This is a genomic window from Streptomyces sp. NPDC056224 (assembly GCF_042267665.1).
Lineage (GTDB): Bacteria > Actinomycetota > Actinomycetes > Streptomycetales > Streptomycetaceae > Streptomyces.
Window position 1 is genome coordinate 300,495 of sequence record NZ_JBHJTK010000004.1, and the last position, 47,409, is coordinate 347,903.

At 71.3% G+C, this 47,409-nt stretch carries 39 protein-coding genes; 8 read left to right on the forward strand and 31 right to left on the reverse strand.

The window, feature by feature from the left end:
- Positions 1-225, reverse strand: a 225-nt coding sequence (locus tag ACFCZ1_RS08715; RefSeq protein WP_376677662.1) for a hypothetical protein, incomplete at its 3' end; no start/stop codon positions are given.
- A 216-nt stretch (positions 226-441) separates the two neighbouring features.
- Here ACFCZ1_RS08715 and ACFCZ1_RS08720 point away from each other — a divergent pair.
- Positions 442-858, forward strand: a complete 417-nt coding sequence (locus ACFCZ1_RS08720; RefSeq protein ID WP_376677663.1) for a DUF5133 domain-containing protein — start codon at positions 442-444, stop codon at positions 856-858.
- 62 nt (positions 859-920) lie between these two features.
- Here ACFCZ1_RS08720 and ACFCZ1_RS08725 read toward each other — a convergent pair whose 3' ends face one another.
- Both ACFCZ1_RS08725 and ACFCZ1_RS08730 read right to left on the reverse strand, forming a co-directional pair.
- Positions 921-2,015 (reverse strand): amidohydrolase family protein, encoded by a 1,095-nt coding sequence (locus tag ACFCZ1_RS08725; RefSeq protein WP_376677664.1) that lies wholly within the window; start codon positions 2,013-2,015, stop codon positions 921-923.
- A 67-nt stretch (positions 2,016-2,082) separates the two neighbouring features.
- Positions 2,083-3,432, reverse strand: coding sequence for a cytochrome P450 (locus ACFCZ1_RS08730; protein WP_376677665.1), 1,350 nt, complete (start codon positions 3,430-3,432; stop codon positions 2,083-2,085).
- A 332-nt stretch (positions 3,433-3,764) separates the two neighbouring features.
- Between ACFCZ1_RS08730 and ACFCZ1_RS08735 the strand changes: the two genes are divergently transcribed.
- A complete protein-coding gene (locus ACFCZ1_RS08735) occupies positions 3,765-4,310 on the forward strand; it encodes a hypothetical protein (protein WP_376677666.1) in 546 nt (181 codons plus the stop codon).
- A 32-nt stretch (positions 4,311-4,342) separates the two neighbouring features.
- Here the strand turns inward: ACFCZ1_RS08735 and ACFCZ1_RS08740 are convergent, their stop codons facing one another.
- The 4 genes from ACFCZ1_RS08740 to ACFCZ1_RS08755 all read right to left on the reverse strand — a co-directional run bounded on the left by ACFCZ1_RS08740 (position 4,343) and on the right by ACFCZ1_RS08755 (position 9,596).
- Positions 4,343-6,748 (reverse strand): ATP-binding cassette domain-containing protein, encoded by a 2,406-nt coding sequence (locus ACFCZ1_RS08740; protein ID WP_376677667.1) that lies wholly within the window; start codon positions 6,746-6,748, stop codon positions 4,343-4,345.
- Between the two features lie 154 nt (positions 6,749-6,902).
- The gene (locus tag ACFCZ1_RS08745) at positions 6,903-7,259 is read right to left on the reverse strand and encodes a VOC family protein (RefSeq protein WP_376677668.1); all 357 of its coding nucleotides are present in this window, start codon (positions 7,257-7,259) and stop codon (positions 6,903-6,905) included.
- A 257-nt stretch (positions 7,260-7,516) separates the two neighbouring features.
- Positions 7,517-8,560, reverse strand: a complete 1,044-nt coding sequence (locus ACFCZ1_RS08750) for a S66 peptidase family protein (protein WP_376677669.1) — start codon at positions 8,558-8,560, stop codon at positions 7,517-7,519.
- Positions 8,561-8,648: 88 nt separating this feature from the next.
- On the reverse strand, positions 8,649-9,596 hold the full coding sequence (locus ACFCZ1_RS08755; RefSeq protein ID WP_376677670.1) for a helix-turn-helix domain-containing protein: 948 nt from the start codon (positions 9,594-9,596) through the stop codon (positions 8,649-8,651).
- A gap of 97 nt (positions 9,597-9,693) precedes the next feature.
- Here ACFCZ1_RS08755 and ACFCZ1_RS08760 point away from each other — a divergent pair, with 97 nt between their 5' ends.
- Positions 9,694-10,725, forward strand: coding sequence for a saccharopine dehydrogenase family protein (locus ACFCZ1_RS08760; RefSeq protein WP_376677671.1), 1,032 nt, complete (start codon positions 9,694-9,696; stop codon positions 10,723-10,725).
- Positions 10,726-10,756: 31 nt separating this feature from the next.
- On the opposite strand, the gene ACFCZ1_RS08765 is transcribed toward ACFCZ1_RS08760, so the two are convergent.
- The 8 genes from ACFCZ1_RS08765 to ACFCZ1_RS08800 all read right to left on the reverse strand — a co-directional run bounded on the left by ACFCZ1_RS08765 (position 10,757) and on the right by ACFCZ1_RS08800 (position 19,572).
- Positions 10,757-10,960 (reverse strand): hypothetical protein, encoded by a 204-nt coding sequence (locus ACFCZ1_RS08765; RefSeq protein ID WP_376677672.1) that lies wholly within the window; start codon positions 10,958-10,960, stop codon positions 10,757-10,759.
- Positions 10,961-11,110: 150 nt separating this feature from the next.
- On the reverse strand, positions 11,111-11,368 hold the full coding sequence (locus tag ACFCZ1_RS08770; RefSeq protein ID WP_376677673.1) for a hypothetical protein: 258 nt from the start codon (positions 11,366-11,368) through the stop codon (positions 11,111-11,113).
- On the reverse strand, positions 11,355-11,645 hold the full coding sequence (locus ACFCZ1_RS08775) for a DUF6400 family protein (RefSeq protein WP_376677674.1): 291 nt from the start codon (positions 11,643-11,645) through the stop codon (positions 11,355-11,357). The genes ACFCZ1_RS08770 and ACFCZ1_RS08775 overlap by 14 nt, the downstream gene beginning before the upstream one ends.
- Positions 11,646-11,723: 78 nt before the next feature.
- Entirely contained in the window at positions 11,724-12,860 is a 1,137-nt protein-coding gene (locus ACFCZ1_RS08780) for a substrate-binding domain-containing protein (protein ID WP_376677675.1), read from the reverse strand.
- A 59-nt stretch (positions 12,861-12,919) separates the two neighbouring features.
- On the reverse strand, positions 12,920-13,978 hold the full coding sequence (locus ACFCZ1_RS08785) for an ABC transporter permease (protein ID WP_376677676.1): 1,059 nt from the start codon (positions 13,976-13,978) through the stop codon (positions 12,920-12,922).
- Positions 13,975-15,567, reverse strand: coding sequence for a sugar ABC transporter ATP-binding protein (locus ACFCZ1_RS08790; RefSeq protein ID WP_376677677.1), 1,593 nt, complete (start codon positions 15,565-15,567; stop codon positions 13,975-13,977). The genes ACFCZ1_RS08785 and ACFCZ1_RS08790 overlap by 4 nt, the downstream gene beginning before the upstream one ends.
- Before the next feature lie 127 nt (positions 15,568-15,694).
- A complete protein-coding gene (locus tag ACFCZ1_RS08795; RefSeq protein WP_376677678.1) occupies positions 15,695-18,496 on the reverse strand; it encodes a SpoIIE family protein phosphatase in 2,802 nt (933 codons plus the stop codon).
- Between the two features lie 107 nt (positions 18,497-18,603).
- Positions 18,604-19,572 carry a cyclase family protein gene (locus ACFCZ1_RS08800; protein WP_376677679.1) on the reverse strand — a complete coding sequence of 323 codons (969 nt, stop codon included), beginning with the start codon at positions 19,570-19,572 and terminating at the stop codon, positions 18,604-18,606.
- 503 nt (positions 19,573-20,075) lie between these two features.
- Between ACFCZ1_RS08800 and ACFCZ1_RS08805 the strand changes: the two genes are divergently transcribed.
- Positions 20,076-20,420, forward strand: a complete 345-nt coding sequence (locus ACFCZ1_RS08805; RefSeq protein WP_376677680.1) for a hypothetical protein — start codon at positions 20,076-20,078, stop codon at positions 20,418-20,420.
- Between the two features lie 39 nt (positions 20,421-20,459).
- Here ACFCZ1_RS08805 and ACFCZ1_RS08810 read toward each other — a convergent pair whose 3' ends face one another.
- The gene (locus tag ACFCZ1_RS08810; RefSeq protein WP_376677681.1) at positions 20,460-22,628 is read right to left on the reverse strand and encodes a protein kinase; all 2,169 of its coding nucleotides are present in this window, start codon (positions 22,626-22,628) and stop codon (positions 20,460-20,462) included.
- Positions 22,629-22,827: 199 nt separating this feature from the next.
- Between ACFCZ1_RS08810 and ACFCZ1_RS08815 the strand changes: the two genes are divergently transcribed.
- Positions 22,828-23,301, forward strand: coding sequence for a carboxymuconolactone decarboxylase family protein (locus ACFCZ1_RS08815; protein ID WP_376677682.1), 474 nt, complete (start codon positions 22,828-22,830; stop codon positions 23,299-23,301).
- Positions 23,302-23,377: 76 nt separating this feature from the next.
- Here ACFCZ1_RS08815 and ACFCZ1_RS08820 read toward each other — a convergent pair whose 3' ends face one another.
- Entirely contained in the window at positions 23,378-23,986 is a 609-nt protein-coding gene (locus tag ACFCZ1_RS08820; RefSeq protein ID WP_376677683.1) for a TetR/AcrR family transcriptional regulator, read from the reverse strand.
- 96 nt (positions 23,987-24,082) lie between these two features.
- On the opposite strand from ACFCZ1_RS08820, the gene ACFCZ1_RS08825 reads away from it, so the two are divergent.
- Positions 24,083-25,141 carry an aldo/keto reductase gene (locus ACFCZ1_RS08825; RefSeq protein ID WP_376677684.1) on the forward strand — a complete coding sequence of 353 codons (1,059 nt, stop codon included), beginning with the start codon at positions 24,083-24,085 and terminating at the stop codon, positions 25,139-25,141.
- On the opposite strand, the gene ACFCZ1_RS08830 is transcribed toward ACFCZ1_RS08825, so the two are convergent.
- The 3 genes from ACFCZ1_RS08830 to dacB form a co-directional block, all read right to left on the reverse strand.
- A complete protein-coding gene (locus tag ACFCZ1_RS08830) occupies positions 25,136-26,314 on the reverse strand; it encodes a CopD family protein (protein WP_376677685.1) in 1,179 nt (392 codons plus the stop codon). The two genes, ACFCZ1_RS08825 and ACFCZ1_RS08830, sit on opposite strands and share 6 nt — an antisense overlap.
- A gap of 93 nt (positions 26,315-26,407) precedes the next feature.
- Positions 26,408-27,508 carry a sugar ABC transporter substrate-binding protein gene (locus tag ACFCZ1_RS08835; protein WP_376677686.1) on the reverse strand — a complete coding sequence of 367 codons (1,101 nt, stop codon included), beginning with the start codon at positions 27,506-27,508 and terminating at the stop codon, positions 26,408-26,410.
- Between the two features lie 232 nt (positions 27,509-27,740).
- Positions 27,741-29,372 (reverse strand): D-alanyl-D-alanine carboxypeptidase/D-alanyl-D-alanine-endopeptidase, encoded by a 1,632-nt coding sequence (gene dacB / locus ACFCZ1_RS08840; RefSeq protein ID WP_376677687.1) that lies wholly within the window; start codon positions 29,370-29,372, stop codon positions 27,741-27,743.
- 271 nt (positions 29,373-29,643) lie between these two features.
- On the opposite strand from dacB, the gene ACFCZ1_RS08845 reads away from it, so the two are divergent.
- Together ACFCZ1_RS08845 and ACFCZ1_RS08850 are read left to right on the forward strand one after the other, a co-directional pair.
- Positions 29,644-31,575, forward strand: coding sequence for a S41 family peptidase (locus ACFCZ1_RS08845; protein WP_376677688.1), 1,932 nt, complete (start codon positions 29,644-29,646; stop codon positions 31,573-31,575).
- A gap of 185 nt (positions 31,576-31,760) precedes the next feature.
- Positions 31,761-32,747 carry an aldo/keto reductase gene (locus ACFCZ1_RS08850; RefSeq protein WP_376677689.1) on the forward strand — a complete coding sequence of 329 codons (987 nt, stop codon included), beginning with the start codon at positions 31,761-31,763 and terminating at the stop codon, positions 32,745-32,747.
- A 133-nt stretch (positions 32,748-32,880) separates the two neighbouring features.
- On the opposite strand, the gene ACFCZ1_RS08855 is transcribed toward ACFCZ1_RS08850, so the two are convergent.
- The 11 genes from ACFCZ1_RS08855 to ACFCZ1_RS08905 form a co-directional block, all read right to left on the reverse strand.
- Positions 32,881-34,587 (reverse strand): thiamine pyrophosphate-binding protein, encoded by a 1,707-nt coding sequence (locus ACFCZ1_RS08855; protein ID WP_376677690.1) that lies wholly within the window; start codon positions 34,585-34,587, stop codon positions 32,881-32,883.
- Between the two features lie 10 nt (positions 34,588-34,597).
- Positions 34,598-35,971: a hypothetical protein gene (locus tag ACFCZ1_RS08860; RefSeq protein WP_376677691.1), complete on the reverse strand. Its 1,374-nt coding sequence runs from the start codon at positions 35,969-35,971 to the stop codon at positions 34,598-34,600.
- A 13-nt stretch (positions 35,972-35,984) separates the two neighbouring features.
- Positions 35,985-38,852 (reverse strand): peroxidase family protein, encoded by a 2,868-nt coding sequence (locus ACFCZ1_RS08865; protein ID WP_376677692.1) that lies wholly within the window; start codon positions 38,850-38,852, stop codon positions 35,985-35,987.
- 23 nt (positions 38,853-38,875) lie between these two features.
- The gene (locus ACFCZ1_RS08870) at positions 38,876-39,568 is read right to left on the reverse strand and encodes an alpha/beta hydrolase (protein ID WP_376677693.1); all 693 of its coding nucleotides are present in this window, start codon (positions 39,566-39,568) and stop codon (positions 38,876-38,878) included.
- Positions 39,569-39,604: 36 nt separating this feature from the next.
- Positions 39,605-40,222, reverse strand: a complete 618-nt coding sequence (gene thpR, locus ACFCZ1_RS08875) for an RNA 2',3'-cyclic phosphodiesterase (RefSeq protein ID WP_376677694.1) — start codon at positions 40,220-40,222, stop codon at positions 39,605-39,607.
- The gene (locus ACFCZ1_RS08880) at positions 40,219-41,160 is read right to left on the reverse strand and encodes an NAD-dependent epimerase/dehydratase family protein (RefSeq protein WP_376677695.1); all 942 of its coding nucleotides are present in this window, start codon (positions 41,158-41,160) and stop codon (positions 40,219-40,221) included. Before ACFCZ1_RS08880 ends, thpR begins: the two co-directional genes overlap by 4 nt.
- A 124-nt stretch (positions 41,161-41,284) precedes the next feature.
- Positions 41,285-41,632 carry a hypothetical protein gene (locus ACFCZ1_RS08885; protein WP_376677696.1) on the reverse strand — a complete coding sequence of 116 codons (348 nt, stop codon included), beginning with the start codon at positions 41,630-41,632 and terminating at the stop codon, positions 41,285-41,287.
- A 251-nt stretch (positions 41,633-41,883) separates the two neighbouring features.
- Positions 41,884-42,105 (reverse strand): response regulator transcription factor, encoded by a 222-nt coding sequence (locus tag ACFCZ1_RS08890; RefSeq protein ID WP_376677697.1) that lies wholly within the window; start codon positions 42,103-42,105, stop codon positions 41,884-41,886.
- A gap of 480 nt (positions 42,106-42,585) precedes the next feature.
- Complete coding sequence (locus tag ACFCZ1_RS08895) at positions 42,586-44,025, reverse strand: extracellular solute-binding protein (protein WP_376677698.1); 1,440 nt, start codon at positions 44,023-44,025, stop codon at positions 42,586-42,588.
- Entirely contained in the window at positions 44,022-46,865 is a 2,844-nt protein-coding gene (locus ACFCZ1_RS08900; protein ID WP_376677699.1) for a VWA domain-containing protein, read from the reverse strand. Before ACFCZ1_RS08900 ends, ACFCZ1_RS08895 begins: the two co-directional genes overlap by 4 nt.
- 4 nt (positions 46,866-46,869) lie before the next feature.
- Positions 46,870-47,211 carry a hypothetical protein gene (locus ACFCZ1_RS08905; RefSeq protein ID WP_376677700.1) on the reverse strand — a complete coding sequence of 114 codons (342 nt, stop codon included), beginning with the start codon at positions 47,209-47,211 and terminating at the stop codon, positions 46,870-46,872.
- Positions 47,212-47,409: the final 198 nt, after the last annotated feature.

The following is a 47,409-nucleotide window of genomic DNA, read 5'->3' on the forward strand; positions in this document are numbered from 1 at the left end:
GGCCCGCCCCGGGGCGGGCCCCCGACGGGCCGACTCGGGTCGGCGGAGCGGAGTGCGGCGCACGGTGGCCGGCAGCCGCGCGAGCCCCGGCCCGGCCGCATCCTCGCCCAGGGCGTCCGGCGCGGGCGTCGGCCGCACTGCGCCGCGCTGCCCGTTCACCCGGAAGGAGCCGCCGAGGAGCGCCCGGCGGCTCGGGGCGGCATCACTCTCCGGGCGACACGACACGCTGCGTGGGTGTGCCGCGTCCTCCTGGTGCGTGCGCAGCTCCCATACTGCTTGCCAGCACGGACCCGGTCCAGGACGAGGAGATGGCACGTGACGCTTCCTGCTGCTTCCGAGCAGTGGCCACCTGACGCGGTGGGAGTATGCGCGGATGCTGGCCGAAATCCCGTGAGGCCTGCCGTCGAGCAGCCGACGAGGGTGTGGGCACTGGGGATCCTCATGGCGTCGACCCCCTGCACCGCCTCGGCGGCGGGGGAGATCCTCGACGCGGCCGCGAGCATGGCCGCCGTCACGACGCGGCAGGTGGTCGCGGCGCTGGTGGAGCGTTCGCGGGGCGGGCAGCCGCCGAGGCGGATCGAGCGTGCGCTGCGGCTGGCGGTGGAATCGGCGCGGGCACCCGCAGGAGAACCCTCGTGCGCGCTGTTGCCCGACCTCGGCCGGGTGACCGAGGTGCTGGATCGTTTCCGTGCCTCCCGGGCCCGGCTCCGGGCGGATCCGGTCGATGCCGAGGCCCGGCAGGGGCTGGACGACGCGGCCTACACGCTGTGCGTCCTGATGGGCCGGCGCACCGCCCACCAGGCCCTGCGGTCGGCGGGGGAGTACGTGGCCGCGTACCCGGGTTCCCTCCGCCGCTGATGCGGGGACCGGGGATCGGTGGCCTGCGTCGGGGCCCGTGGCCGGGGCGGAGCCCGTGGCAGTCAGACGCTCGCCAACTGCGGAATCAGGCGCCGCGCGTTGTCGTGGTAGATCCCCTTCAGCTGCCCCGGAGTGAAGGCGGAGTCCGCCTCCAGGGCGGGGATCGCACATTTCGTGACGGTGTCGGCGGGAGCGGCGGGCCAGTCCGTGCCGAAGAGGAGGTGCTCGGCGGGCACGTGGTCGAGGAGGGTTGCCGCGCCGGCCATGGGGCCCGCCGTGTCGTAGTAGAAGCGCCGCAGGTGGTCGCGTACCGCGGCGGGTTCGAGCGGCGGGTCGCAGAACCGTCCGAGAGCCTCCAGGCGCCCCGCGATGTACGGCAGGAAGCCGCCGGCGTGCGGCAGGATGACGGAAATGTCCGGGAACCGGTCGAGGGTCCTGTGGGCGATCATGTTGACCGCGGCCCGCGTCGTGTCCAGCAGGAAGTCGCACATGAAGTTCGGGATGCCCGGAACGGTCACTGCTCCGGGCGCACCGTCCGGGAGATTGTGCGGATGGGTGTCGACCACGGCGGAGGCGTCGTTCAACTCGTGGAACACGCGGTCGTACACGGGGTCGCCCAGGTAGACGCCTCCGTAGTTGGCCGTCACGTTCACCCCGACGGCGCCGAGCCGGCCGAGCCCGCGGCGTACGGCCCAGGACGACGCGTCGGGGTCATCGAGGAACAGCGGCACGTAGAAGGAGAACCGTCCCGGATGCGACGCCGCCACCTCCAGAGCCGACTGCAGCGTGATGTTGATCGCTTCACGCAGCTGTGCCGAAGAGTGGTAGCGCGCCGGCAGCATGGGCTTGAGGACGGCTGTCGTGATGCCCGCCCGGTCCATGAAGCCGATCGCCGCGTCGATGTCGAGCCGCGACCACGGCGGCAGTCTCTCCGGATTGACCAGCCCGTGACGGGCGGCCCACTCACGCCATTGCGGTGCGCAGAAGTGATGGTGCATGTCGATCTTCGACGGCGCCGCGTGCGATTCGCTCAGGTCCGGAGCGGAAGGGTCCCGGGCGAGACCGACGCCTCCTTCGGCGCCTGCAGCGGAGATCAGCGGTTCGTCCGCCGGCGTTCCGAGAAGACTGGTCCTGGAGGTGCTCGCGGAATCCGTCATGCCAAATCCACCGTCCGTCGGGTCTGCGCCAGTTGGTCAGTCGGGTCAGTCGGTCAGTTTCCGGGGCTCACGGAGTCACGGAGGTCACGGAAGACGCGGAGGCGGAGGGCGTCACCGTGGCCACGGCCGCCGGGGCCGGGCGGCCGGCCGGCCGCCGGGACGGCTCCAGGACGAGCGGGAGTTCCTGCAGCCCCCGGAACGCCGCCATCGGTCCCGTGAGCCATGCCCCACCGTTCGCCGCCTCCTTGTCCGCGAGTTCCATCTCCGGGAACTCGCGCAGCAGGCAGGAGAGCGCGACTTCGAGTTCGAGCCGCGCCAGCGGAGCGCCCAGACAGTAGTGGGTGCCGTGGCCGAAGCCGAGGTGCGTGCCCTGGAGTCCCTCGCGCGTCACGTCCAGGTCGTCGGGCGCGTCGAACTTCTCGGGGTCGCGGTTCGCCGAGGAGATGGCGATCTGGACGAGGGAACCCTTGGGGATCACCGTTCCCCGGATCTCCGCGTCCTGCGTCGCGTACCGGAAGGTCGACGTCTCCACGGACCCCTCGAACCGTACGATCTCCTCGACCGCCCGCGGAATCAGCAGCGGATCCTTCCGGAGCTTCTCCAACTGATCCGGATGGAGCAGCAGATCCAGCACGGAATTGCCGATCTGGAACGCGGTGGTCTTGTGGCCGGCGAAGAAGAGGACCCACAGCGAGGAGATCAGTTCCGCGTCGTCCAGTCCCTCGTCCGCCTGGATGAGGTCGCTGAGGAACGAATCCGACGGATGGGCGCGCGTGTACGAGATGAGCTGCGCCAGCCGGTCCCGCAGCCACTCCTCGGCCGCCTGCAGCTCCGCCCCCATCCGGGGATCGAACCTGGCGCGCGTCACCACCGCGAAGTGGGCCAGGAGTTCGGGACGGTCCCCCTCGGGGATGCCCATCAGGTCGCACAGGACCGCGATGGGGAGCGGGAACGCGAACGACGACATCAGGTCGACCGGAACGCTCTTCCTGCACTCATGGAGGAGGCTCTCGGCGATCGCGGTGATCTTCGGCCGCATTTCCTCCACCCGCCGGGGGGTGAAGCCGCTCCGCAGAACCCGGCGCAGCCGGGTGTGCCGGGGCGGGTCCGAGAACAGCACGTTGTCGTCCAGCGCGTCGAAGAAGCTGCCGTACACGGCGTGGTACGTGTCGATGGCCCCGCGCATGTCCTTGCTGAAACGCGGGTCCGACAGGGCGTCCCGGGCGTCTTCGTAGCGGGTGATGAGGTAGGTGTCGACCCCGTGCGGAGGCTTCAGCAGGCACACCGGGGCCCGCTCGCGCAGCGCGGCGTAGACGGGATGGGGGCACGCCCGGTATTCCGGCGCGCCCCTGGACACCGCCGACACGAGGTCGTGCAGCCCTCCGCCGCTGTTCGGTGCCGCGTTCTCCTGCGTCATGTTCCGCACCCTCCGTGACACTCGAGTTCTGCGGACACACGGGTTCCCTGCGGGAGCTCGGCGTGAAACCCCCCGTGGCTCGATGGAGTGAGCCGGTCCCGCCGTACGTCGGCGCCCCGGGCTGCCCGGGCCGGATCCGCAGGGGGCTCGGCGGGCCCGGCGGACGACCGCACCGACTCGGTCCGCAGGGCACGGCCCGCCCTCACCCGACCGGCGGTCAGCCGACCTGCCGGGCCGTGTGGCGGGCCGACGGATCGGGGGACAGTCTGCTCGTGAAGTCAGCCCGCCCCCGAGGAGCCCGCCCGGGGAGCCCCACCGCAAGGAGTCCGCGCATGGTCCGACGTCTCGCCCCGGTCCTCACGATCGCCGCCTCGCTGACCCTGGCGCTCGTCGCCGCCCCCGCGGCCGAAGCCGGTCCCGGCGACGCCGCGGCCGCGACCGCCGCCACGTACGAGGCGACGGCCGCGTACCAGCTGCACGCCAACGCGGTGAGGGCGGGCTACGTGCCGGACAAGTACTGCGTGGTGAACCGGGCGGGACAGGGGGCGCTCGGCTACCCGCACTTCAACCACGCGTACGACAACTCCCTCGACCCGGCGAAGCCCGCCGCCCTCTTCTACGAGGACGACGGGCGCGGTGGCAAGCGCCTCGTCGGGGTCCAGTGGCTGGTCTACGACCGTGACCAGAACACGGCGACCGACGACGACCGGCCCACCTTGTTCGACACCCCCTTCACCGGCCCGCGGCCCGGCAACTTCCCGGGCCAGCCCGTCCACTACGCCCTGCACCTGTGGCTCTGGAAGAAGAACCCCCTGGGCAGGTACGAGACGTACAACCCGAAGGTGGCCTGCCTTCCCGGCACCACCCGTCCCAAGTAGCCGCTCCGTCCGGTCGCCCGGCCCGCCGGCGGTCAGGCGCCGACGAAGGCCGCGAGGTGCTCACCGGTGAGGGTGGAGCGGGCGGCGACGAGGTCGGCGGGAGTGCCCTCGAAGACGATCCGGCCGCCGTCGTGACCGGCGCCGGGTCCGAGGTCGATGATCCAGTCGGCGTGCGCCATGACCGCCGGGTGGTGCTCGACGACGATGACGGACTTGCCGGAGTCGACGATCCGGTCGAGCAGGGCGAGCAACTGCTCCACGTCGGCGAGGTGGAGGCCGGTGGTCGGCTCGTCGAGGACGTAGACACCCCCCTTGTCGGCCATGTGCGTGGCCAGCTTGAGCCGCTGCCGCTCGCCGCCGGACAGGGTGGTCAGCGGCTGGCCGAGGCTCAGGTAGCCGAGCCCGACGTCGGCGAGCCGTTCCAGGATCCTGTGCGCGGCCGGCGTGCGCGCCTCGCCGTCGCCGAAGAACCCCTCGGCCTCGGTCACCGACATCGCGAGCACCTCGCTGATGTCGCGGCCGCCGAGCCGGTACTCCAGCACCGAGGCGTCGAACCTCTTGCCTTCGCACTCCTCGCACGTGGTGGCGACCCCGGCCATCATCGCCAGGTCGGTGTAGATGACGCCGGCGCCGTTGCAGTTGGGGCAGGCACCCTCGGAGTTGGCGCTGAAGAGCGCCGGCTTCACGCCGTTGGCCTTCGCGAAAGCCTTGCGGATCGGGTCGAGCAGTCCGGTGTACGTCGCCGGGTTGCTCCGTCGCGAGCCGCGGATCGGGGCCTGGTCGACCGACACCACCCCTCCGCCGACCGCCCCCGACCGTTGGGGCAGCGAGCCGTGCACGAGCGAGCTCTTGCCGGAGCCGGCGACCCCGGTCACGACGCAGAGCACGCCCAGCGGGACGTCCACGTCGACCTCGCGCAGGTTGTGCGCGGTCGCGCCGCGGATCTCCAGCGTGCCGGTGGACGCCCGCACCTTCTCCTTCACGGCGGCCCGGTCGTCGAGATGGCGGCCCGTGATGGTGCTGCCCGCCCGCAGCCCCGCGACGGTGCCCTCGAAGCAGACGGTGCCGCCCGCCTGACCGGCGCCCGGTCCGAGGTCGACGACGTGGTCGGCGATCGCGATCGTCTGCGGCTTGTGCTCCACGACGAGCACGGTGTTGCCCTTGTCCCGCAGCCGCAGCAGCAGGTCGTTCATCCGCTGGATGTCATGCGGGTGCAGGCCCGTGGTGGGCTCGTCGAAGACGTACGTGACGTCGGTGAGCGAAGAGCCGAGGTGGCGGATCATCTTGACGCGCTGCGCCTCGCCGCCCGACAGCGTGCCCGCCGGCCGGTCGAGTGCGAGGTAGCCGAGACCGATCTCCGTGAACGAGTCGAGGGTGTGCCGCAGCGCGTCGAGCAGCGGCGCCACCGAGGGCTCGTCGAGACCGCGGACCCATTCGGCCAGGTCGCTGATCTGCATCGCGCAGGCATCGGCGATGCTGATCCCCTTGATCTTCGACGACCGGGCCCCCTCGCTGAGCCGGGTGCCGTCGCACTCGGGACAGGTGGTGAAGGTGACCGCCCGGTCCACGAACGCCCGGATGTGCGGCTGCATGCCCTCCTTGTCCTTGGCGAGCATCGACTTCTGGATCCGCGGAACCAGACCTTCGTAGGTCATGTTGATGCCCGCGATCTTCATCCGGGTCGGCTCGCGGTACAGGAAGTCGTGGAGCTCCCTCTTGGTGTACTTGCGGATCGCCTTGTCCGGGTCGAAGTAGCCCGACTCGCTGTAGAGCCGGGAGTTCCAGCCGCCCCCCGCGTAGCCGGGAACGGTGATGGCACCCTCGGAGAGCGACTTCGAGTCGTCGTAGAGCTGGGTCAGGTCGAGATCGGTGACCGTGCCCCGTCCCTCGCAGCGCGGACACATGCCGCCGGTGATGCTGAAACTGCGGCGTTCCTTCACCTTCTGTCCGGCACGCTCCACGGTGACCGCGCCCGCTCCGCTGATCGAGGCGACGTTGAAGGAGAACGCCTTGGGCGAGCCGATGTGCGGTGTCCCGAGCCTGCTGAAGAGGATGCGCAGCATCGCGTTGGCGTCGGTGGCGGTGCCGACCGTGGAGCGGGGGTCGGCCCCCATCCGCTGCTGGTCGACGGTGATCACGGTGGTCAGCCCGTCGAGGACGTCGACCTCGGGCCGCGCCAGGGTGGGCATGAAGCCCTGCACGAAGGCGCTGTAGGTCTCGTTGATCAGCCGCTGTGACTCCGCGGCGATCGTGTCGAAGACCAGCGAGCTCTTGCCCGAGCCGGACACACCGGTGAACACCGTCAGCCGCCGCTTCGGGATCTCGATGCTGACGTCCTTGAGGTTGTTCTCGCGCGCGCCGTGCACGCGGATCAGGTCGTGGCTGTCGGCAACGTGCACCGCAGGCGACTGCGCGTCCGCCCTCGTGGCCATGCTCATCGTGTCTCCATCCGTTACGCGGAGCCGCCCTGCGCGGTCTCCGTCGGCGTCGCCCGGCTCGGCCCCACCTGGCTTCAGTCAGTACGTCCCGTTCTCATCCGCTTCGGCCCCTGGAGCCCTCCGGGCCCCGGCCGTGCGGCGCGCCGGGCGGTACTCATCGGTCCTGGAGCAGCCCGAGGACGTTGCCGTCGGGGTCGGTGACGGTGGCCACGAGACGGCCGCCACCGACGTCGTGCGCGGGCTCCTTCAGGGTGGCACCCGCGGCGGTCACCTCGGCGAGCTTCGCCTCGATGTCCTCCACGTGCCAGTAGGCCACCGGCGAGGCCATGCCCTGCGGTCCACCGCTCGGCACCAGCCCGATGTTCTGGCCCGCGGCCTCGAAGCCGACGTAGTAGGACTCGTCGGTCTGCGGCGGTACGCCGAGCAGGGCGGCGTACACGTCCTTGGCCTTCGCCAGGTCGGAGACGGGATGCAGAACGGTCTTGATCCCCTGCGTGGAAGAGCTGGTCATCGTCACTCCTGAAGTCGTGGTTCCGGTCGGGGGGCGTCCGTCGTGAGGACGAACGGGAGGTCCGGAGGCCGTCGGCCCGATCTCCCGGCCGGTGACCTCCATGGCGCCCACGCTAGTCGCGGCCGGGGGGCCGGTGCTTCTCGAATCCTGATCGGTCGGGCCGCCCCGGTCGTCTGCCGGATCCGCGTCCTGCCGAAGGGCGGGAAAGCCGAGGCCCGGAGGCACGGACTCGGCTTCGGACACCGCCCCCGCACGGTTCAGTAGGTCACCACGATCCGCCGTGCCGGCCCGTCCACCCGGATCCGTCCTCCGACGGGTACCACGAGTTGCGGGTCGGTATGGCCGAGGTCGACGTCGAACACGACCATGGTCTCGGGGGCGTACTCCCGGAGGGCCCGAAGGACTGCCTCGCGCTGCTGCCGGCGGAAGCGGACCTTCTCGCCGGCATCGAACCGGTTCTCGAACGACCAGCTCTTGGCCCTGCCCATCAGCAGCGCCGGGAACTGTTGCAGCAGCCCGCGTTCGCCCATGTTCCGGAGGATCCGGTAGACCTCCTCGGCGCGCGGCATCTCCTCGGAGGTCTCCAGGAAGAGCACGCTGCGGGCATGGGTGTCAGCCGGCTGCACCACGCGGTCGGCCATCAGAAGCCAGGAGATGATCTCCAGGTTGCCGCCCCAGCCGATTCCCTCGACCACCCGGTCGGCATTGTGCCAGGACCAGCCGTCGGCGCGTTCCATCTCCGGTTCCGACTCGAAGGAGTGCGGGTCGTCCCAGGGGCGGTCGACGTCCCGGCAGCTGCGCGACGGAGTGAGCTCGTACTCGCCCGAGGTGAACAACGCCGCCCGGAAGGAGTCCGCGGTCAACGGGTGCATCGCGCCGGGCCGTCCGAGCTCGACCATGACCGAGCCGCCGTGGTAGCCGACGATGCCCAGGTTCCGCAGGAACAGCAGCAGGTTGGTGTTGTCGCTGTAGCCGAAGAACGGCTTGGGGTGGGCGCGGAGAAGATCTGGGTCGAGGTGCGGGAGTACGGTGATCTGGTCGTCGCCGCCGATACTGGCGATCACTGCCTTGATCTCGGGATCCGCGAAGGCCGCGTGGATGTCCGCGGCCCGTTCCCCGGGCGTCGCACCCATCTTCCGGGTCGTCGGATACTCCACGGCCCTCAGCCCGAAGTCGTCCTGGAGCCTGCGTACCCCCAACTCGTAGGGCAGGGGTATGAGACCAGGCAGACCGGATGAGGGGGACAGCACCGCAACCGTGTCTCCGGGACGGGGCTTGGCCGGGTAGAGGGGATCAGTCATCCGGTGATCGTAGGAGGTCGGCGGGCCACATGCCGCGGGAATTGCCCAGGGCCGGACGTGACCCGCCCCTCCGGCGCGCCCGTACCGGTCAGACCGGCTTCGTGTGGTGGAACGCCCGGCGGTAGCTGTCGGGAGCGACGCCGACGACCCGTTTGAACTGGCGCCGGAGGGTCGTGGCGGTACCCATGCCGGTGGCCAGGGCGATGGCCTCGATCGTCTCGTCGGTGGCTTCCAGCAGCTCCTGGGCGCGGCGTACTCGCTGGGTGATGAGCCACTGGATGGGCGTCTGCCCGATCACCGAGTGGAACTGCCGTCCGAGATTGCGCGGGCTGGTGTTCGCCTTCCGTGCCATGTCGGTCACCGTCAGCGGCCGGTCCAGCCGCTGCTGGACCCAGGCGAGCAGCTGGGCGAGCGTGTGGTCGCCGGCGACGTGCACCGGCGTGGCCACGAACTGGGCCTGACCGCCGGGCCGGTGCGGCGGCATGACCAGGCGCCGGGCGACGGAGTTGGCGACGGCGGCACCGTGGTCGAGGTGGATCAGGTGCAGGCAGAGGTCCACGGCGGCGGCCTTGCCCGCGGCGGTGAGCACGCTGCCGTTGTCCGTGTACAGCACGTCCGGGTCGACCACGGCCCGCGGGTGGCGTGCGCTCAACTCCGCGGCATGAGCCCAGTGGGTGGTGGCCCGTCGGCCGTCCAGCAGGCCCGCGGCCCCGAGCACGAACGCACCGGTGCACAGGGAAGCGACCCGGGCACCCGCGGCGTGGGCCGCCCGCACCGCTTCGATCACCTCGGCCGGCGGTAGATCGTCGATGTCGGCACACGCGGGCACGATCACGGTGTCGGCTCCGGCCAAGGCCTCCAGCCCGTGGTCGGGCTCGACCACGAACGGGCCGACCCGCGCCGGACCGGTTCCGCAGAGCAGCACGTCGTACCAGCCCCGCGTGGCCTCGCGCGGAGGGTTCCCGAAGATCTCGTGCGCCACGGCCAGCTCGAAGTGCAGCAGGTCACCGGCGGTCAGCAGCGCGACAGTGGGCATGTCCGAAAGTGTACGGGTGATGTCGTTCCGGACCCTCACGGCCGGGTTCCGGCTACGGCGAGACTGGGCTCATCAGCACACCGAGAGCGGGGGAACCATGAGTACATCGGCTGCAGTCGTGGTCTACGGGGCGACAGGGCACACGGGTCGCTTCGTCGTCGCCGAACTGCGCAGGCGTGGCTTCGCCACAGTCATCTCCGGCCGGGACGCGGCTCGGTTGGAGGTGCTGGCCGCCGAGTGGCCGGGTGTGGTGGTGCGACCGGCCACCGTGGACGACGCGGGCTCACTGGACCGGGCCCTCGCCGGCGCGGCGGCCGTCATCAACTGCGCCGGACCGTTCGCGGTGACGGGAGGCCCGGTCGTCGAGGCGGCCCTGCGCGCGGGGATCCCGTACGTCGATGTCGCGGCGGAGATCGAGGCGAACGTCTCGATGTTCGCCGACCACGCGGAAGCAGCCCGGAAGGCGGAGACCGCCGTGGTGCCGGCGATGGCCTTCTACGGCGGGCTGGGCGATCTGCTGGTGACGGCGGCGATGGGAGAGCGGACCACTGCGGACGAGGTCCACGTCGCGTACGGGTTGACCAGCTGGCATCCCACGGCGGGCACCCGGGCGGCCGGTCAGGTGTCCCATGAGCGCCGCGCGGGCCGCCGGGTGCGGTTCGTGGACGGCGCCCTGCAGTACCACGAGGACAGGGCGTCAGAGCTGGAGTGGGACTTTCCGGAGCCTCTCGGGCGACGAGCGGTGATCGCGGACTTCACGATGGCCGACGTCGTCACGGTTCCCAGCCACCTGGCCGTGCCCGCGGTCCACACCCACATGAGCGTGGAAGCCGCCGGCGACCTCGCCGACGAGGACACGCCGGCCCCGGAGCCGGTCGACGGCCTGGGACGGTCGGACCAGACGTTCGTCGTCGACGTCCTGGTCCGCACGGGTGACGTCGAGCGCCGTGCCACGGCCCGCGGCCAGGACATCTACGCGGTCACCGCGCCGCTGGCGGTGGAGGCCGTCCAGCGCATCCTGGCCGGACGGACACGGAGGACGGGCGTCGCCTCGGCCGGCGCGATGTTCGACGCGGCGGACTTCCTCCGGGCGCTGGCCCCGCACGTGTCGGTCGAGCTTCCGCACTGACCGGCCACACGCCGGTGGGGCTCACCAGGAGCTATCGGTCCTCCGAGGCGTTCTCCGCGGTCTGGAGGGCCTGGTTGGCGATGGTGATGGCTTCTTGGTCGTGGCCCGCCGCCTTTGCCGCCCGGGCCTGGCTGAGGGACACGCGGAGCAACCCGAGCGTGTGTTCCGGCAGGGCGGTCGAGGCGACGGTCTCTTCCAGTTGCCGGATGATGCCGGTGGCCAGGTCCTCGGGCACGGGGCCGTCTCCTCTGCTGTAGATCAAGGACATGCGACGCTGCCACGGCGCGGACCGCAGAACAAGGCGGCGTGCGGGCGTACCACCCTGATGCGTGACCGGAGGCCGGTTCCGCCCGCGCGGGGATTCCCGCACGGGCGAGGTGGCGTCTCAGCGTCGCGGCAGGCCGCTGGTGATGCGGCTCCACACCGAGCGGGTCGCCCCGAAACCGGTCTCGTGCACCCAGACGTGGGTGCAGCCCGGGCACTGGAGGTGGAGCAGGCTTCCGGTGCTGGACAGCATGTAGCGCCAGTGCTCGGAGCAGTGCCGGCCCTCCCCGCACGGAGCGCACTCGCGGGTGTCGAGGCAGTTGGGGCAGGGCACCCAGGCGCGGCGCCCGAGGTCGGCCTGCGGGTCAAGGGGCAGCATGGCCGCTCCCGCGCCGGGGGAGCACACCGGCCGTGACCAGGTCGTCGTACAGGCGCTGCTGCTGCTCGTCGAGGCCGGAGTACAGCAGGTCGTACGCCGCTTCCTCGCCGCGGAGCACCTCGATCGGATCCCAGTCCGGGCCCAGCGCGGCCATCACCTGAGCCCGGCGGAGCACCTCCTGGGAGGTGAGGTCGACGGTGAAGTCGATCAGCCCGGTAGCGGGCGGGCGCGGGCCGGCGGGGTTGCTGGGACCGGAGGGCGGCGTGGACTGTGACATGTGGCAGAACTTAGGTAAACCTTCCTTGCCGGGTCAAGGGAGGGTGGGCGGATTCACATCGGCCGCCCCGGACACCCCCTAGCCGCGCCAGATCTTCTCGTACGCCTCGCGGTAACCGGACGGGTTCCAGGACGTGGCGCCGCTGCTGTTGTCGGCCGTGGCGACGTGGACCGGGGCGACGTAGCCGCTGGCGGGCCGTCCGGCGAACGCGCGGTTGAACTCGTCGACGATCTGCCAGCCCTGCTGGGACAGCGGCTCGGGGACGGTGGCGGCCTGGAACTGCTCGCTGTTGATGCGCTGGAAGGCGGAGGGGTCGCCGTCGCCCGCGCCGATGTTGAAGGGCGGTCCGGCGCCCGGCCTGCCGGCCGCGCGCAGGGCCGGGGCGGCGTCGGCGAAGTAGAGGTCGTTGATGGCGACGGAGTACGTCCACTCGTCCTGGAACCGCGACAGGAGGGAGGAGACCTCCTGGGGGGTGCGGCTGCTCGCGTCCGGGATCGGGATGTTCACGTACGCCAGGAGCCGCACGCCGGAACAGGTGGCCAGCTCGCGCTTGATGAGTTCGGCCTTGTTCCTGGCGAACGGGATCGAGTCGTCGGTGAAGAGGACGGCCCCGGCACCGCCCTTGGACCGGGAGATGATCCAGTCCGCGCTGATCCTGGCGACGTCCCCCACCTTCGTGGTGATGTTGGTGAAGAGCTTCGGGTTCTCGCTCGGCCCGGGGGAGTCCACCGCGTGCCAGCCGACGAGCGGGATCCCCGCCGCTCGGGCCCGCGCCACCTGCTGCGAGGTGAGACGGGGGTCGAAGCCGCCGATGACGATGCCCGAGGGTTTGAGGGTGACCGCCTGGCTGAGCGCGGCCTGGATACCGGCGGGGGTGCCCCCGCCGTCGATCACTCGGACCTTCCAGCCGGTGACCTTCGCTGCTTGCTCGACGCCCTTCGCGACGCCCGCGACACCGGGGTTGGTCATGGTCTGCGCGACGTAGACGATGGTTCTGCCGGGAACGGCCGCGGGGCCGGTGGTGGGGCCGGTCCACGGGACATCGGTGTTCTCGGCCTGCCGGACGGCCGCCTCGGCCTTCGCGAGGGTGGCGGGGCAGCCGGCGTCCGACGGCCCGGCGCCGGCCTGTGGGCCGCGCTCGCAGCCGACGGCCAGGGCGGCGGCTGCCGCGAGCAGGGCGGCGGCTGTGACGGTGGTCTTGCGGTTCGGGTACACGGGGCTCCTGGCGCGGGTGCGCGTACGAAGTGAAGTGTTCGAGAAGTGCTCTGGCGGCTCTAGGGGCGGCTCCGGGGGCTCTGGGCCTGGCCGTCCGCGAGTGACCGGCGGGTCGCGGTGGCGCCGCTGCGCAGGCGGCGGCGCGCGGAGTAGCCGGCCAGGCCGACGGCGATGAGCAGCGTCCCTCCGTTGAACAGCGGCGTGGCCCAGAACTGGGCGCCGAGCTGGCCGATCCCCGCGAGTCCGACGGCGAGGACGGCGACGGCCACGAGGGTGCCGAGCGCGTTGGCGCGGCCGGGTCTGATCGTGGTGGACCCGAGCAGTGCGCCGACGAAGGCGGGCAGCAGGTAGTCCAGGCCGACACTCGGGTTGCCGGTCTGCTGCTGGGCGGCGAGCAGCACCCCGGCGAAGCCGACGACCAGGCCCGAACCGGCGAAGGCGTAGACGGAGTAGGTGCGGGTGGGGATGCCGATGATGGCGGCGGCGCGCGGGTTGGAGCCGATGACGTACAGGTACCGGCCGAGCGGCAGCCGCTCCAGAACCACCCAGAGCACGGCCGTGATCACGAGGACGTAGTAGGCCGGCAGCGGCAGGCCGAGGAACGTCGAGTCGTAGACGTCGGTGAAGGAGACCGGCAGGCCGTCCGGGCCCGGGACGATCCGGGTGCCGTCGGTGATCCAGCCGGTGCAGGCGTACATCATGCTGCCGGTGCCGAGCGTGGCGATGAAGGAGTCGATCTGCCCGAACTCGACGATGACGCCGTTGACAGCGCCGGCCGCCACCCCTCCGAAGACCACCGTGAGGCAGGCGAGGGGCCAGGGCCACCCCTCGTTGACGATGAGCTGCATCACCATGACGTGCGCGAGGCCCAGCCCGTAGCCGATGGACAGGTCGAACTTGCCGGTGGCGATGGGGATCGTCGCGCCGAGCGCGAGGATCGCGGGGATCGACTGGTTGGAGAGGATCGAGGAGATGTTGTCCCGGGTGGGGAAGGTGCCGGGCAGAGCGAGGGAGAAGACCAGGAAGAGCAGGGCCGCGAGGGTCAACAGGCCGTAGGTGCCGAGGAGGTGACCGTGCAGGCGATCGGCCAGGGACCGCGGCGGCGGAGGGTTGGTCATCGGCTGGTCGCGGTTCCGGTGACGGGGGGCATCGCCGAAGCGGCCCGGGTGAGTTCGGTGACGGTGAGGGCGTCGCCGGTCAGCTCGGCGCCCACGCTTCCGCGGACGAAGACCAGAGCGCGGTGGCACACCTCGGCGACCTCTTCGAAATCGGTGGAGATGAGCAGGACCGCCAGGCCGGAGGCCAGCGCGTCGTCGAGCAGCCGGTAGACCGTCGCTTTGGCACCCACGTCCACGCTGGCGGTCGGCTCCTCGAGGATGAGCAGGCGCAGGCTCCCCCTGAGCGAACGCCCGACCATGACCTTCTGCTGGTTGCCGCCGGACAGGGTGGCGATCGGTACCTCGCTGTCGCGGGGGTGTACGGAGAACCGGTCGATCAGGGCGGCGGCCTCGGCGCGCTCACGCCGGGGGCTGATCCAGCGCCATGCGGGCACACCGGCCGCCCGGGGGTTGGCCAGGAAGTTCTCCCGTACGGTCAGTTCGGCGGCGCAGCCTTCCTCCTGACGGTTGCCCGCCACGAAGCCGACGCCACGGGCGAGTGCGTCGCGGACCGTACGGGGGTGGTACGGGCGCCCGCCGAGCAGTACCCGCCCGCCGAGGACGGGCCGGGCGCCGGCGAGGGCGCGGCCCAGGTCCATGTGGCCCGCGCCGGTCAGGCCCACCATGCCGAGGACCTCGCCGGCCCGCAGGTCGAAACTGACCCGTTCGGTGTGGACGGTGTTCAGGCTGTCGAGGCTCAGGAGCGGTGGGCCGGCGGGGCGGACGGCGGCGCGGACCGCGGTGGAGACGGCGCCGGGCGGGCGCCCGGCCGGTTCGCGGCCCACGATGGCCCGCACCAGACGGTCCGGGCCGTATCCGGCGAGCGGGCCCCGGTCGACCACGCGGCCGTCACGCAGGACGGCGAACGTGTCGGCGACCTCGTACACCTCGTCGAGCCGGTGGCTGACGTAGAGGATGCCGTGCCCTCGGTCGCGCAGGGTGTGGAGTACGCCGAACAGCCGGGCGCAGTCCGCCGCGGGGAGGGTGGCGGTCGGTTCGTCGAGGACGATGAGCTCGGCCCGTGTCGCCAGGGCGCGGGCGATGGCGACCAGCGACCGCTCGGCGGGAGCGAGGTCGGCGATCCGGGCGTCGGCGTCCAGGTGCCCGGCGACGATCCGCAGGGCCTCGTCGCAGTGCACTCGGGCCTGCCGCCAGGAGATCAGTCCGCGGCGCCGTGGATAGCCGGTGCCCAGGGCGATGTTCTCGGCCACCGTCATCCACTCGACGAGTCCGAGGTCCTGGTGGATGAAGGACATGGCCCGGGTTGCGCCGTGGGAGCCGAGCGGGTGCCCGGCCACCGTCACCTCGCCCTGGTCGGCGTGATGGACCCCGGCGAGCACCTTGATGAGGGTGGACTTCCCCGCGCCGTTGGGACCCAGCAGGGCGAGGACGCTCCCCCGGTGGATGTCGAGGTCGACCGAGGCCAGTGCGAGAGTGCCGCCGAATCGCTTGCCGAGGCCGCGTACGCGGACGAGGGGGTCTCCGCCGGAACGCGGGGACGAAGGCGAGGGCGAGGCGGAGCCCGTCGAGGTGTCGGGAGCGTCATGCACAGACTTCTCCGGGGGTCGGCCTCCGAGTTCTTCCCGACTACATGGGGAATTCTATGCGGATCTGACAGCATATGTCCGGCATTTGCGTGCCTCCCGAATGCGCAGGTCGCGGGCCGCTGGTCGCGGGTCACGCCGCGTCCAGGCCGCACTCCGCCCAGATGACCTTGCCGTCGCTGGTGTAGCGGGTGCCCCAGGCCTGGGCGAGCTGCGCGACGAGGAACAGGCCACGGCCGCCCTCGTCCGTGCTGGCCGCGTGGCGCATGCGGGGGGCGGTGCTGCTCGTGTCGTGTACCTCGCAGATCAGGGTCCGGTCGCGGATGAGGCGCACCCGGATGGGCGCGGTGCCGTACCGGATGGCATTGGTGACCAGCTCGCTGAGCAGCAGCTCAATGGCGAATGCGGACTCGTCCAGCCCCCACTCGCCCAACCGGTCCATGGCGGCGGCGCGGACGTCGGAGACGAGGGCCGGGTCGGCGGGCAGGTCCCAGGTGGCGATCCGGTCGGAGGGCACGGCGTTGGTACGGGCCACGAGCAGTGCGATGTCGTCGCCGGGGTGTTCGGGTGCCACGGCGTCGAGGACCGTTTGGCAGGTGTCCTCCGGTGCACGGTCCGGGTGGGCCAGTACGCGGCGCAGCTCGTCGAGGGCCGCGTCGATGTCGCGGTGGCGGACGTCGAGGAGTCCGTCGGTGTAGAGGACCAGCTGGCTGTGTTCGGGCAGGTGGATCTCGTGCGACTCGAAGGGCAGGCCGCCGAGGCCGAGAGGGGGCCCGGCGGGCAGGTCGAGGAGCGTCACGGTGCCGTCGGGGCGGACCAGCGCGGGCGGGGGGTGACCGGCGCGGGCCATCGTGCACAGCTGCGAGGTGGGATCGTAGATGGCGTACAGGCAGGTGGCGCCGACGATGCCGGTGCTGCCGAAGACGGGATTGTCCCCGCCCTCCTCCCGGTCGAGGCGGACCATCAGATTGTCCAGGTGGGTCAGGAGTTCGTCGGGGGCGAGTTCCAGTTCGGCGAAGTTGCGCGCGGCGGTGCGCAGCCGGCCCATGGTGGCCGCAGCGTGCAGCCCGTGGCCGACGACATCGCCGACGAGGAGGGCGACGCGGGTGCCGGACAGGGGGATGACGTCGAACCAGTCGCCGCCCACCCCGGACTCGGCGGGCGTGTAGCGGTGGGCGACCTCGACGGCGCCCTGCTCGGGAAGACCGCGCGGCAGCAGGCTGCGCTGCAGGGACAGGGCCAGGGTGTGTTCGCGGGTGTAGCGGCGCGCGTTGTCGATGCACAGGGCGGCACGGGCGCCGAGTTCCTGGGCCAGCGAGCGGTCGTCGTCCCCGAAGGGGGCAGGGTCCTGCGAACGGTAGAAGCTGGCGATGCCCAGGAGGACGCCGCGGGCGAGCAGGGGGACGGTGATGAGGGAGTGGATGTTGTGGGCGAGGAGGCGTTCGGCGTGCTGGGGGTCCTGGGCGATCCAGCCGAAGGCGGCCTTCAGGTCGGGTTCCAGCACGGGCTGCCGCGTGGCCAGGCAGCGCATGTGGGGCGTGGTCGGCTGCAGGGTGATCTGCCGTCCCACCGGGTAGAACGGGCAGTCCTCACGGATGCCGTGGACCACGGCACGGTGCATTTCGGCGGTGGGGTTGGGCGACTCCTCGCCGTGAAGTACGGCCGTGGGCAGGTCGATGGTGACGAAGTCGGCCAGGCGCGGAACCGCTGTCTCGGCGAGCTCCCAGGCGGTGCGGCTCACGTCCAGGGTGGTGCCGATGCGGTTGCTCGCCTCGGCCAGCAGCTCCAGGCGGCGTCGTGCCGCGACGGCGTACTTCCCCACCTCCGGCTCGCCCACCAGCACCAGCCCTCTGACCGTGCCGTCGGTGCGGTCGTCGACGGCGTCACTGGCGTCGTCGGCCAGCGGTGCGCCGTGCGCACGGACCGTCGTCGGCGCCGGACCGGCCGTGACGCCGGGCCGGAGCCCGGGCGGCGTGACGGCGTGGGCGGGGGTCGGGACGGGGGCGTGCCGCTCCGAATCCTGCGGGATGAGCGCCTCGATGACGACGCCCTCCACACCGGAGGGGCTCGTCACGGGACGGCTCACGAGCGTGACGCTGCGGTCGTGGGACAGCGACACCTCGACGGCCGCCAGCTGGGCCGAGGACATCAGCTCGGTGGCCTTCTGCTTGAGGATCATCTGATCGTTCTGGTCCAGGTCGCTCTGGAGCAGCTCGTCCATTCCGAGGGGGTACCCGTTCCGCGGGTCCTCGCCGATCCGGGCGCGGCTCCCGGCGTCGAGGTAGGCCTGGAGCAGACCGCGCTCTCGCGCCGAACTCTGCTCCATCAGCCGTCGTTCGATGGCCTCGGCCGCCCTGCGTACGAGGGGGACCAGTGCCGGGTCCGCATCGGTGTAGGGATAGCCGAGGCACAGGACGCCCTCGATGTGCCCGCTGAGCTGGTCGCGAACGGGCGTCGCGGTACAGGCGCTTGACTGGGACCGCTCGGCGAAGTGCTCGGCGCCGTAAACCTGGCAGAGCCGCCGCTCCGCGAGCGTGAGGCCGATGCCGTTCGTCCCCGCGACCTGCTCGGCGAACACGAAGCCGGGGACGCTCTGGATCGCCGGCAGGTGGGCGGCCATCGACTTCTCTCCGAAACGGCGCTCGAGCACCGTGCCGTGCCCATCGGCGAGACTGATGTTCATCCGGCTGCCCGTGAAGATCGATTGCAGCCGGTCGAGGATGGGCCCGGCGGCGCGGACGAGCGGACCGTCCGCGTCGAAGTCCTGGGTGAACGGAAGCTCCGACTGGTCCGGCGACAGGCCCAGCAGTCTGCTGCGCTGCCACGAGCTCAGGATCGGACCCCTCACGCTCCCCTCTGCCGACTCGACCGACTCGCCGTGCAGGAACCGGTCACGGACACGCACGGGGCCGATGCGGTCTTCCACCACCCCCATCTGCACCACTTCCCTCACCGGAACGGTCCCGATAGCCAGATTTGAGTATATTCCTCACGTTTTCGCGGTGGCGGGTGACGGGTGGAGGGTGACCGGCAGGCCGGTCGTCACAGGACCGCGACCGGATTGACGGGCGAGCCCGTTCCACCGGGGACGTTCAGCGGCGCCACGACGAGCATGAACTCGTAGCGGCCCGCCTCGGCGCAGGCGGCGGAGAGCGCTTCGAGGTCGAGGTTGTCCAGCAGTGGCACCCCCATAGCCGTGACGGCGAGCGCGTGGACGGGGGAGTGCAGGCCCTCGACCGGCGACGGCCGTACGTCACTGTCCCCGTCGGCGCCGAGCAGGGCGATGGCGCGCTCGGCCAGCAGCGGCATGGCGTCCACATGCCATCCCGCGCTCGCCGCGCCGGGGTCCCAGGGGCCGGTCTCCTCGCGGCGGCGGAAGCGGCCGGACCGCAGCAACACCGCATCGCCGCCCCTGATCGTCACGTCGAGGGCCTTCTCCGCCGCGACGACGTCCTGCGCGTGGACCGCATGCCCGGGCTCCAGCCACGCGACCCCGAGGGCGGCCGGAAGGTCGAGGAGCACGCCCTTGGTGACCAGGGGGCCGAGCGCCTGCACGGCGCCGAAGCGGGCGCCCCCGGCGTCGATCTCCTCACGCGCCGCGCGGCCGTCGTAGAGTTGCCCTCGGTAGGCGACGTGTGACAGTGCGTCGAGGTGGCTCACCCCCTTGCCGTGATAGTCCACGGCGAGGAAGTCCTTGTAGGTGGACGGTTCCGGGGCCTCCACGTCGCCCAGGTCGGACATGTAGTGCAACGCGGGCTTCGCGTTGTCCGGTCCGGGCCGGGTGTCCCAGGGCAGTCCCAGCGGGACGACCGTGCCCGACCGGATCAGACCGGCGGCATTCCGTACGTGGCCCGCTGTCACCCTGTTCCAGGCGCCGCGGTCGGCTGCGGCCCACCGGCCCCATGCGCGCACCGCCTCGAAGAGGGCGTCGAACTCCTGGCGGGACACGGTGGCCCCGTCGCCGGGACCGGCGGGTGGGGGAGTGGGGGCATCGGCGGGGTTGCTGCTCATGTGCACTCGGCGCTCCATGGTTCCGTACGGCTGTCCGCCCGACGCGCCGGGAGCCACGGCGCCCGGCGCAGGTGAGGTCGAGGGTGGCGTCCGGCGCTGCGCGCGCACGATGTGCCCGACGCCACCACACCATCACGCCACCCAGGCCAGGATTCCCGCTCGCGTGCGGCACGGGGACGAGGGCGCGCGGACCTGCACCGCGATGTTTCGCGCGTGAAGGTGCGGTGCGCGGCGTAGTCGGAGGGCAGCCGACCGCGACGTCGACGGCCGCGGGTGGAGGCGGGCTTCACGCAAGGGCGAGCCGGATCCAGTGGCGCGGGCGGCGGGGGCGCACCGTACCGGACGCCGGGCTCATCGCACCGCAGCGCGCCGGGCCCCCGGCTCCTTGGCCGCCATTCGTGTCATACCGGCACATCTCCACCGTCCCGCCGCCCTACGATGAGCCGGCCGCGGCCACCGGCGGCGCGGCACGTTGATGGGATGCCTCATAAAGGGAAAGGGAGTTGAAGGATGAAGCAACTGCGCGTCCTGCTCGCGGTCGGAGTCCTCGCGCTGGGATCGGTGGGTGCGCAAGGCGCCGCCCGGGCCGGCCAGGCGTCCCCCGACTGCCCGGCGGCGCGGTCGAGATCCGGGCCGACGGCGTCAGCGCGACCCGCCTGCACGACGCGCTGATCGCCGACCCCGAGGCCCGCGAACGGCTCGGCGGCGGCTCGGTCGCCCTCGACGGGGAGCTCATCCTCGTCGCCCCGCTCGACGACCTCGGGCTCGCCCGGCGGTTCACCGCCGACCTCGGTGTCGATTGGGACACCGCCCACGTCCGCTACGGGGAGGAAGAGTTCGTCGCCTGAGCGGGGAAGTGCGAGGGGCGTTCCACTCGTCGGAGCCTCTCAGCGCCAGCCGGGGTGGCCTTCGGAGGCCGTACCGGTGGTGAGTGCGCGCTCGCCCGTCCTGTCGGTGCGCACGGCCCAGACCACGGGCTTCTCGTACGGGCCTCGGACGAAGGCGACCCAGCCGCCGTCGGCGGACCAGGCGGGGTCCATCTCATGGGCCGCGGTGGCCACCAGATCACGGTCGTGCGTGCCGTCGGCGTCCACGAGACGGATGTCGCCCTGAGTGCCCGTGCCGTACGTCCCCGCGGTGTACGCGAAGGTGGTGCCGTCCGGGGACCACACGGGGTCGAGCGCGGGATGGGGCAGCCGGGTCACCTGCAGGGGGGCGCGGTCCGGGGCGGCGGGGTCGACCACGTGGATCTGCCAGTTCTCGGGCTCCGTCTGCAGACAGACGGCGATGCGCTTGCCGTCCGGCGACCACGCGGGATCCTCGACCTGGCCCGTGCCCGTCGTGAGCTGCGTGGCGGAGCCATCGGCGACGGTGACCACGAACAGCTGCTGTACCCCGTCCTTCTTGCGCAGTACGGCGAGCCGGCTGCCGTCCGGCGACCAGGACACCCTGCCGCCCGCGATGGCCGCGACGCGCCGTGCGTTCGAACCGTCGGCGTTGGCGGTCCAGACCGCCGTGCCCTCGGAGGTCGTGCGGGTGAACGCGAACGACCTGCGGTCGGGGGACCACTGGGGCAGCGTGTCGCACCCACCCCCCGGGACGAGCTGGACGGGCGTGGCGGCCCCGGCGTCCCGGCGGGCGATCACACCGTGACACGTCCCGGGCCAGCCCGGGGCGGTGTCCTGCCGGACCAGTAGGGGGTCGGTGGGGAACGGCGCGGGGGCGGAGGCGGAGCCGGTCGGCGTGGGCGTGAGCGCGCCGGGCTTGGCGTTGTCCTCGGGCGAGCCGGTCCAGGGCTGCCACACGAGCAGGCCGACGGCGGCGAGGGAGACCAGCAGCGCCGCCGCAACCATCGCGCGGCGGCGCCGGGGCCGGGCATCAGCCGTCAGCACCCCGCCTGCGGATCCGAGTTCGGGCGAGGGCGTCGGCGAGGGCGTCGGCGAGGGCGTGGGCGTGGGCGTCGGCGTCGGCGAGGGCGTGGGCGTCGGTGTCGGCTTCGGTGTCGGCGTGGTGGAGGGGGAGGACGAAGGGGAGAGCGGCGCTGCGGGCCCCGTGCCCACCGCAGAGGTCACCGTTTTCGGCTGTTCCGTGCGGGGCTCCGCACCGGCGACCTGGAGGGCGTCCGGTCCCGGCGCGGCGCCTTCCGGTGCCCGGGTGTCCCGCGGCTCAGCCTGCCGGGCGGGCGGCGCCTCCGGCTCCTGCCGGGGCAGGAGCTGCGTTGCCGCGTCCGGGAGCCAGCAGTCCCCGGCCGGATGGCGGATCGTCAGGCCGCTCAGGAAGGCCGACGGTGTGGGCCGTGTCGCCGGGTCCTTGGACAGGCAAGCGGCGACCGCTTCACGGAGCTCGCCGGGGACGGCGGTCAGGTCCGGTTCCTCATGGACGACCTTGTAGTGCCTGGCCGCCGAGGGGCCGTCGCCGAAGGGGGAACCACCCGCTGCCTGGGTGAGGACCACTCCCAGGGCGAACATGTCGACCGCGGGGGTGACGGCGCCGCTGGTGAGTTGCTCGGGCGCCAGGAAACCCGGCGTGCCGATCTGCAGGCCGGTCTGGGTCAGAGCCGTCCCGTCCAGGGCGCGCGCGATGCCGAAGTCGATGACGCGCGGCCCGTCCTCCGCGATGATGATGTTCGCGGGCTTCAGGTCGCGGTGGATGACCCCGGCCCGGTGGATCGCCTCCAGGGCCTCGGCCAGGCCGGCCGCCAGTACGGTGAGGGTGTCCAGGGGCAGCGAACCGACGCGCGCGAGCACCGCTTGCAGCGTGGGGCCGGGCACAAAGGCGGTTACCAGCCAGGCCGGATCCCCGTCCGGGTCGGCGTCCACGACCGGTGCGGTGTGGAAGCCGCCGACCCGCCGCGCGGCCGCCACCTCGTCGGCGAACCTCCGTTTGAACCCCGGTTCGGTGCTCAGCTCGGGGCGTACGACCTTGACGGCCACCGCCCGGCCGGACTGGGACCGGCCCAGGTAGACGACACCCATGCCCCCCTGGCCGAGCCGTCCCACCAGCCGGTAGCGGCCCTCGCCGACCGAAGTGGGATCGCCCGTTTCGAGCGGCTTCATGGGTCCCCCGTTTCACACCTTGCGTGATGACAGCCTCTCCCTACCTGCCGCGCCGACCATCAGTCAAGCTCGGCCCCATTTCCGCCACCGGATCACGACGGGCGGGCGTGATTCGGAATCCGAGGGTGAGCGGGTGTCACATCGAGCCGAGCGGCGGTGTCTAAGGGGTGTAACCATCGACAACAGCAAGGAGTGCACCATGGAAGCTCGCCTGAACCTCCTCGGCAACGCGGTCGCGACCAAGGCCCTCAGGCACTTCGTCTCGGCGGGCAAGGCGCTCGCGGACTCGACGCTGCCGGCGGCGACGCAGGAGCTGGTGAAGATCCGCGCCAGCCAGATCAACGGCTGCGGTTTCTGCACCGACATGCACACCAAGGACGCCGCGCACGCCGGGGAGACCTCGACCCGCCTCAACCTGGTCGCGGTCTGGCGGGAGGCCACGGTGTTCACCGACGCCGAGCGCGCCGCCCTGGAGCTGGCGGAGCAGGGCACCCGCATAGCCGACGCGGCCGGTGGCGTCACCGACGAGGCATGGGCCGATGCCGCCAAGCACTACGACGAGGACCAGCTCGCCGCCTTGGTGTCGCTCATCGCCGTCATCAACGCCTTCAACCGGGTGAACGTCATCGTCCAGCAGCCCGCCGGCGACTACCAGCCCGGCCAGTTCGGATAACGGTAAGCCGGTTCGGTTAAAGGTCAGCCGGTTCGGTTGACGGTCATGCCCAAGGCGGCGGCAGCCCGGGCGCCTGTCAGGTGAAGGCTCCCGCGCGTGCCGCCGCCACGGCTGCTCGCACCGCCCGCTCCGCCGCGTCCTCGTCGAGAGGGGCGCCGGTGATCAGGAACCGGTAGTACAGCGGTGCCGAGACGGCCCGGATCACTTCCCCGGCGTCCGTACCCGTGGGCAACTCGCCCCGTTCGACGGCCTGTCGGACGCAGGGCGCCCACTCGGCGACGCGCACCTCGTAGAACCGGTGCAGGGCCTCGGCCGTCCGCCCGTCGGTCGCGGCCGCGGCGATCACCGCCTTGAACAGCGCGCCCTGGCGGGAGTCCGCCAACGTGCGCCGCACGAGCCCGGCGTTGGCCCGGAGGTCTTCGAGCAGCGAGCCCGTGTCGGTGTGCGGCAGCGACTGCTCGGCCATGTCGGTCAGCAGGTCGGCGACGAGGGCGGCCACGGTTCCCCAGCGGCGGTACACGGTCGTCTTGCCCACCTCGGCGCGGCGGGCGACCTCGGCGAGGTCCAGTCCGTGGAAGCCGGTCTCGGCCAGGGTGTCCCCGGCCGCTCGCAGTACCGCCGCCCGAACCCGCGCCGTACGGCCACCGGGGCGCACGGTGCCCGGATCGGGATCTGTGGTCGCCATAACGGGTCTCCGGTTCCATTAGTCGTCTTCCACTGTTACGTTGGACTCACCTTAAAGGGTCTGTGGTGCTGTTAACGCTCGCTGAAGGGGTCCGTCATGGAATACAGGCAGCTCGGTGCGTCCGGTCTCAAGGTTCCCGCTCTGAGCTTCGGGGCCGGCACGTTCGGCGGCCGGGGGTCGCTGTTCGGCGCCTGGGGCAGTACGGACGCGCAGGAGGCGCGCCGGCTCGTGGACATCTGCCTGGAAGCGGGCATCACGATGTTCGACACCGCCGACGTGTACTCGGCCGGAGCGTCGGAGGAAGTGCTGGGGGAGGCGATCCGGGGCAGGCGGGACCGGGTCCTCCTGTCGACCAAGACCGGCCTGCCGATGGGCGACGGGCCGGGGGACGCCGGCTCGTCCCGCTCGCGCCTGATCAGGGCGACGGAGGACGCCCTGCGCCGGCTCGGCACCGACCACATCGACCTCTTCCAGATGCACGCCTTCGACGCCGGTACCCCGGTCGAGGAAGTGCTCGCCGCACTCGACCAGCTGGTGCGGGCCGGCAAGATCCGGTACGTCGGCGTGTCCAACTTCGCCGGCTGGCAGCTGATGAAGTCGCTCGCCACGGCCGACGCGCGCGGCTACCCCCGGTACGTGGCGCACCAGGTCTACTACTCGCTCGTCGGCCGCGACTACGAATGGGAGTTGATGCCCCTCGCCCACGACCAGGGCGTCGGTGCGATGGTCTGGAGCCCGCTGGGCTGGGGGCGCCTGACGGGGAAGCTGCGCCGGGGGCTGCCGCTGCCGCCGCAGAGCCGGCTCCACCAGACCGCCGACTACGGGCCGCCGGTGGAGGACGCGCACCTCTTCGACGTCGTGGACGCGCTCGACGAGGTGGCGAAGGACACCGGCAGGACGATCCCGCAGGTGGCCATCAACTGGCTGCTGCAGCGTCCCACGGTGTCCTCCGTCATCATCGGTGCGCGCAACGAGGAGCAGCTCCGCCAGAACACCGGCGCCGTCGGCTGGACGCTGACGGCCGAGCAGACGGCCCGGCTCGACGCCGCCAGTCACAAGCCGGCGCCGTATCCGTACTTCCCGTACGAGCGGCAGGAAGGCTTCGCGCGCCTCAGCCCTCCGATGATCTCCGCGGCGGCCCGGCCGGCGTCATGACGCCGAGGGGGCCGCTGCCCCGGCCGCGCGCCGTGCGAGCGCGTCGGAGGTCCTCACCGTGATGGACAGCGAAGCCGCGAGGGCGAGGACGAGGACGGCGCCCATGGCGAAGACGCTGCCGCTCGACACGGCCGGGGGGCTGCCCGCCTCGGAACGGGCCGAGCCGCCGAGGAAGGGGACGATGGCCAGGACGGCGGCCCCGAGGGCCACCTCGGCCCAGACCACCTTCGGGAAGTGGCGCAGTGTCAGGTGCAGGAGCGAGGACGTGGCATCGTCGCGGCGGGCCCGGGCGATACGGGGCATCAGCCAGAACTGGTTGATGCCGCCGGCCCCGACCATGCCGAGGACCAGCAGGAGCTTGACGAGCAGGAAGAGTCCGTAGGTCGTCGTCCAGAGCTGGCTGACGGCTCCGACGTGCTTCCAGCTCATCCACAGGCCGGAGGTGAACACCGCGCCGACACAGACGAGGGCGACGAAGGCGAAACGGCGCCAGATGTCCGCCCACAGCGCGCCCGCGTCCCCGCTCAGACGGCTGCGGGCGCCGGCGAGGACGGCGAGCAGGGCCAAACCGCCGACCCAGACCACGCCGCTGATGATGTGGGACTGGCCGGACACGAGGTCCAGCCACTTGTCCCCGTCCTTCGGCTTGGTGGCCGGAACCGCGGCGACGAGCGTCACCGCGAGCGTCAGGGGCAGGGCGGTCAGCGCGAGGGCGTTCAGGTGCCGGCGCGCCCGGGGAAGGAACAGCGAGATCAGGGCGACGGAGGCGAGGACCAGCACCACGTTCTGGACGAGGTAGACCGTGCCCTGCGCGACCCACGCCCCTTTCGCCGCCGGCGCCGTCAAGAAGTCCCGGATCCGTCCCGGCGCGAGGGCGTCACCGAACGGCATGCCCTTGCCGGCCCGCGCCACGCGGCCGGCGAGCTGGAAATAGCCTGCGACCAACAGCACCACCCCCGCCCAGGCGAGGTACCCGGCCGTTCTCCGTCTCATGACGTCGACGTCACCGCTGTCGTTCTCCGGTGCGCGCAACGCGGGGCGGACGGAGGCCGCGTAGGTCACGGCGGCGCCGAGGGCTCCGGACAGCCCGATGAAATAGCCGGACTTGGTCAGGATGCGCCACAGCGGAGGCACGGCGTAGCCGGCCTCGGCGGCCAGGGATATGGAAATCATAAGGGCAGGCTAACCTAACTCTCCTCGCGCTCTGCCGCCCTTCATGTACATGATCAAACTGTCATCCGTGCGCCGCCCGCGCGGGCGGACTTGCTACTTCAGGCCGATGACGGCGCAGTCCGTCGCGTACTTTTCGGTGCAGATCTCGGCGACCGTGTAGACACCGTCGTCGATCACGGTGGACTTGATGTTGGACTTGGTCAGGGGGATGCCCGGGACGAGCACCGATCGCACGCCCTTGGTGGTCGGGCTGTCGACGATCTGGTTGATGACCCCGTCGATCTTCTCTCCCTGGGCGAGCATGACGGCCATCTCCGCGGCGGCCGCGGCCTCGGGGGCGTACCGCTTGTAGACGGTCATGTACTGCTCGCCCGCGACGATCCGCTGCACACCGGCGAGTTCGGCGTCCTGGCCGGTGATCGGAGGCAGGTTGGTCACGCCGGCCGCCTTGAGGGCGTTGATGATGCCGCCCGCCATGCCGTCGTTGGCGGAGTAGACGCCGGTGATCTTTCCCTTGCCGAGTGCCGAGAGTGCGGCCGCCATGTTGGTGTTGGCGTTCTCCGGCTTCCAGTCGACCGTGTCGTACTCCTTGCCGACGTTCACCTTGCCGTCGAGGACGAAGTGCGCGCCGGACTTGAACCCCTTGGCGTTCGGGTCGGTGACCGAGCCGTTCATCATGACGATCTGGCCGTCCTTGGCCTTGTCGCCCAGCGCCTCCAGCAGGGCCTTGCCCTGGACCTTGCCGACGTCCTCGTTGTCGAAGGAGGTGTAGGCGTCGATGGGGCCCTCGGCGAGACGGTCGTAGGCGACGACCGGAATGCCGGCGTCCTTGGCCCTCTTGACCGCGCCGGCGATGGCCTTCGAGTCCACGGCGTCGATGATGAGGACGTTCACCTTGTTGGTGATCATCATGTCGACCTGGGAGTTCTGGGCGGTCGCGTCCTGCTTCGCGTTGGCGTAGAGCACTTTGCCCTTGCCGCGCGTGAGCCTGGCGACCTCCTTCTCGATGAGCGGCTTGTCGAACTTCTCGTAGCGCGCGGTCTGGTTCTCCGGAAGCAGGAGACCGACCTTGACCGCTTCGCCCGGGGAGCCCCCCGGTCTCCCGTCGCCGTCCTCCGCGCCGCAGGCGGCGAGCGAGACGGCGATCGCGGAAACGGCGACAGCAACGGCGGCACGACCCAGATGTGCATTCACGATGTAAAACCTCCCTGACGAGGCCGTGTCCGTGTGCGGCCGAGGTAGGGGCAGTCAACTCGGCGACGACACCCACCGTCAAGAAGTGAACTATTAACAAGATGGCAACGTTGCCATCACTTTGCGCAATCACGCAATCCGGGTTTTTGCCTCGTTTTCAGGGCGATTTACCCCCCACCAATACTTCAACTTATGAAGTGAGAAGGGTCGCCGCAGCGATCAACTCGCCGGGTCAGGAAGACTCCTGGAGGTATGCGGCGATCAGGGCCAGGTCGTTGGCGATGGCTACCACGTCGGTGGGGTTGGCCGTCGGTGTGGACGCACCGTTGACGCCCGCGTAGAAGGTGTCGAAGCGGCCACCGCCCTTGTCGAGGTAACCGGCGATGGTGATGGCGCCGACGGCGAGCCGGTCGTTGAGCGAGTCCCCTCCGACAGCCGCGCCGGTCTTCGCGAACACTTTCCCGCGCGCCGGGCAGCTCCGGCAGTTCCCGGCCAGCAGACCGTCGACGCCGAGGACGGGCAGGGCCTCCCGGAAGCGCCGCGCGTCCGGGGTGTGCTGCCAGTACGCCAGCATCTGCACCAGCGCCCGGGGCGTGGCCCGGTCGGCGGGGTTGCCGCCCCGGCCGTCCATGAGCTGTACCTGCCCGCGGTCGACGCCCGCCCGCTCCAGGAAGCCGGCCAGCACCGGGAAGCCGGAGGCGCACTGGTTGCTGCCGGTACTGACGGCCATCAGGCAGACGGCCAGGTTGGCACCCAGGTTGTGGCTGACCTTGAGGATCAGCTTGGCGTACTGCTCGTACGGGGGAGAGGTGTACGCGGCCACCCGCGGACGGCCGTCGTAGTCCCGTGGCAGCCGCGCGACAGGGTTGGGGCCCGTCGCGGCGGCGGTCACGTGGACTCCGGCCCGGCCGAGCGCCTCGATCAGGGCGGTCCGGCCGAACGCCGCCGGGTCCGTGACGGGGGAGGTGCGCAGCAGCGGCTCGGCGTCCGCCGCGATCGTCCCGGACAGGCGGATGCGCGTGCCGCCGTCGGTGGTGGTCACCGTGACGTCGGTCGGCTTCCCGGCCGCGACGGTCTTCACCGTGGAGGTGACCGCGTACGGCGCGACCTTCGGCCGCCAGTCCAGCCGGGCGTCTGCGCCCGGCCGGCTGCCGGGCGTGGTCAGCAGGTCGATGAGGTTGTCGTTGATGATCAGGGGCGTCGGGGTGGGGTCGAGGACCGGGTCGGGGGCGAAGAGCCGGCTGTCGATGACCACGTCGCCGTCGACGCGGGCGATCCCGGAGGCGCGGACCTGCCGGGCGAGCAGGTCGATCCCGGCGAGCGGGTTCTCCGGGGTGAGGGTCGCCCCGGGGAAGTCGTTGGCGTAGGTGTGGTCGAGGTCGGTGTACGCGACCGTGCCGTCGGGGCGCGTCCGGCCGCCCAGGGTGAGGTCGCCCTGGGCGACGAGATCGAGGTCTCCGGTCAGCGTGGACCCGTTGCGCCGCCCGACCCCGTAGAGGGGCGTGACGAAGCGGTGGTCCGCGCCGAGGGTCTGCCACGTGGCGGATACGGGGAACAGTTTCGCGGTGGAACCCGGGATGAAGAACTGTCCGGGGAACAGGCTGTGCAGCACCCGGCCGTCCGCCGGTTCGGTCTGCAGCAGTCCCCACTGGGCGTTGCGGTACTCGGGCTTGCGCATGATCTCCGTGATGCGCGGGTCGAGCCGCCCCGGGTCTCCCACACCGGTCGGCCACGGAGTCGGGGAGGGCGGGGGTGACGGGGCCGCCCGGGCGCCCGTACCCGAGGCGAGCGCCACCAACAAAAGGGCGGCGCAGCCCGCGGCCACCCGGCGCCGCAGCGCCGCGAAGCGGATCGGATCTTCCACAGCGCGCTCCGTTCGTCGCGGCTGCCTCCTCCCGGGACTCCGGGACCCCCGGGGCCCCGAGGCCTGTGATCAGGGTGGCACGGCACGGAACGGCCCGCACGTCACCCGGGGCTGCGCCGCCCGGGTGCCAGGGCGGCGCAGCCGGGTGCGCGGACACGCGCCGTCTGCGCCCAATCGGGCGAATGACGGGGTGCGCAACTCATTCGAGGACGGACGCGGCCCGATAACTGAGGCCGAGAGGCTCCAACCCGTCCCCTCCTCGGGAGGCACCATGGCCCGCACGGCCGACAGCCCTACCCCAGACTTCGTCCTTCAGGCCGCCGAACCGGTCCGTGAGCACCTGGCCGGTGCCACCGCACTGGCCGACTTCCTGACCGGCGCGGGCACGCTGACGCTCGACGACCGCCGGGTCATCGCCGAGCAGGCGCAGATCCTGCTGGACCAGAACTACGTCCACCTGCCCCTCAAGATGGCGATGCACGCAGTGAACCCGGGGCAGCGCCTGCGGGTCCTGCGCCGCCGGCTGGACCGGCAGACCGAGGCGACCATGCCCCCGGAGTGGATGTTCCACGCCGAGATGTCGGAGATCTTCCATTCGGTCAGGGATCTCCACACCAACTACCTGCTCCCCGAACCCTTCGCCCGCAAGGTCGCCTTCCTGCCCTTCCTCGTCGAGCGGTACACCGATCAGCGGGGCGAGCACTTCATGGTCACCCACGTGGCCGAGGGCTTCTCCGCCCCGGGGTTCGAGCCCGGCGTCGAGATCACCCACTGGAGCGGCATCCCCATCGCCGTGGCCGTCGACCTCAACGCCGCCCGCTTCGCCGGAAGCAACAATGCGGCGCGCCGCAGCCGCGGCGTGCAGTCGCTGACCGTTCGGCCGCTCGTCATGCACCTGCCGCCGTTCGAGGAGTGGGTGACCGTCAGCTACCTCGACAAGGACGGCACCGGGCGCGAGCTGCGGGAGAGCTGGCGGGTCGTGGAGAACCTTCCCGTCTTCGTCACGGCCGAGGCGCTCGGCGGCACGACCCTGGCCCAGGGCCTGGACCTCGACGTGGACGAGGCCAACCGCGCCAGGGCCCTGCTGTTCGCGCCGCGGGTCGTAGCCCAGGAGAGGGCCCTCGAAGCCGGCCGGCCCGCGCCCGAACCGCTGGCGGGCGAGGTCGGCACCACGATGCCGTCGGTCTTCCGGGCACAGGAGGTCCGCACGTCCTCCGGCACCTTCGGCCACCTGCGCGTCTTCACGTTCAACGTGCGAGACGTGGAGGGATTCGTCGCGGAGTTCGTCCGTCTGATCGGCCTGCTGCCGGACACCGGTCTCATCCTGGACGTGCGGGGCAACGGCGGCGGCGTCATCTTCAACGCCGAGTTCGCCCTGCAGGCCCTCACGCCCCGCCGGATCACCCCCGAACCGACGCAGTTCATCAACACCCCGCTCAACCTGCGGATCTGCCGCGCGAACCAGGACTTCCTGGGAGCCTGGGTACCGTCCATGGACCAAGCGGTCGAGATCGGCTCCGCCTTCTCCGGGGCCTTCCCGATCAGCACCGAGGAGGGCGCCAACGCGATCGGCCAGCAGTACTTCGGCCCGGTCGTCCTCATCACCAACGCCCGCTGCTACTCGGCGACCGACATCTTCGCCGCCGGTTTCCAGGACCACCGGATCGGCCCGGTCCTCGGCACCGACGACAACACCGGGGCCGGCGGCGCGAACGTCTGGATGCACCAGGACCTGGTCAGACTCCTCCAGGACGATCCGCAGTCGCCGTACGTGCCCCTCCCCAAGGGCGCCGGCATGCGGGTGTCGATCCGCCGCACCCTGCGCGTCGGAGCCAACTCCGGCACTCCCGTGGAGGATCTCGGCATCACGCCGGACGAACTCCACCGGATGACGCGCAGGGACCTGCTGGAGGGCAACGCCGACCTCCTCGACCGAGCGGGCGAGATCCTCAAGAACCTGACCCCGCACCAGGTCTCCATCACCGACGCCGCCCCCGCCGGAGACGCCCTGCGGCTCAAGGTCAAGGCCGTCAACATCGACCGTCTGGACGTGTACGTCGATCAGCGCCCCCGCGCCTCCGTCGACCTCTCCGACGGCCAGGCCGACGTGACCGTCCCCGACGCCGCCGCCGCGCACTCGGCCCGCGTGGAGGGATTCGCCCACGGTCAGCTCGTCGCCAGCAGTACCGAGCGACTCAACTGATCGCCCGGTCTCCCGTCCGGAACCGGCCGAACCCGGGCCACCAGCCCGAGTTCGGCCGGCCGACCGGACGGGCCGGGGCACCCCGGTCTCCCACACCACGGGGCACGGCGGCGCTCAGTTGACATGGAGTGCGCTCCAACTCCTAGCGTCCTGGGCAGATGATTCCGAGCCCAGGAGGCAGCAGCATGACCGACATCCACACCCGGCACCTGGGAAGCCTGGCGGTCTCCGCACAGGGCCTGGGATGCATGGGCATGAGTCACGGCTACGGCGCCGCGGACGACGCGCAGTCGATCGCGACACTGCACCGTGCCCTCGACCTCGGAGTGACCCTGCTCGACACCGCCGACTTCTACGGCACCGGGCACAACGAGGAGCTGATCGGGCGGGCCGTCGCCGGTCGTCGCGACGAGGTGGTGCTGGCAACGAAGTTCGGCTTCGCCAACCGCCTGGGCGAGCCCACCCGGGTCCGCGGCGACGCGGCCTACGTGCGGCAGGCGTGCGAGGCGTCGCTCCGCCGGCTCGGGGTCGACCACATCGACCTCTACTACCAGCACCGGGTCGATCCGCAGGTGCCGATCGAGGAGACGGTCGGCGCGATGGCCGAGCTGGTACGGGCCGGGAAGGTCCGCCACCTCGGGCTGTCCGAGGCCGGAGCGGGCACCATCCGGAGGGCGCACGCGGTGCACCCGATCGCCGCCCTGCAGAGCGAGTGGTCGCTGTGGACCCGCGACCTGGAGGCGGAGATCGCCCCGGTCTGCCGCGAACTCGGCATCGGCCTGGTGCCGTTCTCCCCGCTCGGGCGCGGCTTCCTGACGGGCCGGTACAGCTCGGTCGACGGGATGACCGAAACCGATGTGCGGCGCAGCCAGCCGCGTTTCGCCGAAGGCAACCTGGAACGGAACCTGGAGATCGTTGCGAGGCTGAACGAGCTGGCCGCGGCGAAGGGGGTCACCACCGGCCAGCTCGCCCTGGCCTGGGTGCAGCACCGGGGCGACGACGTGGTGCCGATCCCCGGCACCCGGCGCCGGCGCTACCTGGAGGAGAACCTCGCGGCCCTGGCCGTCGAGCTGTCGCCCGAGGACATCGCCGCCATCGAGGCAGCCGCCCCGGCCGAGCGGATCGCGGGCACCCGCTACGACGCGACCAGCCTGGCCTTCGTCAACGGCTGAGCCCGCCCGCGACCGTGTCAACTCCTACAAGGACGGCTCCTTCCAGTACCTCCTGATCGCAGCCGACCGCGTCTGGCCGGCCGCGACCGAAAAGACCGGGTCCGGCACCCGACGGACCCGACGGACCCGGCGGTCAGTCCCGGAAGCGTGCCTCCAGGCTCTCGACGAGACCGTCGATCACGCCGTCGGGTGACGGGCTGTAGTGCGGCACGGCCCATCGCGTGATCCTGGCGTCGATGAGCGTGGGCCGGCCGGAGGCCAGTGCGGCGCGGAACGCCTCCTCGAATTCGTCGAGCGTCTCCACCCGGTAGCCGTCGGCGCCGCAGGCACGGGCGTACGCGGCGAAGTCCGGGTTCTGGAACTCGACCAGGGCCGATTCGGCGTACGTGACCAGCTGGAAGAGTTTGATCAGTTTGAATTCCCCGTCGTTGAAGATGACCCAGATGACGGGGATCTCGTGCTCGACGGCGGTCATCAGCTCGAAACCGGACAGCGAGTAGCATCCGTCGCCGCAGCCGACGACGACCGTCCGGTCCGGGTGGGCGACCTTCAGGCCGATGGCCCCGTTGACGTGTCCGGCCATCGGCCCGAAGGAGCCGGCCTTGCGGAAGTTCTGCCCTTCTTCGAGCTCCACGTAATACCCGAGCCACGCCAGGTGGGCGCCCGCGTCCGCGAGCAGAACACCCCGTGGCGGCAGCATGCGCCCGATCGACTGCGCGAGTTCTCCGGGGTGGATCTTCCCCGTCAGGTGGATGATCTTCCGGGCCTCGTAGTCCCTGCCGTCGACCTCGACCGCCGGTACGTCGCCGACCGTCCGCTCCAGCGCGTCGACCAGGGCAGCCACCGCGGGGCGCGCGTCGGACAGCAGGGTGTGGTCGGGCCGGTAGGCCTTGTGGAACTCGCCCTCGGAGATGTTCACATGGATCAGCAGCTTGTCCTCGAACAGGTCCTCGCGGTAGTTGAAGGTGGCGTGCTGGTTGAGGGAGTTGCCGATGCACAGCACGACGTCGGCCTCGCGGAACGCCTTCCACGCACTGGAGTGGCCGCTGTCGGCGAAGACTCCGACCGCGAGCGGGTGTCCCTCGGACACGATGCCCTTGCCGTCCAGGGTGGTGAGCAGGGGGATCTGGAACCGCTCGATCAGCCGCTTGATCTCCGGTCCCGCCCCGCTCCGTACCGCACCGAATCCGACGAGCGCCACGATCCGCTTCCCCCGTGCCAGGGCGTCCGCCAGTACCGCCGCGATCTCCGCCACCCGGCCGGGGTCCGGCAGGACCGGCTGCACGTCGAGCCTCAGCGGCCGGAAGTCCGTGACCTCGACACCGCGGTGGGTCAGGTTCTCGGGCACGTGGATGTGTACGGGCCCGGGCCGCCCCTCGAACGCGAGGTTGACCGCTTCCTCCAGGACGTCGCACGTGTCGGCGATGTCGGTGAGCAGGAAGGACTTCTTGGTCGTGGCCGCGAACATGGCCTGGGAGTCGGGTGTGCGGTTCACCCCCGACGTCTCGTTGAGCGAGCCCCAACCGCGCCATTCCATGCTCGCGTACCCGGAGACGGCGAGGACCGGATAGGAGTCGGACATGGCCACCGCCAGCCCCGAGAACAGATTGAACGCGCCCGGGCCGGCCGTCGCGAAGCAGAAGCCCAGCCGGTTGGTGTACATGGCGTAACCGCAGGCCATGAAGGACGCGGCCTGTTCGTGGCGGGTGATGACCGGTCTGATCTGCTGCGAATGCTTCAGCGCCAGCATCAGTCCCGCCGCGTTCTCCCCGGCACCGCCGAAGGCCGCCCGGACCCCGATGCCTTCCAGCCCCTTGACGATGGCCTCGTAGACTCTCATCGGGCCTCCCTCATCCGTCCCATCGCGAGGCGTGCCGACGATGAGCTTCCGTCAGGCCGCCCTGGAAGAACCGGTCGTAGTATTCGGATTCGACGTGGTGCGCCTGCAGCCAGACGCCGGGTACGTGGATGGCGTCGGTGTGCGCGGGGAACCGCCCGTGGGTCTCGTGGATGTACACGCAGATGTCCCGCGCGCAGTCGATCACTTGCCGGTCGTACTCACTGGCCTCGGCGAGGTAGCGCTGCGCGTAGTCGTCCTTGTAGATGCGGGCGAAGAGGTCCTTGTCCGCGTAGATGCCGTGCTCCCCGAACTTGGCGCGGACGACGGACTCTACGGCGTCGTGCATCGACGGGTAGTTGGGCGGGCAGGCGCCCTTGATGAGGTGTTCACCGGCGGCCCGCAGGCCCACCGGGTGGGCGCGCAGGCCGGCGTACTTCGGCAGCGGCACCTGCCAGCGCAGGACGTCGGCGGGGCGGAACTTCGGGGTGACGAAGTCGAAGCCCAGCATCCGGCCGTAGGTGCGCGAGAACTTCGGGTCGCCCAGCATGATCTGGGGGCTGATCGTCGCGTGGATCCAGGCGCCGAGTCCCATGGCGTCCGCGACCAGCATCATGTTCTGCAGCAGCAGGTCGGCTTCGACCTGCGTACGCATCGGTCCCAGGGAGCCGAGGGGCAGTTTGACGGCGGGGTTGAGGAAGCCGTTCTTGATCCACTTGCGCACCCCGGCGGGGCGGTAGAAGTTGCGGTCGTCGACGACCGTGGGCCGGGCTCCCTCGGGCTGGGTGAGCAGGTACATCAGCGCGTTGACGTACTGGTGGGAGAGATCGACCACCGGCAGGAAGAGCGTGCTGCCCGGGAGGTTGGACAGGAACCGGTTGGAATCGAGGTACGCCGGGAAGTCGCGCATCCCCGCGGCGACGTCGAGGCGCCGGTCCAGTACGCGCACCTTCGACTGACGTGCGCGTTCGATCAGGGTATCGGGATCGAAGGCGTGGTTCGGGGAAGGAGGCAGCTTCCTCAGGTAGTACGTGCCACTGTCGTTGATCATGAAGAAGTGGGTGGCTTGCGCGTTGTCGGGGCTGCCCGCCGTCCGTCCCGTCATGTTCAGGTTCGGCTTGGCCATGATGGGTTTGCGGTCGCGCGGGTCCTCGAAGGGCCGGTCGGGCATGGTGAGTCCCGAGGAGCCGGTGAGGGCGATGAGCACCGCCTCCTCGAGCTCGCCCAGCGGCTCGGGCCGGTGCGCGGAGCGATGGCTCATCGACCCGGCGGGCACGGACGCGCCCTTGCTGACACGGTGGGTGCGCCGCTTGAAGACCGTCTCCCACAGCGGACGGGAAAGAAGGGCTTCCAGTCCGGGGTGGCCTGCGTGACCGGGCGTGGACATGGCCGCCTCCTGCTCAGCCGCGGCCGGGGCCGCTGTTGTTGCGGACGGGCTGGACCGGACGCCAGGGTGCGAACGCGCTGGTCCCGCGGGGCAGGAGGCTCACCAGCTCGGGGCAGTGCCGCAGGATGACGCTCGTCATGCCGTTCCGTTCGATCCAGTCCATGCCGAGGGGCGTGTAGACCTCCGGCCGGAAGTCGACCGTGAGGAAACGGTCGCTCTGCAACCGCCTGCTGGCCATCAGGATGAAGACGCGGAAGGCGGTGTCGCTGAAGCCGAAGCCCGCGGGCGGATTCTCTGCGAACAGCCCCACCACGGTGTCGATGTCGTCCACCGAGCGGTAGACGTTCCGGAGCCGTGCGACCGTCTCCGGATCGGAGGACAGGTCCTCGAACCGCCGGATCCGCGGCTTGTGCAGGCCGGCACGGAAGTCGTTGTAGCGCGGAACGCCCCGGCGCCGGGTGCGCACCAGGTCGACCACGGACAGGTCGATCACCTCCCCGTCCCGTTCGAACGCCTGGAGGGCACGGGGGAAGTTGCGCAGGGTGATCGCCCCCGGGTGGGCGATGCCCAGCGAGTACAGGGTGTTCACCAGGCCGGTCTTGCGGATGAGCGGCTCCGCGGCGGCGCCCTGGAGGTCGGTGAAGTCCAGGGTGTCGAGCCGGCGGCCGAACCGGTGGTCGACGAGTTCGTAGTCGTCCGGGATCAGGGGGTGCATCCGGTAGACGGTGACGAACTCCTCCGTGAGGGAGTACGGGGCACCGTGGTGGTCGGGCAGGGTCTTGGGGATGCCCTGCTGCCCGTTCGCCTCCAGCAGCCAGACGCCCAGCTGGTCCAGCCAGTTCTTCGGCGGTCCCTGCCAGTTGGTCTTCATGCCGATGTCGAGCGTCTTGGTGGCGAGGATCGCGGGAGTCCACTCGACCGTGTGGATCTTCGCGATCAGAGCGGAGACGATCAGCCGCGCCGTGTGGTACACCCGGTCCTCGTCCATGCGGGGATACTCGTTCCGCAGGGCTTCGCACACCGCGTTGTGCTCACGGGCGAACAGGGTGTGCATGGCGCTGAGGCCGAGCCACCAGTTGTCGGTGAAGCCGGTGAGCGGCACGCCGTTCGAGCCGTTCGGCAGGTGCCCCTCCTCCAGCCGGAGCATGGCGCCGCCATCCGGCTCACGGAGCGACGTCGCGACGGACTGGTCGCCGCCGTACACCTCCGAACCGTCCCACCAGTGCGAGACGTCGCTGGCGAACAGGATCGGCGACCCCTCGCCGCCGGGCGGACGCACCGCCTCGTCCTCGCCGAAGCGCATCACCTTCTCCCGCGCCCCGCCCGGGGTGTTCTGCCAGGTCTCTCCGGGCGGCAGCGGCACCTCGACGCTCCTGGTGCCGACCGGATGCCTCCTGTGCTTGACCCAGTCGTGCACCTGGAACTGGATCCACGCGGCGGCGATGATGTTCAGCGACGTCGCGGGGATGAACGCGTCACGGTGGAGCAGTTCCCTGCTGACGGTGACCGGATTGGGCGTGTCGAACCGGTCCGGTCGGTACACGGGGGGCATGGTACGGCCGAACGTCGCGCCGACAGCGCCCATCCGCGGCGCCGACAGGTCGTTGTACGTACCGTCGTAACTGCGCCTGACCAGCAGTTCCTCATCGAGCGGGGCCTCCACCGGCAGGGCTTTGGGAGGGGACTCATGGAGTTCGGTGTCGATGAGGTTGTGCCGCCGCAAGGTCTGCCGGAAGGCCATGAGGTTGAGCAGGCCGAGGGGGGTGGGCAGCCGGTGCCACGGGACGACGCGGTTCACGGTGCGGAAGGCGGCCCGGAGCGGTGTCCCGAGCAGCGCGTTGCGCCGGGGCTCGACGGTCAGGAAGCGTCGTCCCAGGCGGTGGTCGCTGCTCGCCTCGTAGGCGAGCTTGCGGGCCCGGTTGAGGTTGCCGAGCGGGCGGAAGCCCTCCGTGGTGTGCCACGGGTTGAACGCCAGTAGGTCGACCCGCGACGCGCAGGCTCGCGCTTCGGCGGTGTGGATGTCCTGGCGCGGGACGGTCAGCACGGCCACCGGCAGGACGGGCGCGTCCTCCTCCTTCCACTCGGCCGCGCCGTCCTCGACGGAGGTGCGCCGGGAGTCCACGTAGCGCTGCACGCAGAGCTCGAAGACGACATCCGACTGCCGCAGCCGCTGGGAAAGCTCGCGCCGCAGGTAATCGGGGTCGGTGCGCGGCATTGCCGGGCCCTGCGAGGCGTTCGCCGCGGGCCGCAGCTGATAGCGCACCGGCCCGGCGTCGCCCCACAGGATCGCGCCGCGACTCCAGTACGTCTCCAGGGCCAGGCTGGGTACCGTGCGCCTGGTCCCCGCGACGACGTTGCGCCGCATGCGGGCAGCCGTGGGCCAGCCGACCGCCAGCGGCAGCTTGACGAACAGGGCCAGGCCCTTGGCGAGCCGCGAGTCGGCACCCGCCATGGCCTTCGCGAAGGCGACGAACTCACCCGCGGTGCGCGCATGGGAGACCGGGAAGCTCGTCATCAGCAGATCGTGGGTCTCGTCGGGGCCGACCTCGACCCGCAGTGCCGCACCGCGCAGATCGGGCGCGAAGTCGGGCTGACGGACACCGCTCGCGTTGGACAGCCGGACCGTGACCGGGTAATCGGCCCCGGGCCTTGCGAAACCCGTCCGCAGGGCCTCGGGGAGGTCGTCGCGGAACCTCAGACGGGCGTTCTCCACGCCGAGGACCGCCTTGGCGTGGAAGGTCCGTTCGAGAGCCGCGGAGCCGCTGCGTCGCTTCACCTTGAGCTGCACCCGCAGGAGTTCGCGCGCGAGTCGCTCGAAGACCAGCCGCTCGGCCTCCGGGCTGCCGCCGATGTAGCGCTCGTACCGCTCGAGCTCGTCCATGCGCGCCTCTTCCCGAAGGGGGTCTATGTACTCCGCAACGACGTTGCCCTACCTCGGGGCCGGTGTCGTGCGGAGCGCGGCAGACGGGCGACGAACACGGCGAACGCCCGGTACACCGTGTCGCGGGGCAACGAGCACACGCAGTGCGGCGGCTTCTGCGGGTGAATCGGAACGGGGCCGGCGGCTGACCGGTGGCCGGGAGCCCAGGTGGCCGCCCGCGGGCGGCCTATGCGCCGACGCCGGGGCCGTTCCTCCAGCGGTCCCGGGTACTGCGTCCGTGGCGCCAGCCGGTACTCGACCGAGATGACGGCCAGTTCCAGCGGGAGGACCCACTCGCGAAGGATCCGCGGAAGCACGGACCAGGCGTTGCCCATGATCATGGCGCCGCCGTGCATGTAGTACAGCAGCGGCAGCGGCCGTCCGGCGGGTGCGGACGGCCGGGCGCTCACGAGCGTGACGTCCGGCCCGTCAGGCGGTCCCGGAACACAGAGCTCCGACACCTCGAAGCGGCCGTCGGCGCGGAGCTGCTCGGCCGTTGGCCGGGGCCGGCGCGCCGCATCCCGCTCCTGCCGGGCCGCAAGACCGTCAAGGGTGATCGGCTCCCTCGGCTCCTTGCCCAAGGCCGCGAGCGCGACGCTCAGTTCGGGATCGAAGGGGGGCACCGCCTTCGGTGTCGGGACGGGGCGGGACTCCGACGGAGCACGGCGGACACTCATGCCGCGTAGCCAATCGCACGGCCGGCCGGCACGTCGTCAGGGTGCCTTCAGCGCTTCCTCGCCCCCGAAGTTCCAGGCTTCGACGTCGCGGTAGTGGATCGGCCCCGGGCCGCGGCCGATGTTGCTGCCGACCAGGTGCAGGCGTTCGGCCCGCCATGGGCGGCCGGTGAACGAGGCGAGTCCGGCGGCGGCCTCCACTGCGCAGGAGGGGTCGTTCCGGCGGGCACGGGCCAGCGTCAGGTGGGGGTTCAGCGGCCGGTCCACGAAGGTGAGACCGCATTCCCTGACCACGGCGCGTACGTCGGAGGCGAGCAGGTGCAGCCCTTCGAGGTCTCCGCCGATCCCGCTCCACAGCACCCGGTCACCGAAGTGTCCGCCGCCACGCAGGGCCAGCCGCAGGGGCGGGCGCGTCGCCGCGAGGTCGGCGAGCGGTGGCTGCAGGAGCGGAACGGCGGTCACCGGGAGCTCGCCGAGGAACGCCAGGGTGATGTGCCAGTCCTCGATGCGGTTCCACCGCATGCGCGGGTACGCCTCGTAGGCGGGCCGCAGCTCCCGTGCCAGCTCCTCCTTCGCGTCGTCGGGCGGGGCGAGGGCGATGAACACGCGCACGGTCGAGGCCTGAGCCTTCTCGTTCGCGCCGGACTTCGTGCTCATGCCGCGGCGCCCAGCCGCTCGCGCCACCAGTCCGCCGTCGCCTCGACCTGCTCGTCGACGGGGGTGGCCCGCACCGTGAATTCGGCTTCGTACGCACCCGAGTCCACGACGAAGGGACGGTCGAACTGATAACGGATCTCCTTCAGTTCCCGAATCAGGGGGGAGAAGAGCGACGCGACGCCCAGCACGGCCGGTGACAGCCTGCGCACCGCGACCGGCGCCGTCCGCGCCCGAGCGGCCAGGCGGTCGATCATCTCCCGGGTGGACAGCGCGGGCTCCGTCGGGACGTGCCAGGCCCGTCCCCAGGCCCGCTCCTCGCCCGCGACCTCGGCCAGGGCCCTGGCCACATCAGGCAGATAGGTCCAGCTGTGTGGGACGTCGGGATCCCCGAGCGTGGAGACCGGCTTGCCGCGCAGCAGTCGTGGCATGACCCGTGCGGCCAGGTGCCCGCCGTCGGTCACGCCGGGCCCGAAGAAGTCCGAGGCCCGCACCTCGACCGCTTTGATACGCCCCTGCTCGTGCAGGTTCCTCGCCCGTTCCCAGAGGGCGACGCGCACCCGCCCCTTGGGGCCGGTCGCCGCGAGCGGCAGTTCCTCGGTCATGGGACCGTCCACCGGACCGTAGCCGTAGAGGTTGCCCAGCATGACGAGGACGGCTCCGGTCGCCTCGGCCGCCGCGCAGGCCGACGAGGCCAGCGGCGGCCACTCACTCGTCCAGCGATGGTAGGGCGGTGCGGCACAGCTGTAGATCGCGGCCGCGCCCCGCGCCGCTTCGATCAGCCGACTGCTGTCCGCCGCGTCGAAGGCCACGTGTTCGATGCCGGGCTCCGGGCGTCGGCCCGACGTGGTGACGACCCGTACGGAGTGCCCCTGCTCGGCCAGCAGGCGGGCGGTGGCCGCCCCGGCGGGCCCGAATCCCATCACGACATAAAGACTCACCCGCGAACACTAGCGCGAGTGGGTGTTGCGCTCATGCCAGGTACCCGGGCTGCTCCGGGCAGCGCCGCAGGTCATCCGGCCCGTGTACCTACGGTGGCCCCTCGGGCCGGGCCCTGGAGGCGGGTCAGTGGACGACGCTGAAACTGCGCCACGGCAGGCTGTCGGGCGCGGTCACGTTGGAGGTCGACATCGGGACGTAGATCCCGGGGGCCTTTTCGCTCTTCTGGCACTCCGGCGTCCGGTACAGGACCACGTCGAGCTCGGTGTTGTTCTCCACGTGGGACGCGCCGCGGGGGAGGCCGATCTTGTGGCAGCCCTGTACGGGGGTGTTGGTGTACGTGAGCACGACCGGGGAGTCGTGGGCGCGGAAGCTGAGCTCGCCCAGGGTGTTCTTGCCGGCCGAGCAGGCCGTGGCCGTGAGCAGCAGCAGTGCCGCCCCGGTGGTGACGCCGATATGCCGGAGGTGGGACATGGTTCGGTCCTCGTCTGTCCGTGATGGCTGCCGTTGACCGCAGCATGGCCTGCCGCGGGCCGGGAGGCATCCGGGGCGCACCCAGCGGGATGACGACCGAAGGAGGGAGGAGGCCCCGCGCGCCGATGTGCGGCGACGGGGGAGGAAGGGGGTGTGCGGCCCTTCGTCGCCGAGCGGTGCGCGGCGGGCGAGTGCCGCATATGGATATATGGATGTGGCGTTACGTGGCGTATCGGATCAGTGCTCGGCTGTCACAGTCCCAGGGTGATGGCCAGGCGGGTGAGCTCGGCGGTGCTGTGGACGTTGAGCTTGGCTCGGATGCGGCGGAGGTAGGCGTCGACGGTGTGCTTGGAGAGTCCCATGTGGCGGGCCGTCTGCAGGTAGGTGCGTCCGGCGGCGATGTGGCGCAGTGCTTCCTGCTCGCGCGGGGCCAGTGTGGCTGCGGTGTGCGGCGTTTCGAGTGTGAGGCTCATGGGATTTCCTCCGCCGGATCGGCTAGGTCATCACTGCTCACGTCCTCGGAAGCAGGGGACTTAATGTCCCTTTTGTCTTATTAAGAGCCTGGCTGCTCGACTTCATGAAGGTGTCCGCCGACTGTCACAGGCGTGTGACAAGGCACGTCCACAGGGGAGCGCCGCCGCGGTCGGGGGCGGTGATTGCGCAGGTCAGGGCCCTGGACGCCCCGGGCGTCATCGACGGGGCGGTCACTGTGGGGAAGGTACCGCCACACAGAGGATCTCCCCGCCGGATCTTCCCGCCGGATCTGCCCGCCGGGCCCGGGCTGCCGGAGGACGGCTGCCGGGCGGAGGTCTCGTCGGCCGGCGCAGCCGCACCGAGGTGATCACCGTCCCGGGCGCCCGCGCCCGCGTCGTCACGGGCCACGGCCGCACCGGTGACGAGACCTGCTGAGCGGGACCGTCCGCCGGCGCGGCCTCGCCCGGGTCGGGTCGGCGTCACGTGTGGGGCAGCGCGCCCGTCAGTTTCTCGTGCAGGTCCTTCGCGAGTTGCTCGTCCGACGGGGGTTTGTCGGCGTAGAGGCGGCGCAGTTCGGTGGTGAAGGTCTGGGTGAACGCGCCGTACAGAGGGGTGCGGGGGCGCTGGACGGCGTTCTGCAGCGCGGGAAGCAGGGTGTCGCGCGCGTACTTGGGGCGCTTCTGCTCGTCCCGCGGCATGCGGTCGGTGCTCTCGGCGGACGCGGACGCGGTGGGAGGCGAGCCGGCGGACTTGTCCGTGGCGCACTTCAGGCCGTTGTCGTTGTACGCGGACAGCCTGGTTGCCGCGAACCCCTCGTTGAGCAGACAGCGTTCGCTGCTCTGGCCGGTGAGGAACCTGATCAGCTCCGTGGCCGCGGCGCCGCGCTTCGACGCCTTGGTCACGGCCAGGTTCTGGCCTCCCAGCACCGCTCTGCCGGGCAGCGGGGCCACCCCCAGCTGCTGGTCGGTCAGGGACTGGTGCAGGGTGCGGTAGGCGTACGGCCAGTGGCGCAGGAAGGCCGTTCGGCCGTCGGCGAAGTCGCCGAGGGACTCGGCCTCGTCGGAGCGGCTGGCATCCCCCAGGGTGTAGGGGGCGTTGGTACGGTCTCGCAGTTCCTTCAACCCCGCCTCCAGGTCCTGCACGGAACCGGTGTAGCGGCCGGCCCCGTCGGTGAGGTGAAGGCCGTCGACGGCGGAGGCGAACGCCTCGATGCCGTTGACGGTGAGGCCCTCGTACGGGGCGAGCTGGGTGGTCCACCCCTTCTCGTAGCCGTACTGCTTGCTCCGGCCGGCGTCACCCACGCTGCCGATCAGCTGCTGGAGCGTCGGCCATTCGGTGCCCTTGCCGAGTTCGGTGTCCGTGACGCCCGCGTCCTTCAGGTAGTCGCGGCGGTAGAAGAGCAGCCCGACGTCGCTGTTGAACGGGACGGCGTACAGCTTTCCGCCCCAGCTGGCCGTGGCGGCGACGGAGGGGATGACGTCCGCGTCCACCAGGTCGGCGGGGAGCTGCCGGACGAGGCCCGCGTCCGCGAACTCCGGTACCCAGGTCACGTCGAGGTTGACCACGTCGTACTCGGCGCTGCCGGACTGGAGTGCGCCCAGCAGCTGACTGCGCTGCTGGTCCGCCGAGCCCGGCAGCTCGACCAGGCGGGCCCGGAAGGCGGAGCCCGCACCCTCCTGTTCCCGGTTCCACTGCTCGATCAGCTTCTGCCGGACGCCCCCCTTGCCGGTGACGTCACGTCCGCTGGCCACCACGATGTCGCCCTCCGCGGTACCGGCCTCAGCCGACTGGCCCGAGTCCTGCGGCCTGCCGTCACCGGCCCAGCTGCACGCTCCCAGCGCGAGGGCCGCCACGAGGACCGCGGCCAGGGCGCGTGGGCACCGGCCGGACCCACCACGCAGTCTGCTGCGGGGCGTCATTGCGCGCCTCCTGTTCCCGCTCGGGCGACTTCGTCGCGCAGACCCGCCACCAGATCGGTCCGGGTGTCCAGGCAGCGTCCGCCGGCCGCCTCGGAGATGACGGCGTCCGGCTTGGCCTTGTCGCAGCCGCCGCCGTCCAGGGATGCCATGACCACCGGAACCTTCTTTTCCCGCGCGGAGGCGCGCAAGGCGTCGAGCCGTCCGCCCTCGGTCAACCGGTTGTTGTCCTCGTCGTCGGTGATGAAGACGATCAGCCGCGGACGGTCGTCGTCCGCGCCGCGCTGGTGCATGTACTCCAGGGCCGCGACCAGGGCTTGGTACGGATCCGCCTCCAGATCCTTGACCTGGGCCCGTTGGTCGATGGCGTGCTCGGCCTCCTCGCGCCGGTACCGGCCGAACGGCAGCAGTTCCTGGTACGCGAGCGGGGCGTTGGGTGGGGCCGCGACGGCCCAGACGCCGTACTCGTCCTGGTCGCCCAGGCCGCCGAGCGACTGCTTGACGATGCCGGGCGCGCCGCCGGGCCCCTCCCACAGGTCGCCCATCGAGCCGGAGCTGTCCAGCAGGAACAGCACCCGCCCGGGCCCGCTGGCCTCCCGGTACTCCTTCAGCGCCGTGGCCATCGCGGCCTGGCGGGCGGGGGCGGCGAGGGTACCGGGATTGGCCAGGGCGCCGAATCCGCTGAAGGTGAGGTCGGGGGCGAGGGGGCGGTGCTCCACCGCGGCGCTGCGGAAGCCGTCCTTGCCGAACTCGACGAGCCCGCCCCGGATCACCTCCCCGGCCTTCCCCTTGGCGCCCGCCGCCTCGCCCTGAGCGGTGCCGGTCATCCAGGCGCGGAACCGATCGACCGCGTCCTGCCGCGCGTCCTTGTCGCGGAGGGCCTCCTTCCAGCGCACCCGTACGAACGTCGGGTCCAGGCCCGGCACGTCATCGGGATAGGCGGCCATCCGCCGGGCCCGCCTCGCGCTGTCGCAGCCCACACCGGACTTCATCAGGAACTCGGGCACCAGGGCCGCGGTGCGGTCGTCGACGGAGTCGTCGTCGGGCAGCAGGCACAGCAGGTCCCCGCTGGTGGGCGAGGGCGGACCGGGCTGCCTGACGGACCGTTCGGCGGTGGCCGGTTTCGCCCCTCCCGTACTTCCGGCACCTCCCGCGCCTGCGGCCCCTCCCGCACCGTAGAGCCCGATGGTCGCCACCAGGCCCGAGTCCGTGTGCTCCGGGTCCGGACGCCGTACTTCCGCCTTCGCGTTCCGTTTGTGCAGTGCGTCCATCAGCGTCGTCAGTCCGCCGATCCGGTCGGCGACCCCCTCCTCCGCCAGCTGCTGGGGCACGGCGAGCACGAGGGGCGAGTAGGCGAACGGAGCAGGGTCGACGAGCAGTTCCGCGTAGCTGCGCTGGTCCTGGGACGGGCGGGCGCGGGAGGCGCTCGCCGAGGTCGCGGGAATCCAGATGTCCGGCTGGGGACCGATGTCGCGCTGCGGATTGACGGCCTCGGCCGTGGGCCGCTGCCACGGGTCGGACTGGTCGTGGAACGCGGCGACGACCTCCGCGGCGCCGGCGCTGTACACGGTGATGCCGCTGCGCCGGCAGCCGTCACCGGTCCGGTTCGCTTCCGACACCAGGTACACCTCCGTCGCCCTGCGTACGGTGGACTCGAGGTCGGGGTCGGTGAGCAGCCGGAGTTCGAGCGGGGGCTTGCAGGGCGGCCCGTCGCCGAGGTGTCCGGCGAGGAAGTACCCGGCGGGGACGAGACCCGCGAGCACGGTGAGCACCGCGGCGGTGACGGCCGCCGTGCGGATCCTGCCGGTGAGGTGTGGAAGACCGCTCTGGGCCGGACCGTCAGCCGGGCGCGGGCGGAGCTTCCTCGGAAGGGGCCACAGGGATCGGCGGTCCCGTAACGCCACGCCTGCCACGCCCGCCACGGCGGTCTCGGCTTCCTTGGCGTGGCCGTGGGGGTGGCCGACTCCAGGGTCCGCCACGCCCTGCGGCCGGCCCCCGTCCGGCGCGTGCTGCGTCTTCGGCGTGTCCGCAGTGTCCGGCGCGTCCGGTGCGCGCGCGTCGTCCGCGGGGCCCGCCGCAAGCAGCACGTCCGTGCCCGAACCGGCCGTGCGGCTCTGCGGCTCCCACCGCTCGGAAGGCTCGCGCAGCGTCGTGTGATGCGCGGACATGTACGCCCACAGCTGCTCGGCCAGTTCCCTGAAACCCACGGGAGTCATGGCAGTGCCGTCTCCGCCGTCGCCACGCAGGAGGCGTATCAGCTGCGCCGTGAAGGGGGTCGGGGTGGCCTCGTCCCCCGCGTCGATCCGGTTGTTGGCCTGCACGCTCATCAACAGCGATATCCGCTGCCGCTGGGAGGTGTCGAGCGCGTCCCAAGCCGCTGAGGCGTTACCCGCGTAGCAGCAGTCGAGCACGACGACCACGTGCTCCGCCCGGGTGCGGGTCAGCACGGTCAGGACGCTGTTCCAGGTAACGGCACCCCGGAACACCGACTGTGTACCGGCCTCGATCGTCGCCCCGCGCATCAGGAGCCACAGTTCGTCACCGGTGCTGGGCACGGCGCCGTGCCCGGAGAAGTAGAGCAGGAGCAGGCCCTCGGCCTCGTCGACGGCACCGTCCAGGCGTCGGTCGAATTCGTGCACGTTGTCCGGCCGGAAGACGCCGATCTCGTCCTCGCCGAACATCCCGCCCCCGCGCAGCGCAGCTGCGAGGCCGACGAGATTGTGCTCTACCGCCTCCAGGTTGCCGGGTACGCCGAAGGGGTGACCGGGCAGCGTGAACTCGTACGCGGGTACGCCGACGAGCAGCGCCCTGTTCACCCTCCCGCGCGGGTCGAAGCGCGCCACCGGACTACCTCGCGTCGCCGTCCGGCACGACCTCGACCTCCGGGGGTTCGCCCCGCTCCACGGCGCGGCGGTTCTCCCGCCACGCCCGTACCCCGCTCTTCGTCTGTTTGTACACGTCTTCGAAGAGCGTGGGACCGGCGACGCTGACCAGGACCAGCAGGATCTCCAGCCCGGCTCCCATCGGGTTGCCGGGGTGCTCTTCGGCGGCACGCTCCCTGATCTCCAGGTCGCCGCTGCTTCTGAGCGCCTCCAGCTTGTGCTCCCGTTCGAGCCACGCCTTCAGGGCTCCGACATCACTCGCGCTCGCACCCCGCCCCAGGCGTACGCGGACAGCCGTATTAGCCAAACCTTCCCCCTCGGTCATAACTCAGCATCATGGCACGTGATTTGGGGGCGTGGGGAGACATCGGAAGAGCTCAGCTCCGCGCCCGCGCGCGCCGGGGCGTCCTGCTCGCGGCGCCGCCGGGTCCGTGTGGCTGACGACTCGCGGCTCCGGGCCCACGCACAGCAGATGCCGGAGAGGCTGGGCCTCTCCGGCATCTGC

Excerpts from the sequence above, each read along its gene's own strand:
- ACFCZ1_RS08720 (WP_376677663.1), top strand. The coding sequence starts at position 442 with ATGGCGTCGACCCCCTGCACCGCCTCGGCGGCGGGGGAGATCCTCGAC.
- ACFCZ1_RS08725 (WP_376677664.1), bottom strand. The coding sequence starts at position 2,015 with ATGACGGATTCCGCGAGCACCTCCAGGACCAGTCTTCTCGGAACGCCG.
- ACFCZ1_RS08730 (WP_376677665.1), bottom strand. The coding sequence starts at position 3,432 with ATGACGCAGGAGAACGCGGCACCGAACAGCGGCGGAGGGCTGCACGAC.
- ACFCZ1_RS08735 (WP_376677666.1), top strand. The coding sequence starts at position 3,765 with ATGGTCCGACGTCTCGCCCCGGTCCTCACGATCGCCGCCTCGCTGACC.
- ACFCZ1_RS08740 (WP_376677667.1), bottom strand. The coding sequence starts at position 6,748 with ATGAGCATGGCCACGAGGGCGGACGCGCAGTCGCCTGCGGTGCACGTT.
- ACFCZ1_RS08745 (WP_376677668.1), bottom strand. The coding sequence starts at position 7,259 with ATGACCAGCTCTTCCACGCAGGGGATCAAGACCGTTCTGCATCCCGTC.
- ACFCZ1_RS08750 (WP_376677669.1), bottom strand. The coding sequence starts at position 8,560 with ATGACTGATCCCCTCTACCCGGCCAAGCCCCGTCCCGGAGACACGGTT.
- ACFCZ1_RS08755 (WP_376677670.1), bottom strand. The coding sequence starts at position 9,596 with ATGCCCACTGTCGCGCTGCTGACCGCCGGTGACCTGCTGCACTTCGAG.
- ACFCZ1_RS08760 (WP_376677671.1), top strand. The coding sequence starts at position 9,694 with ATGAGTACATCGGCTGCAGTCGTGGTCTACGGGGCGACAGGGCACACG.
- ACFCZ1_RS08770 (WP_376677673.1), bottom strand. The coding sequence starts at position 11,368 with ATGCTGCCCCTTGACCCGCAGGCCGACCTCGGGCGCCGCGCCTGGGTG.
- ACFCZ1_RS08775 (WP_376677674.1), bottom strand. The coding sequence starts at position 11,645 with ATGTCACAGTCCACGCCGCCCTCCGGTCCCAGCAACCCCGCCGGCCCG.
- ACFCZ1_RS08785 (WP_376677676.1), bottom strand. The coding sequence starts at position 13,978 with ATGACCAACCCTCCGCCGCCGCGGTCCCTGGCCGATCGCCTGCACGGT.
- ACFCZ1_RS08795 (WP_376677678.1), bottom strand. The coding sequence starts at position 18,496 with ATGGGGGTGGTGGAAGACCGCATCGGCCCCGTGCGTGTCCGTGACCGG.
- ACFCZ1_RS08800 (WP_376677679.1), bottom strand. The coding sequence starts at position 19,572 with ATGAGCAGCAACCCCGCCGATGCCCCCACTCCCCCACCCGCCGGTCCC.
- ACFCZ1_RS08810 (WP_376677681.1), bottom strand. The coding sequence starts at position 22,628 with ATGAAGCCGCTCGAAACGGGCGATCCCACTTCGGTCGGCGAGGGCCGC.
- ACFCZ1_RS08815 (WP_376677682.1), top strand. The coding sequence starts at position 22,828 with ATGGAAGCTCGCCTGAACCTCCTCGGCAACGCGGTCGCGACCAAGGCC.
- ACFCZ1_RS08820 (WP_376677683.1), bottom strand. The coding sequence starts at position 23,986 with ATGGCGACCACAGATCCCGATCCGGGCACCGTGCGCCCCGGTGGCCGT.
- ACFCZ1_RS08825 (WP_376677684.1), top strand. The coding sequence starts at position 24,083 with ATGGAATACAGGCAGCTCGGTGCGTCCGGTCTCAAGGTTCCCGCTCTG.
- ACFCZ1_RS08830 (WP_376677685.1), bottom strand. The coding sequence starts at position 26,314 with ATGATTTCCATATCCCTGGCCGCCGAGGCCGGCTACGCCGTGCCTCCG.
- ACFCZ1_RS08845 (WP_376677688.1), top strand. The coding sequence starts at position 29,644 with ATGGCCCGCACGGCCGACAGCCCTACCCCAGACTTCGTCCTTCAGGCC.
- ACFCZ1_RS08850 (WP_376677689.1), top strand. The coding sequence starts at position 31,761 with ATGACCGACATCCACACCCGGCACCTGGGAAGCCTGGCGGTCTCCGCA.
- ACFCZ1_RS08855 (WP_376677690.1), bottom strand. The coding sequence starts at position 34,587 with ATGAGAGTCTACGAGGCCATCGTCAAGGGGCTGGAAGGCATCGGGGTC.
- ACFCZ1_RS08860 (WP_376677691.1), bottom strand. The coding sequence starts at position 35,971 with ATGTCCACGCCCGGTCACGCAGGCCACCCCGGACTGGAAGCCCTTCTT.
- ACFCZ1_RS08865 (WP_376677692.1), bottom strand. The coding sequence starts at position 38,852 with ATGGACGAGCTCGAGCGGTACGAGCGCTACATCGGCGGCAGCCCGGAG.
- ACFCZ1_RS08870 (WP_376677693.1), bottom strand. The coding sequence starts at position 39,568 with ATGAGTGTCCGCCGTGCTCCGTCGGAGTCCCGCCCCGTCCCGACACCG.
- thpR (WP_376677694.1), bottom strand. The coding sequence starts at position 40,222 with ATGAGCACGAAGTCCGGCGCGAACGAGAAGGCTCAGGCCTCGACCGTG.
- ACFCZ1_RS08885 (WP_376677696.1), bottom strand. The coding sequence starts at position 41,632 with ATGTCCCACCTCCGGCATATCGGCGTCACCACCGGGGCGGCACTGCTG.
- ACFCZ1_RS08890 (WP_376677697.1), bottom strand. The coding sequence starts at position 42,105 with ATGAGCCTCACACTCGAAACGCCGCACACCGCAGCCACACTGGCCCCG.
- ACFCZ1_RS08895 (WP_376677698.1), bottom strand. The coding sequence starts at position 44,025 with ATGACGCCCCGCAGCAGACTGCGTGGTGGGTCCGGCCGGTGCCCACGC.